Genomic DNA, 57,671 nt, shown 5'->3' with positions numbered 1-57,671 from the left:
CAGGAGCAGCTTGCGACCCGCGTCGGCGTCTCCCGGCAGGCGATCTCGAAATGGGAGAGCGGCGCCGGACGCCCCGAGATCGAGAACCTCGTCGCGCTCGCCGACGTATTCGCCGTCAGCGTCGACGCGCTGCTCGGCGTCGCCGACGCCGCGGCTGGCGGCGGAGCCGAGTACCGCTACGAGAGCGTCACGAGCCACGACGTCGACCAGCCCAAGCACTTCGACGTCGACTGCGGCTCGATCTACGGCTGCACAATCCGCGGCTACGACGGCGAGCAGCTGCGCGTGCGCGTCGTGTCGAACACCGTCGCCGAGGTCGCGCGGCACTTCAAGGTGTCCGTCGACGACCGCGCGAAGCGGATCGACGTCGTCGTCAGACGCGGCGACGGGATCAGCGAGACGCTCGCGAAGGACGACGTCTCCGTCGTGCTGTGGATCCCGCAGCGCTACGTCACGACGATGGAATGCGCGGCGAAGGCCTTCGAGGCGCATGTACAGGGGCTGGACTGCGACGGGCTCGAACTCGACGTGCGCACGCAGCGGCTGACGCTCGACGACGTGCACGGCCACGTGGAGGTCAACTGCAACCTCGACATGGAGATCGACTGCGCGACGCTCGACGGCCGCGTCGACGTCAACCAGCTGTCGGCGACCTCGCGCATCACGGTGCCCAAGGGGTCCACGATCGCCGTGCTGACGCACGGGCTGCGCACGCGCACGATCGTCGGCGCCGGCGTGCACGTGGACGAGGACGCGCCGGACGTCGTCGAGCTCAACGGTGTGGCGAGCGAGCTCATCATCGAGGGGCGCTGAGGCGGCGCGCGCCGGGGGAGGAGGCCCCGCGCCCGCCAGTCCATGTCACGGCGCAGCGATACCATGAAGACCCATGGCAAGAAGACAACATGGCAATGCTCAGGAACACGTCACCAAGCACATCTTCGTCAGCGGAGGCGTCGTCTCCTCACTCGGCAAGGGTCTGACCGCATCCTCCCTCGGACGTCTGCTGCGCAGCCGCGGCATCCGCGTCCTCCAGCAGAAACTCGATCCCTACATCAACGTCGACCCGGGCACGATGAACCCGTTCCAGCACGGCGAGGTCTACGTGACCGAGGACGGCGCCGAGACCGATCTCGACATCGGCCACTACGAGCGTTTCCTTGACGTCTTCCTCTCCCAGAAGGCGAACGTCACGACCGGCCAGATCTACCAGGAGGTGCTGCGCAAGGAGCGCGCCGGCGAGTACCTCGGTCAGTGCGTGCAGGTCATCCCGCACATCACCAACGAGATCAAGTCGCGCATGCGCGCGCAGGCCTCGGACGATGTGGACGTCATCATCACCGAGATCGGCGGCACCGTCGGAGACATCGAATCGCAGCCCTTCCTCGAGGCCGCGCGCGAAGTGCGCCGCGAGCTGGGGCCGGAGAACTGCATGTTCATCCACGTCTCGCTCGTGCCGTACATCGCCGCCGCCCATGAGCTCAAGACGAAGCCGACGCAGCACTCGGTCATGATGCTGCGCCAGCTCGGCATCACGCCCGACGCGCTTGTGCTCAGGAGCGACCGCCCGCTCAACCAGGGCATCAAGGACAAGATCTCGCTGATGTGCGACGTCGACCCCGAGGGCGTCGTCAACTGCGTGGACGCCGCGAGCATCTACGACGTGCCGAAGGTGCTCTTCGACGAGGGCCTCGACACCTACGTCGTGCGTGAGCTGGGACTGCCGTTCCACGACGTCGACTGGGACGAGTGGGAGGATCTGCTCGAACGCGTGCACCATCCCAAGCACGAGGTCAGCATCGCGATCGTCGGCAAGTACATCGACCTGCCGGACGCCTACCTGTCGGTGACCGAGGCCATCAAGGCCGGCGGCTTCGCCAACTGGGCGAAGGTCAATGTCAAGTGGGTCGCGGCCGACCGTTGCGAGACCGAGGAGGGCGCCGCCGCGGCGCTCGACCAGATGGATGGCATCGTCATCCCCGGCGGTTTCGGCATCCGCGGCATCGACGGCAAGATCGGCGCGCTGCGCTACGCGCGCGAGCACCAGCTGCCGGTGCTCGGCCTGTGTCTCGGCCTGCAGTCGATGGTCATCGAGTACGCGCGCGACGTGCTCGGCATCGAGGACGCCGGCTCGACCGAATTCGACCCGGAGTGCCCGAACCCGGTCATCGCGACGATGGAGGAGCAGAAGGACATCGTCGCCGGCAACGGCGACATGGGTCACACGATGCGTCTGGGCTCCTACCCGGCCGATCTGCTCGAGGATTCGCTCGTCGCGCGCCTGTACGGCACGACCCACGTCACCGAACGCCACCGCCACCGCTACGAGGTCAACGTCGCGTACAAGGACCGGCTGCGCGAGGGCGGTCTCGTCATCTCCGGCCAGAGCCCGGACGGCGAGCTGACCGAGTTCGTCGAGCTGCCGCAGGACGTGCATCCGTTCTACGTGGCCACGCAGGCCCACCCCGAGTTCAAGTCGCGTCCAACGAAGCCTCATCCGCTGTTCGCGGGGCTCGTCAAGGCCGCGCTGGACCATCAGGCGCAGCGTTGAGCGCGCCCCTGCCGCGCCCTTCGGCATCCCGGGGCGCGACAGGATGTCGACCGGCTGCTCTCCGTATGCGGGGACATGCGGGAGCAGCCGGTCAAACGTGGATGTTTTGTCATCATTTGTTCGCGGGGCTGGCCGTGTTCACGGCCTTCGCCTAGTATCAAAGCGAATCATCGTATTTTCGTGCAAGGAACTCTATGTCTTTTTCCAGTGGAAACCATGGCATGGGCGCGGACGGGGACGGCTTCCGCGCGGATTCCGGACAGCCGCCGGCGCCGCAGGTCGACGAGCTGACGATCGCGCAGCATGCGCCCCAGGGACGTCGCCGGCGCCGCGTATGGCCGTGGGTCGTACTCGGCGTCGCCGTGCTCGCCGTCGCGGCCTGCGGGGGGACCTACGCCTATTTCCAGGACCGCGCGTTGCCGGGCACGACGCTGTGGGGGCAGCCGGTGGCCGGCAAGAGCGAACAGCAGATCGCGCGCATGATCGACGACCAGGTCGCCGCCGTGCGCGTCCCCGTCACCTATGAGGGCGCGCAGGCGCAGATCGACGCGGCCGATCTGGGCATCGACGTCGACGCGGACATGATCGCGAAGCAAGCCGTCGACGCCAAGCGCTCCGGCCCCTTCTGGATGCGCTATCTGCCGTGGGAGCACAGCGACGTCGCGCCGACGATCACGCCCGAGGCCGATCCGACCGTACTCGACGCCAAACTCGGCACGAACAGCGCGAAGCCGGTCGACGCCACGCTCAAGGTCACCGAGGACGGCGCGCATGTCGAGACGGTGCCCGGCGCGAACGGCTCCGGAGCCGACTCGAAGGCCGTCGCCGACGAGGCCGTCGCCGTGATCGAGTCGCTCGGCTCACGCAGCGCGAAGACGGTGGCGCTGACGATGGACACGATCGAGCCGAACGTCGCCGACGCGACCGCCGATCAGGCCAGGGACTCGCTTAACGCGCTCATCGACGCCAAGGCCGGAATCGTGGTCGGAGGCGAGAAGGTCGCGACCTTCTCGCCGGCGGCGCTGCTCGACGCCTCGCGCATCGAGCCGAACGAGGAGTCGACGCTCAAGGACGGCGAGACGCGCTCCGGCGTCGTCGTCTTCGACTCCTCCAAGCTCCAAAGCCACTACGACGAGGACATCAAGCCGCACTACGCGACGACGAAGGAGGACCGCGAGGTCATCGTCAACAACAACGACGAGGAAGTCGTCGTCCTCAAGGAGGGCCACGACGGCGTCCGGATCAAGGACGGCGCCGACGCGAAGGTCGGCGAGCAGGCCGCCGAGGCCTTCGCCGGCGGCGAAGGCGACGTGCAGGTGGACGGCGAGGTCGATCCGATGGCCGTGAAGAAGACGAAGCGCCACGTCGTCGTCGACCTGAGCGACCACAAGGTCTACGCCTACGAGAACGGCAAGCAGGTCAAGGCCTTCAACATGTCCGCGGGTCAGGGCAACGACTACGCCACCGGCGCGTGCCAGCCGAGCGGCGACCTGTGCACGCCGCTGGGCGACTTCGAGATCTGGCTCAAGTACCCGTCGCAGCATATGAGCGGCACGCTCACGCTCTCCGACGGTACGAAGGAGACCTGGGACGCGCCCGACGTCGGCTTCGTCAACTACTTCTCGAAGACCGGATGCGCGATCCACCGCATCGCCACCGACACGCCGTACACCGACGCGCAGATCGCCGCGATGGGCAAGAACACCTCGCACGGGTGCGTGGGCATCGGATGGGACGCGGCCGAATGGTTCTACGACTTCGCCGTGCAGGGTCCCGACCACGGGGTCACCGTGCACGTGCAGCAGTGAGTCGCGGAGCCGTGTGACCCAACGCACATCGCAGGCCGGGAACCGCACGGTTCCCGGCCTGCGGCCGTTCCCGGCACCGGAGCGGGGCGGGCGGGCCGTGAAACGTTCTGGCGTGTTCATACGCCGTCCGTTACCATGTAATGCGGAACAACCAAGAAAACGAGAGGCGGCGACCTGTGGCAGACGATCAGATGCCCAACGCAGCGTCCGACGTGGAGATGAATCAGTATCTGGCTGATCGCGGCCGCGTCAACGAGGACAAGATAAGACAGGATGACGAGATCATCGGTCAGTTCGGCGAGTACTCGTACGGCTGGCACGATTCCGACGCGGCCGGCGAGGCGGCCAGGAAGGGCATCGACGAGCAGGTCGTGCGCGAGATCTCGGCGGACAAGCACGAGCCCGCGTGGATGCTCGACATGCGCCTGCGTGGCTACAAGGCCTTCGTCGAGCAGCCGATGCCCAAGTGGGGCGTCGACCTGTCCGGCTTCCACGCCGAGGACTTCAAGTACTACGTCAAGCCCGTCGGCAAGCAGGCGGCGCGCTGGGAGGACCTGCCCGACGACATCCGCGAGACCTACGACCGCCTCGGCATCCCCGAGGCCGAGAAGAGCCGTCTCGTCTCCGGCGTCGCCGCGCAGTACGAGTCCGAGGTCATCTACAACTCGATCCAGGAGGACCTGGCCAAGCAGGGCGTCATCTTCGTGGACACCGACACGGCCGTGCGCGAGTACCCCGACCTCGTGCGCAAGTACTTCGGCACCGTCGTGCCGCCAGAGGACAACAAGTTCGGCGCGCTCAACACGGCCGCATGGTCCGGCGGCTCGTTCGTATACGTGCCCAAGGGCGTGCACGTCGACATCCCGCTGCAGGCCTACTTCCGCATCAACACGCCGAACATGGGCCAGTTCGAACGCACGCTCATCATCGCCGACGAAGGCTCCTACGTGCATTACGTGGAGGGCTGCACGGCGCCGATCTACTCGACCGACTCGCTGCATGCGGCCATCGTCGAGATCATCGTCGAGAAGAACGCGCGCGTGCGCTACACGACGGTGCAGAACTGGTCGAACAACGTCTACAACCTCGTCACGCAGCGCGCCTACGTGCGCGAGGGCGCGACGATGGAATGGGTCGACGGCAACATCGGCTCGAAGGCGACGATGAAGTACCCGGCGTGCATCCTCGCCGAGCCGTACGCGAACGCCTCGACGATGTCTCTCGGCTTCGCCGGCGCCGGCCAGTACCAGGACACCGGCGCGAAGATGATCCATCTGGCGCCGCACACGAGCTCGACGATCGTCGCGAAGTCGATCTCGCGCGGCGGCGGGCGCTCCGCCTACCGCGGCCTCGTCAAGATTGTCGACGGCGCCGAGGGCGCCAGCTCGAACGTCGTGTGCGACGCGCTGCTCGTCGACGACTTCTCGCGCTCCGACACCTACCCCCACGTCGACGTGCGCGAGGACGACGTCTCGATGGCGCACGAGGCGACCGTCTCGAAGGTCTCCGAGGACCAGCTCTTCTACCTGATGAGCCGCGGCATCGAGGAGAAGGAGGCGATGGCGATGATCGTGCGCGGCTTCGTCGAGCCGATCAGCCGCGAGCTGCCGATGGAATACGCGCTCGAGCTCAACAGGCTCGTCGAACTGCAGATGGAAGGATCGGTGGGCTGACCGATGGTGGACAACGCGGAAATCAACATCCCGGTCGCGGATCCCGACGATCCGTACGCGGTGCCGGCGGCGATGCCGTCGAGCGCCGACACGAGCCCGCGCTCCTTCGACGTGGCCGACTTCGCAACGCCGACGCGCAGGCAGGACGACTGGCGCTTCACGCCTGTCGAGCGTATCCCCGAGTTCTTCGAGCCCTTCGAGCCGAGCGGCGCCACGCGCATCTCGGTGGGCTATATCGACGGCTCGCCGATCGACGACGACGACGTGGACGTGCGCGAGGTCTCGCTCGGCGAGGCGCCGTGCGGCACCGTCGGCAAGCCGTCCGACCGCGTCGCCGCCGTCGAATGGAACAGCGCGAAGGGCGCATGGGTCGTCGAGCTCAAACGCGAACCGGCGCGGCCGGTGCTCGTGCGGGTCCACGGCGGCGGCCTCGACCCCGACGCGCTGCACCTCGTCATCGTCGCGCGCGATCAGGTGCACGGCGACGTCGTCGTCGAGCACGACGGCGACGCGCGGCTGGCCGAGGGCGTCGAGATCGTCACCGGGCGCGACGCGCACATCGGCACGACCTTCATCCAGGAATGGGGCTCCGACTCGAAGCACGTGGCGAACCACCGCATCCATCTGGGGGCCGAATCGTCGCTGCGCCACTCGGTCGTCACGCTCGGGGGCGCCTTCGTGCGCATCCGCATGGACCAGGACTTCGGCGGCGAGCACGGCGACCTCAACATGCTCGGCATCTACTTCGCCGACCCCGGCGAGCACATCGAGCACCGCACGATGGTCGTGCACAACCACCCCGAATGCCGTTCGCGCGTCGTCTACAAGGGCGCGCTCAGCGGCGAGGGCGCGCATTCGACATGGGTCGGCAACGCGCTCATCGAGCCGACGGCGCCGGGCACCGACTCCTACGAGCTCAACCGCAACCTCGTGCTCACGCCGGGCGCGGTCGCCGATTCGGAGCCGAACCTCGAGATCGAGAACGGCAACATCATCGGCGCGGGCCACGCCAGCTCGGTCGGACGCTTCGACGACGAGGAGCTATTCTATCTGCGCTCGCGCGGCATCCCGGAACGCCAGGCGCGCAAGCTCGTCGTGCGCGGCTTCTTCGGCGAGCTCGTCGAGGAGATCGGCATCGACGAACTCGCGGCCCACCTGATGGACGCGATCGACCGCCGTCTGGCGCGCGGCGAAGACGAAGACATGCAACACGCATTGGAGGAGAAGTAATGTCCACGCTCGAAATCAAGGACCTGTACGCATCGGTCGAGACGAAGGAGGGCCGCAAGCAGATCCTGCGCGGCGTCAACCTGACCGTCAACTCCGGCGAGACGCACGCGATCATGGGGCCCAACGGCTCGGGCAAGTCGACGCTCGCCTACACGCTCGCCGGCCATCCCAAGTACGAGGTCGACTCCGGCCAGGTGCTGCTCGACGGCGAGGACATCCTGACGATGACCCCCGACGAGCGCGCGAAGGCCGGTCTGTTCCTCGCGATGCAGTACCCGGTCGAGGTGCCGGGCGTGTCGATGACGAACTTCCTGCGCACCGCGAAGACCGAGATCGACGGCAAGGCGCCGGCGATCCGCACCTGGACGAAGGAACTCACCGAGGCGATGAAGCGTCTCAAGATGGATCCGAAGTTCGCGACGCGTTCGGTCAACGAAGGCTTCTCCGGCGGCGAGAAGAAGCGCGCCGAGGTGCTCCAGCTCGAACTGCTCAAGCCGAAGTTCGCGATCCTCGACGAGACCGACTCGGGCCTCGACGTCGACGCGCTGCGCATCGTCTCCGAAGGCGTCAACCGGGCCAAGGAGGCCGACGACTTCGGCATCCTGATGGTGACGCACTACACGCGCATCCTCAAGTACATCAAGCCCGACATCGTCCACGTCTTCGCAGACGGCCACTTCGTGAAGACCGGCGGCCCCGAGCTCGCCGACGAACTCGAGGAGCGCGGCTACGACGAATACCTGCCCGAGGGCTCCGACTCCGAGTCGGCCCTCGCCTAAGGGGAGTGGAGACCGGATGACGGACATCGAGACGATACGCTCGCAATTCCCGATCCTCACCCAGCGGATCAACGGCCATCCGCTCGTCTATCTCGACAGCGGCGCGACCGCGCAGAAGCCGCAATGCGTCATCGACGCGGAATCCGGGTTCTACGAGACGATCAACGCCGGCGTGCACCGCGGCGCGCACACGCTCGCGGCGCGCTCGACCGTCGCCTTCGAGCAGGCGCGCGCCAAGGTCGCCCGGCTCGTCGGCGCCTCGAGCCAGGAGGGCGGCGAGGAGCTCGTCGTGACGATGGGCGCGACCGACGCGCTCAACCTGCTCGCCACGGCGATCGGCAACGCGTCGCTCGGCCGCGGAGGCCCCGGTGCCGAGCGGTTCGCGCTGAAGCCGGGCGACGAGATCGTCGTCTCGCGCGCCGAGCACCATTCGGTGCTGCTGCCGTTCCAGGAGCTCGCCGCGCGCACCGGCGCGACGTTCAAATGGCTCGAGGTCGACGAGGACGGCCGCGTCATGGCCGATCTCGCGCCCGAGACGATCGGCGAGCGCACGCGCATCGTCGCGGTCACGCACATCGGCAACGTCACCGGCGCGATCACCGACGTCGCGCCGATCGTGCACCGCGCGCACGAGGTCGGCGCGCTCGTCGTCCTCGACGCCTGCCAGTCGGTGCCGCACATCCCGGTCGACTTCCACGCGCTCGACGTCGACTTCGCCGCGTTCAGCGCGCACAAGATGTACGGGCCGACCGGCATCGGCTTCCTGTACGGCAGGAGGGAGCTGCTCGAGGCGCTGCCTCCTGCGCGCTTCGGCGGCTCGATGGTCGAGCTCGCCTATATGGACAGGCCGGCGCTGTACATGGATCCGCCGGCGCGATTCGAGGCGGGCACGCAGCCGGTCGCCCAGGTCGTCGCCGCCGGCGCAGCCGCCGATTGGATGATGGGCGTCGGCATGGAGCGCATCGCCGCGCACGAACGGGAGATCACCGACGAGCTGCTCGGGCTCGGGCAGGTCGACGGTGTGCGCATCCTCGGGCCGCGGACGGCCGAGGGCCGCATCGGCACCGTCGCCTTCGAGGTCGACGGCGTGCACCCGCACGATGTCGGGCAGTACCTCGATGCGGCGGGCATCGCGATCCGCGTCGGGCACCACTGCGCGCAGCCGATCCACCGGCATTTCGGCGTCTTCGCGTCGAACCGCGCGTCGGCCGGCGTCTACAACACCCCCGACGAGGCGCGCGCGCTCATCGAGGCGGTCAAGGGCGTGCGGCCGTTCTTCCTGCGCTGAGCGCGGGGAGGCGGCCGGAAGGGAATAATGCGGCGCATGAGCTGTTGGCCCGATAGGGACGACGGATCGCGCGGAAAGGAAGGCACGATGGCCGACAACGGCACTGACGAACTCGAACAGATGTATCAGGAGGTCATCCTCGACGCATCCCGCCACCCGCACGGCAAGGGCGTGCTGCCGGCCGGCGACGCCGGAGCGACCGACGGCGAGGCGACGGTCGCGGCGAGGCACGAGGCGTGCTCGACGGCGCGTTCGCACCAGTTCAACCCGACCTGCGGCGACGAGGTCACCGTCCATGTGGAGGTGGGCCGCGACGAGCCGCACCGCATCGAGGACATCGTCTGGGACGGGCAGGGATGCTCGATCTCGCAGGCGAGCCTGTCGATCATGGTCGACCTCGTGCGCGGGCGTACCGTAGACGAGGCGATGCACCTGTTCGACGGCTTCCATGCGCTGATGTCCTCGCGCGGCGCGGGGCTCGACGACGAGGCGGCGATGGACGCGCTCGGCGACGCGACCGTGTTCCAGGGCGTCTCGAAGTACCCGATGCGCATCAAATGCGCGCTGCTCGGCTGGGAGGGCCTCAAGGACTCGGTGGCCAAGGCGCTCGCGGCGCAGCGCAGGGCGTCCTGAGCGCGGGGCCCCTCCCACGGGCCCCAGGCGGACGCCATGGAGGACTTTGCAACTGTTTTTCAGGAAGGACAAGAAGATGAGCGACAATCTGGTGCCCGGACCGCAGGCGACGATTCTCGACGCGGTCAGCGGCGTCGTCGGCGACGAGGCGAAGGCGCAGGCGATCATCGCGAACCCGTCGCTGGCGAAGGACGTGAACCGGGACGCCGAGGCGACGCATGAGACGGCCGAAGGGCACGGCGGCTGCTGCGCAGGCCATGGCGGCGACGGTTGCGGCTGCCGGGACGACGGCGGCATCACGCTCAAGGGCGTCGACGAGATCGGCCGTGCGACGGCGCAGGACGTCATGGAGGCGCTCCATCAGGTCATCGACCCGGAGCTCGGCATCGACGTCATCGACCTCGGCCTCGTCTACGGCATCGAGATCGACGAGCTCGGCCGCGCGATCATCACGATGACGCTGACGACGCCGGCATGCCCGCTGACCGACCTCATAGAGGACGAATGCGCGAGCACGCTCGCCGGCCTCGTCGAGGAGTTCCGCATCGACTGGACGTGGACGCCGCGCTGGAGCGTCGACAAGATCACGCCCGAGGGCCGCGAGCAGCTCGCCGCGCTCGGCTTCAACCTCGACGCGATGCCGCGGTACTGACGCGGGCCCCGCGCCCCATCCCGACCCACGCGCGATGCGCGCCTCAACGACGGCGCGCATCGCGCGTCGCGTAGAAGGCGACGGCGCTCGAGGCGGCCACGTTGAGCGAATCGACGTCGTGGCCCATCGGGATCTTCACGGTGAGGTCGGCGTTGGCGATCGTATGACGCGACAGGCCGTCGCCCTCGGTGCCGAATATCAGCGCAAGACGGTCGATGCGCGCGTCGTCGGGGACGTCGGGCCCAAGACGGCCCACGAGGTCGTCGAGCGAGATTGAATCATCGGCGAGCGCCATCGCCGCCGTCGTGAACCCCAGCCCGTGGAGTTCCTCGAGCCCCTTCCACGGCCAGTAGCGGACGTCGTCGCCGCCGATGCGCGTCCACGGCACCTGGAAGACGGTGCCCATCGAGACCCTCACGGCGCGCCGGTACAGCGGGTCGGCGCACGACGGCGTCACGAGGACGGCGTCGACGTCGAGCGCCGCGGCCGAACGCATGATCGCGCCGACGTTCGTGTGGTCGACGATGTTCTCGAGGACGGCGACGCGCGTCGCGCCCGCGCACACCTGCTCGACCGACGGCAGCGGCCAACGGCGCATCGCCGCGATTGCGCCGCGGTGCAGCCGGTAGCCGGTGAGGCGTTTGAGCTGCTCGGGGGAGGCGACGTAGACGGGGACGTCGTCCCCCCACCGCGCGTCGATTGACGCGAAGGTGTCCGCCATGCCGTCGATCCACGGCTCCTCGACGAGCAGCGAAATCGGCTCGCGTCCGGCGGCGAGGGCCCGCGTGATGACCTTCGGGGATTCGGCGATGAAGACGCCCTTCTGCGGTTCGAGACGGTTGCGCAGCTGCAACTCCGTCAGATTCGTGTACGCCTCGACGCGTGGATCGTCGACCGACTCAAGATGGATGAACCGCACCTCTGGACCTCCCGGATGGCCGTCGCGTCCGCGGGGGAGCGGGGCCGAAGATGGATGGATGAAAACGAAAAGACCGGCGATTCTCGACGAGAACCACCGGTCTTGGTCGTGTCCGGAGCGGGACTTGAACCCGCACGCCTGTATAAATAGGCACTAGCACCTCAAGCTAGCGCGTCTACCATTCCGCCACCCGGACCCGGGTCGCTGTGCTGATCACTGTGCTGTGTTCTCAGCGGCAACAGTTGAATACTATAGGGCAGCTGCGCGACGTGCGCAACTTCGGCGTGTCGCGCCCGTGTCGGGTAGCCTAGGAACCATGACAATCCCTTTGTTTCTCGTAGATTCCGGCCATGACGACGCCCCGATGGCGTCCGAGCAGATCGCGTCGGGTCGCACCGGCTGGATCATGACGCTGCCCGAGGGCGTGCGCAGGCATGCGTTCGGGTCGATGCGCCTGACCGTGGGCGACGAGCTGCAGATATCCGACGGGCGTGGGCTGCGCATCAACGCGACCGTCGTCGACGAGCGTAACGGCGACGTGTGCGTCGAGTCGTTCATCAAAGAGGAGCCGCCGCTCGTCCGGCTCGCGCTCATCCAGGCCCTCGCCAAGAACGGGCACGACGAGCAGGCGATCGACACGGCCACGCAGATTGGCGTCGACGACGTCTATCCGTGGCAGTCGGAGCGCGCGATCGCGCGATGGAAGGACGGGCGCACCGACCGCCGATGGCGCGCCACGCTCGCGGCCGCCACCGAGCAGTCGCGCCGCGCCGCGACGCCCGAACTGCACGACTGCCTGAGCGACAGGCAGCTCGTCGCGCTCTGCCGGCGCGCATGCGTGCGGGGGGATCTCGTCGTCGTGCTCCACCAGGACGCCACGCTCAGCTGGGACGAGGTGGAAGGGCGCGTGCGCGGCGTGCTCGAACGCTGCCTCGGCGACGGCGAGCCGCGCACCATCCACGTGGTCGTGGGTCCCGAGGGCGGCATCTCCGACGCCGAGGTCGCGTCGCTTAAGGACGCGGGCGCCGAGGTCTGCGTGCTCGGCGGGAACATCCTGCGCGCCTCCACGGCCGGGCCGGTCGCGCTCAGCCTGCTGTCGCGCGAGCTGGGGCGCTTCAGCTGACGGCCGCGTCCGCGCCTGCGGCCATGCAGGGGCGGGAACGCCGGCCAGGGCCGTTTATCCCGGCGCGGCAATACGATGGGAGGCGCCGGCCGCCAAGGCCGTGCGCGCATCCGGTAACGACGAGAGGAAGACGATGAGCGAGCCCGACTGCCTGTTCTGCAAGATCGTGAACTGCGACATCCCCAGCGAGAAGGTGTACGAAGACGCGAGCGTCTACGCGTTCCGTGACATCAACCCCAAGGCGAAGGTGCACGCGCTCGTCGTGCCGCGCGAGCACTACCGCGACGTCGACGAGCTCGCCCGCGCCGACGCGCAGTTGCTCGCGCACATCGTCGAGGTCGCGCAGCGCGTCGCCGACCAGGAGTACGACGGCTCGTACCGCCTCGTCTTCAACACGGGCGCAAGTGCCGGGCAGACGGTCTTCCACGTGCATGCGCACGTGCTCACCGGCGAGCCGCTCGACGAATAGGCGCCCCGGACGCATGACGGCGGGCGGGGCGCCGCGTGATCGAATCTGTTTTTCCCTTTACCATGGACGGACGCGCGCGGCGCGCCGTCGGAGAGAGGTGTGGTGGCGACTACAACACGAACGGTGACCGTGCCGGAGCAGCTCGACCCGGTGCGCGTCTTCGGACCCTACGACGAGGTCATCCGCGAGCTCGAGCGCGCCTTCGGCGAGATCACGATCCACATCCGCGGCGACCGGGTGACGATCCGCTCGACATCGAAGGCGGGGGAGGCGCAAGCCGCCGAGGCCGAGGACCTACTGCACCTGATCGTCGACGCCGCCTACGGGCATCCGATGGACGCGCCGACGCTGCGGCGCATGCTCGACCAGCGCGTGCTGTCCAACGACGTGCGCGACGAGGCGCCGGGCCACGGCGCCCGGACCGACGAGATCCGCAGGATCCGCGCGCGCAGGCGCTCCGACGGGCGTGACGCGCGCGCCGAATACCGCAAGCCCAGCGTCCCGGGGACGATCGCCTGGGCCAACGGGGTGCCGGTGCGGCCGAAGACGGCGGGCCAGGTCGCCTACGTCAACGCCATCGAGGCGAACACGATCACCTTCGGCATCGGTCCGGCCGGCACCGGCAAGACCTACCTCGCCGTCGCGAAGGCCGTGAGCGCCTTCGAGGACGGCCGTGTGCGCCGCATCATCCTGACGCGGCCTGCCGTCGAGGCCGGCGAGAACCTCGGCTTCCTGCCCGGCACGCTCAACGAGAAGGTCGACCCCTACCTGCGGCCGCTCTACGACGCGTTGTCCGACATGCTCGGGCCCGAACGCATGCACCGGCTCATCGAGGAAGGCGTGATCGAGGTCGCCCCGCTCGCCTACATGCGCGGCCGCACGCTCAACGACGCCTTCGTCATCCTCGACGAGGCGCAGAACACGACGGCGCAGCAGATGAAGATGTTCCTCACGAGGCTCGGGTTCAACACGACGATGGTCGTCACGGGCGATATCACGCAGGTCGACCTGGCCGCGCCGCGTTCGGGGCTCGTCTCGATCGAGCGCGTGCTGCGCGGCATCGACGGGGTCGCCTTCGCGCACCTCGACGCCGGCGACGTCGTGCGACACGAGCTCGTCGGCAGGATCGTGGCCGCCTACGAACGCTACGACGAGGCGCGCGCGGCGAAGGACGCGGCGCGTGGCAAGAGGAAGGACGCGCGCGATGAGCGTTGAAGTGAGCAACGAGACCGAATGGATCATCGACCCGAAGGTCTTCGCCGACCTCGGCGTATGGGTCATGGACCAGATGCGCGTGAGCACGCAGTCGGACCTGGCGATCCTGTTCGTCGACCCCGAGCCGATCGCCGAGCTGCATGAGCGCTGGATGAACCTGCAGGGCCCGACCGACGTCATGAGCTTCCCGATGGACGAGCTGCGCCCCGGCGCCGACGGCGCGCCGAGCGAGGGCTGCCTCGGCGACATCGTCATCTGCCCGTGGGTCGCCGCCCAGCAGGCCGCCGCCGCCGGGCACAGCACGATGGAGGAGATGCTGCTGCTGACGATCCACGGCATCCTGCATCTGCTCGGCTACGACCACGCCACCCCCGAGCAGGAGCGTCAGATGTTCGGGCTGCAGCGCCAGCTGCTGCTCACGTTCTTCGCGCTCAGGCAGGGTACGTCGTGGATCGCGCTCGTGCCCGACGACGTGCCGGACGCGCTCGCGCTCTACGAACGGCGCCACGGCACCGACCGCCAGCTCGGCCACTGAGGCCGCGCGGCATTCTCCCGAAGGAACCACCGATGTCCGAAGAACTCACGATCGCGCTCGTCGTCGCGATGTGCGTGGCGGCCGTGCTGCTCGCATGGCTCTCGATGATGCTCGCCGTGGTCGAAAGCGCGATCTCGCGCGTCACGCGCGCCAACCTCAACAACCTGATGATCGAGGTGCAGTCGGACGGCGAACTGACCGACTTCACGCGGCGCAAGAGGATCAGGCGCCTGCAGTCGGCGCAGCGCATCGTCGCGCGCCGCTACGCCGCGTCGAACTCGTGCGCGTTCTTCCGCATCTGCGGCAACGTGCTCACCGGCGTGCTCGTCGCGTGCATCGCCGCGACGCTCGGCTACGCGATGTGGGTGCAGCTGACCGCCGGCCTCGTCGTCGCGCTCGTCATCGCCTGCGTCACCGTGCTCATGCGCCCGCGCACCGTCGCCGGCACGAAGCCGCTGTCCGTCCTCATCGACCATGCGCCGCTCGCCGCGGCCTGCGTCAGGCTCACGCCGTTCATCGCCGGGCGCGCCCGCGGCGCCGCGGGCTCCGGACGCGCCGGGGGCGCGGTCTCCGACGACGAGGAGCTCGAGAAGATCCACCACGAGCAGGGCAAGGCCGCGATGGACCGGCTCATCGAGACCAACCGCTTCGACCCCGAGGTGTCCGACATGCTGCGCAACGTGCTCATGCTCTCCGATACGCTCACCCGTGAGATCATGGTGCCGCGCACCGACATGATCACGATCGAGCGCGACGGCACGCTGCAGGACTTCCTGTGCCTGTGCTCGCGCTCCGGCTTCTCGCGCGTGCCGGTCATCGGCGCCGACATCGACGACCTGCTCGGCATGGCCTACCTCAAAGACGCGGTGCGCACGACGGCCTTCAACCCGGCGGCCCGCGCACGCGACGTCGAGTCGATCATGCGCCGGCCGATGTACGTGCCCGAGTCGAAGCCGGTCGACGACCTCTTCCACGAGATGCAGCGCACGCGCAGCCACGTGGCCGTCGTCGTCGACGAATACGGCGGCATCGCCGGCATGGTCACGATCGAGGACGCGATCGAGCAGATCGTCGGCGAACTCGACGACGAGCACGACCGCACGCAGCACGCCGAACCCAAGAGGATCGGCGAAGAACGCATATGGAGCATGCCGGCGCGCACGCCGATCACCGAACTCGAGGAGATCTTCGAGATCGACCTCGACGAGGACGACGTCGACACCGTCTACGGGTTGCTCACCAAGCTGCTGGGCCGCGTGCCGATCGTCGGGGCGAGCGCGACGACGCACGGGCTGCGCCTGACGGCCGTCGACTCGGCTGGGCGCCGCAAGAAGGTCTCGACGATCGTCGTCGAGCCGGCATCCGTCGAGGGCGGCGACGACACTGGCAGTACGATTCAGCAGCAGGGCGATGACGCATCGCACGACGGCAAGGGACAGGGACATGACGATGACTGAACGGGACGCAACGCACGACACGACGCAGGAGAGGCCGTACCGCTCCGGATTCGTGGCCGTCGTGGGACGGCCGAACGTCGGCAAGTCGACGCTCATCAACGCGCTCATCGGCACGAGGATCGCGATCGCCTCGTCGAGGCCGGAGACGACGCGCAAGGCGATCCGCGGTGTGCTCACGCTCGACGACGCGCAGATGGTGCTCGTCGACACTCCGGGCATCCACCGTCCACGCACGCTGCTCGGCCAGCGGCTCAACGACGTCGTCGACGAATCGCTCGCCGACAGCGACGAGATCGCGTTCCTGCTGCCGGCCGACCAGGAGATCGGCCCGGGCGACCGGCGCATCCTCAGCCGGCTGCGCTCGCAGTTCGCGACGAAGTCGGACAGCGGCCGGTTCGTCTGGAAGGTGCCGCTCATCGCGATCGTCACGAAGATCGACGAGCTCGACCGCTCGCAGCTCATCGACAAGCTCATCGAGATCGACGGCTTCGCGGACTTCGCCGACATCGTGCCGGTCAGCGCCCTCAAGGACGACAACCTCGCCGAGGTCACGAAGGTGCTCGTCGAGCATCTGCCGGAGGGGCCGCAGATGTATCCGGCCGAGCAGATCACCGAGGAGAGCCCCGAGGACGAGATCGCCGAGCTCATCCGCGGCGCGTTCCTCGAGGAGCTGCACGACGAGCTGCCGCATTCGCTCGCCGTCGTCGTCGACGCGATTGAGCGGCCGCGGGACAACGAGACCGGCGAGGGCTACGCCGGCAAGACGCGGGTGCTCGTCTCGATCTACGTCGAACGCGACTCGCAGAAGCCGATCATCATCGGTCGCAAGGCCGAGCATCTCGTGCGCGTCAAGAAGCGGCTGCGCACGGCCGTCAACAGGATCGTCGGAGGCAAGGCGGTTCTCGACATGCACGTCAAGGTCGCGAAGAACTGGCAGTCCGACCCCAAGAAGCTCGACCGCCTCGGATTCTGAGGGCGTACGGCCGCCGGACGCCGAACCCATGCGAGGAGGCCATCGGGACGGATTCCCGATGGCCTCCTCTTTCATCGCGCTTCATTATGCGCATTGCGCGCCCGGGTCATGCCGCCGGGCGCGCACATGGCGTCACTGCGTCTTCTCGGCCGGATTGCGCTTCGTGTACATCTGCGTGTTGAGCAGATCGGTGTAGCGCTTGATGACCTTCGGGCGGATGACCTTCATCGACGCGGTCATCAGACCGTTCTCCTGCGAGAACTCCTCGGGCAGGATGATGAACTTGCGCACCGACTCGGCGCGCGAGACGCCCTCGTTGCCCTGGTCGACCCACTTCTGCACCTCGGCGCGCACGGCCGGGTTGACGGCCGCGTCCTCCATCGTCATGTCCGCGTCGAGGCCCTTCGACGACAGCCACGCGCGCAGCGAATCGGGGTCGAGCGTGACGAGCGCCGAGATGAACGGGCGCTTGTCGCCGAGCACGAGCGCCTGAGAGACGATCGGGCAGCGCTGGATGACCTCCTCCATCGGGCCGGGGGAGACGTTCTTGCCGCCCGCCGTGATGATGAGGTCCTTCTTGCGGCCGATGATGTACAGGAACCCGTCGTCGTCGAGCCGTCCCAGATCGCCGGTCGCGTACCAGCCGTCGTCGGTGAAGGAGGACTCGGTCTGCTCCTCGTTCTTGTGGTAGCGCGGGAACACGGCGGTTCCCTTGACCTGGATCTCGTTGCCGTCGCCGATGCGCAGCTCGAAGCCGGGGAACGGGATGCCGACCGAACCCTGATGGTAGGGCACGCCGATCGGGTTGAACGCGCACGGCGCGGTCGTCTCGGTCAGGCCGTAGCCCTCGTAGACCGGCACGCCGGCGCCGCGGAAGAAGGCCATGAGCTCGGGGTCGAGCGGCGCGCCGCCGGTGACGATCCACTTCGCGCAGCCGCCGAGCACGTCGCGGATCTGCGCGTAGACGAGCGGGTCGAAGGCGTTGCGGCGCATCGTGGCGAAGCGGCTCGCGTTGCCACGCTCGCTCATCTCCTGCATGTACTTCTGCGCCGCGACGACCGAGGCGGCGAAGACGCGGCCCTTGGGGCCGTTGCCTGCCTTCTGTGACGCCGCGTTGTACACCTTCTCGAGCACGCGCGGCACGACGATCATGATGTGCGGGCGCGCTACCTTGAGGTCGCCGGTGAGCGTCTTGATGCCGTTGGCGATGTAGATGTGGATGTTGCTCGCCACGCAGATGTAGTTGATCGCGCGCGCGAAGGAGTGCGCCTGCGGCAGGAACAGCAGCACGCGGCTCTTCTTGTCGTGCAGCAGGTCGGGCATGTAGTCGGGCAGGTTCGTGGCCGTCGCGCAGTAGTGCGCATGGGTCATCTCGACGCCCTTCGGCGCTGACGTGGAGCCCGAGGTGTAGACGATCGAGCACAGGTCGTGCAGACCGACCGTCGCGATGCGCTCGTCGAGCTGGCGGTCGCTCACCTGCTTGCCGTAGGCCTTGAGCTCGTCGAGCGCGCCGTTCTCGAGGCACATGACGTTCTTCAGCGTCGGGCAGTCGCGCTTGGCGAGCTCGGTCTTCTTGAGCATGTCCTTCGTCTCGACGACGAGGAGCGTGGCGTCGGAGTTGTTGACGATGTTGCGGATCTGCTCGGCGGAGTCGGTGTCGTAGACGGTCGCGAGCACGCCGCCGACGGCGAGCACGGCGGCGTCGAACACGTCCCAGTCGTAGGACGTGTGGCACATGAACGCGCAGCCGTCGCCCTTCCTGAAGCCCATGTGGATCAGGCCCTTGGCCACGGCGCGGATGTCGGCGAGCGTCTCGTTGGCCGTCTTCGACATCCATTGGCCGTCGCGCTTGAAGGTGTAGAGCGGCTCCTCGCCCATGCGAGAGGCGCGGTCCTCGTAGATGCGGTAGACGTTGAAGTTGTCCGGCAGCGGGCTGTTGCCCTCGGTGCTCGCCGTGATGAAGCCGGAGTCGGCGTCGATGAAGGTCGTCGTCGGGCGGTCGGGCCCCCAGAAGTCGACGTGGGGGAGGTTCTCGTAGTCGTGGTGCTGCAGCTGGGTCTCGGGATCGACGTAGTCGGGCGTTTCGCCGTCATCGCTGATCGGGTGCGAGAAGTCTCCTCCCAGATGCAGCGCCCGCTGCGTGAGATCGGATGCGCGGTCCTTGACGGATTTGAAGATGGACATGATTTTGCTCCTTACCCGCGAAAATACACTATTCCCTTGCAGTGTAGCCGTTGTGAGGGGACACGTCACCCTACGCTTGCGTAGCATCGGCCCCGCGCGCGGCAACCGGCGCGCGGCTGCGCGGATGGCGAAAACGGGGGCGGCCGGCCGAAAGATGGACGTATGGGTGCGGCGGCGCCCGGATTGGCTACACTGTAACGCTGTATGTTCACCATCCCGCGACGGGCGGGATGCATAGAAAGGGTTCACATGGCCGAACAACCAGAAGGAACCGTGACCTTCGGCGTCTTCAACGAGACGTCGGAGCACGAGTCCCGCGTCGCACTGACGCCGGACATCGTCACGCGGTTGCGCAAGGCAGGCGTCGCATGCCTGATCGAATCGGGGGCCGGCGAGGCTTCCGACTACACGGACGAGGACTACACGAAGGCCGGCGCGCAGATCGCGGACGCCGACGCGATCCTCGCGCGCGCGGACGCGCTCGGCTTCGTCGAGCGCCCGGATGACCAGCTCGTCGCCCGCATCAAGCCGGGCGTCTGGGTCATCGGCATGCTCGGCTCGTTCACCGACGCCGACTACATCGAAGCGCTCGACAGGCGCGGCGTCACCGCCGTCGCGATCGAACGCCTGCCGCGCCAGCTGAGCGCCGCGCAGTCGATGGACGAGATGACCTCGCAGAACTCCGTCATGGGCTACAAGGCCGCCCTCGTCGCGGCGAACGCCTATGGCTCCTTCCTGCCGATGATGACGACGGCGGCCGGCACGATCCGCCCGGCGAAGGTGCTCATCCTCGGCGCCGGCATCGCCGGCCTGCAGGCGATCGGCACGGCGAAGCGCCTAGGCGCCGTCGTCACCGCCTACGACGTGCGCCCCGCCTCGCGCGGCGAGGTCGAGTCCCTCGGCGCGAAGTTCCTTGAGCTCGGCCTCGACTTCTCCAAGGGCCAGGGCGAGGGCGGCTATGCGCGCGCCCTGACCGCCGAGGAGCAGGCGCAGCAGCAGGCGGCCGTCGACGAGAAGGCCGCCGGCTTCGACATCATCATCACGACCGCGAAGGTCCCGGGGCGCAAGCCCCCGGTCCTGCTGACCGCGCGCGGCGTCGAGGGGCTGCACCGCGGCGCCGTCGTCGTCGACTGCGCGGCGAGCGAGCTCGGCGGCAACGTCGAGGGCTCCGCGATCGGCACGCGCCGCACCGAAGGCGGCGTGACGATCATCGGCGCGCCGTATCTGGCGAGCGAGGTCAGCACGACCGCGTCGAACCTGCTGAGCCGCAACGTCGCCGACATCCTCGTGCACTTCATCAGGAACGGCGCGCTCGCCGTCGATCCGTCCGACGAGATCGACCAGGCCATGATCGTTGCCGGCAACAAGCCGGCGACCGAAACGAAGGGAGAATGACATGCAGGTCATCATGCCGAATCTCGTCATCGCGCTCACGCTGTTCGCCCTCGCGCTGCTCATCGGCATCGAGGTCATCGGCAAGGTGCCGGCGACGCTGCACACGCCGCTGATGTCCGGCGCCAACTCGATCCACGGCATCGTCATCGTCGGCGTCGTCATCGTCGCCGCGCACGCCACGAGCACGCTGTCGTACGTGTTCATCTTCCTCGCGGCCGTGCTCGGCACGATGAACGTCGTGGGCGGCTACGTGGTCACCGACCGCATGCTTGAGATGTTCAAGTCCGACAAGTCCGACGCGAAGAAGGGGGACAACAAGTGATCTACGACAATTGGATTCCCGCATCCACCGTCGATGTCGTCGCCTGGTGCGTCTACGTGCTCGCCGCGGTGCTCTTCGTGATGGGTCTGCACTACATGAACTCGCCGAAGACCGCGCGCAAGGGCAACTTCGTGTCCGCGGCCGGCATGGTCATCGCCGTCGCGATGGCGTTCGTCAAGCTGTTCATCGACGGCAACTTCTCGAAGACGGCGCTCGTCCTGCTCGTCGCGGGCATCGTCGTCGGCGCGGTCGCCGGCGTCGTCTCGGCCAAGAAGGTCAAGATGACCGACATGCCGCAGCTCGTCTCGGTGTTCAACACCGTCGGCGGCGGCGCTGCGGCGCTCGTCGCGCTCAACGACATCCTCGCGGGCGAGGGCAGCCCGAGCCTCGTCGTGCTCATCACCGCGGGCCTCGGCGTCATGATCGGCTCGGTCACCTTCACCGGCTCGCTCGTCGCGGCCGGTAAGCTGCAGGGCATCAAGTGGGTCAAGAAGCTGCGCCTGCCGGGCAAGAGCGTGTGGAACATCCTGTTCATCGTGCTCACCGTCGCCGCGTTCATCATGTTGTGCGTGCAGCCCGAGCACCGTGCGCTGTGGTCGATCCTGACGACGGTGTTCGCGCTGTGCTACGGCCTCGTGTTCGTCATCCCGATCGGCGGCGCCGACATGCCGGTCGTCATCTCGGTGCTCAACGCCTGCACCGGCACCGCCGTCGCGATGTCCGGCCTGGCGATCGACAACGTCGCGCTCATCGTGGCCGGCGCGCTCGTCGGCGCGGCGGGCGTCACGCTGTCGGTGCTCATGTCCAAGGCGATGAACCGTCCGCTCATGTCCGTCCTCGCGGGCGGCTTCGGCGGCGCCAACGCCGCCGGCGGCGACGCCGAGGGCCCGGAGGGCACGATGAAGGAGACCTCCGCAGACGATCTGGCCGTCCAGCTCGTCTACGCGGACAAGGTCATCTTCGTCCCCGGCTTCGGCCTGGCGCAGGCGCAGGCGCAGCGCGAGCTCGCCGACCTCGGCGAGCTGCTCAAGGAGCACGGCGTCGAGGTCGAGTACGCGATCCACCCGGTCGCGGGCCGCATGCCGGGCCACATGAACGTGCTGCTCGCCGAGGCGAACGTGCCCTACGACGAGCTCATCGACCTCGACGACATCAACCCGCAGTTCCCGAGCGCGAACGTCTCGCTCGTCGTCGGCGCGAACGACGTGACGAACCCGGCCGCCCGCAAGCCCGGCACGCCGGTCTCCGGCATGCCGATCCTCGACGTCGACAAGTCGCAGAACGTCGTCGTCATGAAGCGCGGCCGCGGCAAGGGCTACGCCGGCATCGAGAACGAGCTGTACTTCGAGGACAACACCCAGATGCTCTTCGGCGACGCGAAGGCGAGCCTGCAGGCCGTCATCGCCGCCGTCAAGGAGCTGCTCGCCTGATTGCCGGACGCACCCGTCCGCATGGCTAGGGAGGCCGGTCCCCAAGGGGCCGGCCTCCTTCGCGTATGGGGATGGATCAGAAGGATAATGCGCCACGGCCCGTCTACCGGCCGATGCGCATGACGCCCGCGGCACCGTTCAGGAGGCGAAGGCGGCCACGCCCCGCAGGAAGCCGTCGACCGTCGCCCAGTACAGTCCGGGGGCGGTCGCGAGCGAGGCGACGTGGCCGGCGCCGTCGACGACGAGCAGTTCGCAGTCGTTGCTCGCGCACGCCCCGTAGAGCCTGCGCGCGCTCGACGGGGCGACGATCATGTCGGCGTCTCCCTGGATGAACAGCGTCGGGACCGTCAGGCGCCGCACGGCGTCGAGCACGTCGGCGTCGGCGAGCGATGCGGCGGCCAGACGTCCCAGCAGCAGGTTCGCGACGCCGACCGACGGGCGCGCGAGCGCGCGCGGCGCATGCAGCGCGCCGGCCATGCTGTGCGCAAGCTGCGCCGACGCGGAGACGAAGGCGCTGTCGGAGACGATCGCCTTGATGTTCGGCGCATGGCACGGGTCGGCGCCGGCGAGCAGCACGCTCGCAGCGCCCATCGAGTTGCCGTGCAGCAGGATGCGCGCCCGCGGGTCGCGCGAGACGATGAGGTTGACCCACTGTTTGAGGTCCCTGCGCTCGAGCGCGCCCATCGTCACGTAGCGCCCCTCGCTGAGCTCGTGCGCACGCAGCGCCGGCGTGAACACGGTGAATCCCATCGCCGCGTAGTGCTGCGCCCACGGCGCCATCTCCTCGGGGCCGCCGGTGTAGCCGTGCACGCAGATCGCGTAGCGGTGGGGCAGCGGCCGCGCCGTGTCCGGGTCGAAGCGCCAGCCGTGCAGCCGCAGCCCGTCGTAGCTGCGGATGGCGACGCCCTGCCGTGTCATCTCGAACCAGCGGTGCGCCTGTCCGGGGACGGGGACGTTCGCGTCGTCGCGGTCGGCGAAGCCGCTCAGGCGCCGGCGCGCGAAGACCGAACGCGGGCAGTCGGCGTCGAGCGCGACGCGCAGCAGCGCGACGCCCGCGCCGCACACGGCGCCCGCGGCGGCGATCGCGCCTGCGGCCGCTGCGCCGGCGGCGACGCGGCCGGCCCACGATGACGATGACGACGATGCTGGCGATGACATGACCGGCGTTCCCTCGATTCCTCGGACGGATAGGCGACGTATCCGATGACTGCAGCCATTGTACATGGGTGCGCGCGCCGGGTCTCGGCGCGCGTTGTCCACGTCGGCGCCTATCGTCGAAACGTTGCTTTGGCGAGGGAAGGCGGTTCGCGCCTTCCGTTATCGACTCGGCACGAAGGCGCTCCCCAGTGCGCGTCTTCGGCTCGTTGATGCGCCGAAGACGGAGCATATAAGGAGAATCATCATGGCAAACACCACCATCGTCCTCGAAGGCGAACTGCGCACCGAGTTCGGCAAGGGACCGTCGCGCCGCATGCGCGCCGCGCAGCAGATCCCGGCGACGATCTACGCCGGCGGCGACCAGCCGGTCTACGTCAAGCTCCCGATGAAGGAGACGACGCTCGCTCTGCGCCACACGAACGCCCTGATCACCGTCAAGTACGGCGAGGGCAGCAAGCTCGCGGTCGTCAAGGACGTCCAGCGCAACCCGGTCAAGCGCATCGTCGAGCACATCGACTTCTACGAGGTCAAGGCCGGCGAGAAGATCGACGTCGAGGTGCCGGTCTTCGTCGAAGGCACCCCGAAGGGCGCCGCTGTCGCGTTCGTCGACATCCAGGAGCTCAAGGTCCGCGCCGACGTCAGCAACCTGCCGGAGCGCATCGTCGTGACCGTCGACGGCCTCGCCGACGGCGACAAGGTCTTCCTCAAGGACCTCGCGCTGCCCGAGGGCGTCGAGCTCGACATGGAGGACCTCGACGAGTCCGTCGTCACCGTCGAGGTGCCGCAGGACGCGCCGCTGACCGAGGTCACCCAGGAGCAGGCCGAGAACGTCCCGGCCATTGACGAGTCGAACCCGGCCGCCTGATTCCCCGCGCGGCGCATGCGCGCCGCCCGAACACCCGCGACGCCCGCCCCGGCATCCCCCCGGGGCGGGCGTCGCCGTCCTGCGCGGCGATGGCCAGTATGTGAACGGGCGGGACGCGTTGGACATGGGGTTGTGCAAGAGTGAAGCATGTCGGCGCCAAAAGCGCTCATGGACAACCACTACGATTTCGATTTTTCAAGACACACCCAAAGAAGCATCACCATGACCAATGAATCCCATCACGATCCCACGTACATCGATTCCCTCGCCGAGCGCTTCACCGTCCTGCCGAACCCGGATCCGGCCTCGGACGCCAAGCGCGAGGGGCTCATCGACAAGCCGGCCTTCGGCCAGGTCTTTTCGGACAGCATGGCCCATATGACGTGGACGAAGGGCGAAGGCTGGTCCGACCGCCGCATCGAGCCGTACGCGCCGCTCAAGCTCGACCCGGGCGCCTCGGTGCTGCATTACGCGCAGGAGGTCTTCGAGGGCCTCAAGGCGTACCGCCACGCCGACGGCTCCACCTGGCTGTTCCGACCGGATGCGAATGCGGAGCGCATGCAGAACTCGGCGAAGCGCCTGTACCTGCCCGAGGTCTCGATCGAGGACTTCCTCGGCTCGTGCGCCGCGCTCGTCGAGAAGGACGTCAAATGGGTCCCGGCGCGCCGCGAGTACACGCTGTACCTGCGTCCGTTCATCTTCGCCTCCGAGGCCTTCCTCGGTGTGCGTGCCCCCGAGGAGGTCGAGTACTGCGTCATCGCCTCGCCGTCCGGCCCGTACTTCGCCGGCGGCGTCAAGCCGGTGAGCATCTGGGTCGAGGACAAGTGGTTCCGCACCGGTCCCGGCGGCACCGGCTTCGCCAAGTGCGGCGGCAACTACGCCGCGTCGCTGCTCGGCGAGTACCGCGGCATCGCCGAGGGCTGCGAGCAGGTGTGCTTCGTGGACGCGGCCACGAAGACCTATCTCGAGGAGCTCGGCGGCATGAACATGATGGTCGTGCACAAGGACGGCCATGTCGAGACGCCGAGCCTGACCGGCAGCATCCTGCCGGGCGTCACGCGCCGTTCGATCATCCAGCTGCTCGAGGACGACGGCCATGACGTCGTCGAGACGATGATCGTGCTCGAGCAGCTGCTCGACGAGATCCGCTCCGGCGAGGTCATCGAGGTCTTCGCCTGCGGCACCGCCGCGATCGTCACGCCGATCGGCCGCTTCAAGTCCGAGAAGTTCGACGTCACCGTCGGCGACGGCGAACCGGGCGAGCTGACGATGGCGATCCGCAACCAGCTGCTCGGCATCCAGCTGGGCGAGATCGAGGACCCGCACGACTGGATGTGGAAGGTGTGCTGAGCGCTTCCCGTTGAATCGTAGTGACGGGGCGGGCATCATCGCGATGCCCGCCCCGTTTCGCATCCGGCGCCGACGATGACGCCGTGCGCGTAGGGGCGGCGGCCGCGCGTACAATGGGTGGGATTCGCGCCGGCGCGCGGGAAAGGAGATGCGATGGAGGTCGCGCTGCAGAGCTCGCCGTTCTTCCGGGGCGTCGAGTACCTCGCCATCTTCTGCTGCGGCATGGCGGGGGGACTCGCCGCGATCCGCAAGGGCTACGACGTCTTCACGATCATCATCACCGCATGGCTCACGGCGCTCGGCGGCGGCATCATCCGCGACGTGCTGCTCGGCGCCGTGCCGCCGGTCGGCATCTCCGACCGTGTCTCGGTGCTCACGGCGCTGCTCGCCGGCTGCACGGTCGCGATCATCCATCCGGAGGTGGACCGGCTCAAATGGTCGATGCTGACGATCGACGCGCTCGCGCTCGGCCTGTTCGCCGTCAACGGCTCGAGCAAGGGGCTGCTGTACGGCACGAGCGGCATGACGGCCGTCTTCCTCGGCACGTTCACGGCGATGGGCGGCGGCATGATCCGCGACATCCTGCTCAACGAGGTGCCGATGGTCATCCGTGACCGCCACTGGTACATCATGCCCGCCGTCATCGGCAGCATGCTCACGGTGCCGGTGTGGCGCTGGCGGGCGCGCGGCATGATCCCCGCGCGCGCCGCGATGACGCTCGACGTGGTGATCGTCGTCATCGTCGTGCTGCTGCGGCTCGGCTCGGTGCGCTTCGACTGGCAGCTGCCGCGCGCCGTGCCGCGCGCGAAGGTGCGTCTGCCGCGCGTGCTGCTCGAGCGGCGCATCCACCACCGCACCGGCGACGCGCATATGCGCGTCGCATCCGGACGGCCGGGGGAGGACCGCGGCGACGGGGCGGGCAAGGCCGGGGCGAAGCCGACCGTGCCGCATGACGGCTGACACGCATCGAGGGCGTCCGTGGCCGCAGCCGGCCGGGGACAGACTTATAAACTAAGGGGCCCGGATGGATCGCTCCATCCGGGCCCCTTAGCCAAACGTGAATCGGATCACATCGCGTTGATCCGCAGCGCCAGACCGGACTTGCGGTTCGCGGCCTGGTTCTTGTGGATGACGCCCTTGCTGGCCGCCTGGTCGAGCTTGCGGCCGGCGATCTGGAAGGCGGCCTCGGCGGCGGCCTTGTCACCGGAGGCGATGGCCTCGCGCGTGTGACGGATCGCGGTCTTGATCGCGGACTTGACCGCGACGTTGCGCCTGTGCGCCTTCTCGTTGGTGAGGACGCGCTTCTTCTGCGACTTGATGTTTGCCACTATGTATTCTCCAAACAACGGTTTCTATAAGGACATACGGATAAGAAGCATACCACGCACCGCGGATAAAGTCGTGCGCGGCGCGCGGGGCCGTTTGCCATGCGTTGCCGCTAGAATGGTCGCGGATATCGTACAACAGGAGGGCGGCTTGAGCCAGCATCACAATCAGCCCGGTTTCACCGATCAGTCGGCGATCCGCAATTTCTGCATCATCGCGCACATCGACCACGGCAAGTCGACGGTCGCGGACCGCATCCTTCAGCTCAGCGGCATCGTCCCCGAGCGCGAGATGCGCGACCGCTTCCTCGACCGCATGGACATCGAGCAGGAACGCGGCATCACGATCAAGTCGCAGGCCGTGCGCGTGCCGTGGACCTACGACGGCCAGGAGTACACGCTCGGCATGATCGACACCCCGGGCCACGTCGACTTCACCTACGAGGTCTCCCGCGCGCTCGCCGCATGCGAGGGCGCCGTGCTGCTCGTCGACGCCACGCAGGGCATCGAGGCGCAGACGCTCTCCAACCTGTACATGGCGATCGACCACGACCTGACGATCATCCCGGTGCTCAACAAGATCGACCTGCCGAGCGCCGAGCCGGACAAGCACGCCGAGGAGATCGCCGGCCTCATCGGCTGCGACCCGTCCGACGTGCTGCGCGTGTCGGGCAAGACCGGCGAAGGCGTGCGCGACCTGCTCGACCGCATCGTCGTCGACGTGCCGGCGCCGTCGGGGGACCCGGACGGCGACGCCCGCGCGCTCATCTTCGACTCCGTCTACGACTCCTACCGCGGTATCGTCACCTACATCCGCATGGTCGACGGCGAGCTGCGCTCGCGCGAGAAGCTGCACATGATGGGCGTGGGCACGACCTACGACCCGATCGAGATCGGCGTCATCAGCCCGGACATGATGCCGACGCGCGCGCTCGGCGCGGGCGAGGTCGGCTACGTCATCACCGGCGCGAAGGACGTGAGCCAGTCGAAGGTCGGCGACACGATCACGTCGGCCGCGCACCCGGCGTCCGAGGCGCTGCCCGGCTACCGAGACCCGCAGCCGATGGTGTACGCGGGCCTGTTCCCGATCGACAACGCGCAGTTCCCGGAGCTGCGCGAGGCGCTCGACAAGCTCAAGCTCAACGACGCCGCGCTCGTCTACGAGCCGGAGACCTCGGTCGCGCTCGGCTTCGGCTTCCGCTGCGGCTTCCTCGGCCTGCTGCACATGGAGATCGTCTCCGAGCGCCTCAGCCGCGAATTCGGCCTCGACCTGATCTCGACGGCGCCGAACGTGCCGTACGAGGTGACGAGCGAGGACGGCTCCGTGCACCGCGTCACCAACCCGAGCGAGTTCCCCGAGGGCAAGATCAAGAGGATCGTCGAGCCGGTCGTGGCCGCCGACATCATCACCCCCAAGGAGTTCATCGGCGCCGTCATGGAGCTGTGCCAGGACCACCGCGGCGTCATGGGCACGATGGAGTACATCTCCGCCGACCGCGTCGAGATGCACTACCGCATCCCGCTCGCCGAGATCGTCTTCGACTTCTTCGACCAGCTCAAGAGCCGCACGAAGGGCTACGCGTCGCTCGACTACCACGAGGACGGCGAGCAGGCGGCCGACCTCGTCAAGGTCGACATCCTCATCCAGGGCGAGAAGGTGGACGCGTTCTCGGCGATCGTGCACCGCGACAAGGCGTACAGCTACGGCGTCATGATGACGAAGAAGCTGCGCGAGCTCATCCCGCGCCAGCAGTTCGAGATCCCGATCCAGGCCGCGATCGGCTCGCGCATCATCGCGCGCGAGACGATCCGCGCGCTGCGCAAGGACGTGCTCGCCAAGTGCTACGGCGGCGACATCACCCGCAAGCGCAAGCTCCTCGAGAAGCAGAAGGCGGGCAAGAAGCGCATGAAGATGCTCGGCCACGTCGAGGTGCCGCAGGAGGCCTTCGTCGCCGCGCTCGCGACCGGCGAGACCGGCAACGACCGCGACACGAAGGACAAGATCCGCGCCGCCCAGAAGACCGAGGGCTGAGCGCGGCCGCGGCGGAGGAGCCAGATGACCTACGAGATTTACGTGCACGTGCCGTTCTGCCTTCGCCGCTGCGGCTACTGCGATTTCAACACCTACACGGCGCCGGACATGGGTCCGGGCGCCTCGCGCGGCGACTACGCGTCGACGGCGATCGCCGAGCTGCGCCTGCTGCGCCGCTGGCAGCTCGGGCACGGCATCGACGAGCCGGCCGTCTCGAGCGTCTTCTTCGGCGGCGGCACGCCCACCGTGCTGCCGCCGCGCGACCTGATCGCCGTCCTCGACGCGATCGGCGAGCTGTGGGGCGTCGAGGACGGCGCCGAGATCACGACCGAGGCGAATCCGGACACCGTCGACGCCGACGCGATCGGCGCGCTCGCCGACGGCGGCTTCACGCGCATCTCCTTCGGCATGCAGTCGGCGGTGCCGCACGTGCTGCGCACGCTCGACCGCACACACACGCCGCGCAACGTCGTAGACGGCGTGCGCGCGGCGCGCGAGGCCGGCCTCGAGGCGAGCGTCGACCTCATCTACGGCGCGCCAGGCGAGAGCCTCGACGACTGGCGCGCGAGCGTCGAGACCGCGCTCGCGCTGGGCGTCGACCATTTGTCCGCCTACGCGCTCACCGTCGAGGCGCGCACGAAGATGGGCCGGCGCATCGCCGCCGGCGAGCTGGCGGCGCCGGACGACGACGACGAGGCCGCCAAGTACGAGATCGTCGACGACATGTGCGCGGCCGCCGGGCTGCAATGGTACGAGATCTCGAACTGGGCGCGGCCCGGCCATGAGAGCCGGCACAACCTCGGCTACTGGAGGAACGTCGACTGGGCCGGCGTAGGTCCCGGCGCGCACAGCCACTACGCATTGCCCGCCGCGGACGGCCCCGCGCGCTCGCTGCGCGCATGGGACCTGCCCCATCCGCGCGTGTGGGCGCAGCGGGTGCGCCTCGGCGACGTGCCGTGGGCGGACAGCGAGCGGATCGGCGCCGACGAGGACGTCGAGGAGCGCGTCATGCTCGGCATGCGCCTGCGCGAGGGGCTCGATCTGGCCGGGATCGAACGCGTCAGCGGACGCGACGCCTCCGCCGTCGCCGACGAGCTCGTGCACGAGGGGCTCGTCGAGCGCGCGCGAGGCGGCCGCCTTGTGGCGACGCGGCGCGGCCGTCTGCTCAATGACGCCGTCATCGAGCGGCTGTTCGACGCGCTGCTGTAGAGACCCGTCTCACTATGTGAGTTTTTTTACCACGGCCGGCGCGCTCGTCATACTTCCGAAATATAGCGCCCAATAGAATGCGAAAGGCCGGATTGCCCGACCGCGTCCGCTGTGCCCGGCGCGCGCGGTCCCGCTGGATGGACGCGCCCGCTCCGCGATACGGTCGCGAGGCCGTCCCCATGCGCGGCGACGGTAATCCGGGCTGACCAACTGTGCGATAGGGGATGGGCGTCCCCTGTGACTAGAGAGGTGATTGCGGTGACGTTTGGAACCCCGCTTGATTTGACGATCCGTCGTCCGGAAGGCATGTACGACCCCGGCAGCGAGCATGACGCCTGCGGCGTGGGCATGGTCACCACCCTCAACGGCAGGGCCGAACGCAAGATCGTCGACGACGCCATCGAGGTGCTCGTCAACCTCAACCACCGCGGCGCCGTGGGCGCCGAGGAGAACACCGGCGACGGCGCCGGCATCCTCATGGCGATGCCCGACGAGTTCATGCGCGCTACGGTCGGCGCCGAACTGCCCGAGGCGGGACGGTACGCGGCCGGCATCGCGTTCCTCGACCGCGACATCGCCACCTGCGGGCGCCAGGAGCAGGCGATCGCGAGGATCGCCGCCGAGGAGGGCCTCGAGGTCCTCGCATGGCGCGTCGTGCCCACCGACCCCAACGGGCTGGGCCTGCAGGCGCTCGCCAGCATGCCGTCGTTCAAGACGCTCGTGCTCGCCGATCCGCGCCGCGAGCTCGCCGGCATCGAGCTCGACCGGCGCGTCTACCATGTGCGCAAGCGCGCCGAGCACGAGGTCGGCATCTACTTCGCGTCGCTGTCGGCGCGCACGCTCACCTACAAGGGCATGCTCACGACGATGCAGCTCAAGCCCTTCTTCCCGGACCTGTCCGACGAACGCATGAAGACGACGATCGCGATCGTCCATTCGCGCTTCTCGACGAACACGTTCCCGTCGTGGCCGCTCGCCCAGCCCTTCCGCCTGATCGCGCACAACGGCGAGATCAACACGATCCAGGGCAACCGCAACTGGTTCTCGGCGCGTCAGGGGCGCCTGAAGTCCGAGCTGCTCGGCGACATGGACGACCTGCTGCCGATCCTGACGCCCGGCTATTCGGATTCGGGCACCTTCGACGAGGTCCTCGAGCTGCTCAACCTCGCCGGCCGCTCGCTTCCGCACGCGATCCTGATGATGGTGCCGCCGGCATGGGAGAAGAACAAGGAGCTCGACCCCGACGTGCGCGCCTTCTATGAGTACAACAACGCGCTCATCGAGCCGTGGGACGGCCCGGCCGACCTCGTCTTCACCGACGGCGTGCAGGTCGGCGCGCTGCTCGACCGCAACGGATTCCGCCCCGGCCGCTGGCAGCTCACCGACGACGGCTACGTCGTGCTCGCATCCGAGGCCGGCGTGCTGCCGCAGGTCGACGACGCGCGCATCGTGCGCAAGGGCCGTCTCGAACCGGGCCGGATGTTCCTCGTCGACACGGCCGCCGGCCGCATCATCGAGGACGACGAGATCAAGCACGAGCTCGCCGCCCAGCACCCGTACCGCGCGTGGGTCGGGGGCAACACCGTGAACATGGCCCAGCTGCCGCAACGCGAGCACGTGAACTACTCCGACCAGTCGGTGCACCGCCGCCAGCGCGCCTTCGGCTACACGCAGGAGGAGCTCAAGATGGTGCTCAAGCCGATGGCGGACACCGGCAAGGAGCCGCTCGGATCGATGGGCACCGACATCCCGCTGTCCGTGCTTTCGGGGCGCAGCCGCATGCTCTTCGACTACTTCACGCAGAAGTTCGCCCAGGTCACGAACCCGCCGCTCGACTGGGAGCGCGAGAAGATCGTCACGTCGATCGAGTCGGCGATCGGCCCGGAGCCGAACCTGCTCGAGGACTGCGCGACGCATGCGAAGAAGATCCTCATCGAACAGCCCGTCATCGACTCCGACGAGATGGCGCAGCTCAAGAACGTCGACCGCGCCCGCCAGCTCGACGGCTACTACAAGCCGGCCGTCATCAAGGGCCTGTACCAGGTGACCGGCGGCGGCGAGGCGCTCAGGGAACGCCTCGACGAGATCTTCGACGAGGTCGACCGCGCGATCGAGGACGGCAGCAACTTCCTGATCCTGTCGGACCGCGACTCGAACCACATGATGGCGCCGATCCCGTCGCTGCTGCTCACGTCGGCCGTGCAGCACCACCTGCTGCGCCGCAAGACGCGCACGCAGGTCTCGATGGTCGTCGAGGCCGGCGACGTGCGCGAGATCCACCACGTCGCGCTGCTCATCGCCTACGGCGCCGCCTGCGTCAACCCGTACCTCGCCTTCGAATCGGTCGAGGAGCTCGCGCGCACCGGCTCCCTCGAGGTCGATGCCGCCACGGCCGTGACGAACCTCAAGAACGCGCTGTCGACCGGCGTGCTCAAGATCATGAGCAAGATGGGCGTGTCGACGATCATGAGCTACCGGGGCGCCCAGCTTTTCGAGGCCGTCGGCCTCAGCCAGGAGGTCATCGACGCCTACTTCACCGGCACCGTCTCGCGCGTCGGAGGCTGCGGCCTCGACGACCTCGCCGAGGAGGTGGCGATCCGCCACCGCGTCGCCTACCCGAACCAGTGGACGGCCACGCCGCACCGCACGCTGCGCACCGGCGGCGAGTACAAGTGGCGCCGCACCGGCGAGGAGCACCTCAACGACCCCGAGGCCATCTTCCTGCTGCAGCAGTCGACGCAGCGCGGCGACTACGCGATGTTCAAGCGCTACTCGGCGCACATCAACGACACGTCGAACCGGATCATGACGCTGCGCGGCCTGATGAAGTTCAACCACGCGCGCAAGCCCGTGCCGCTCGACGAGGTGGAGCCGGCCAGCGAGATCGTCAAGCGCTTCTCGACCGGCGCGATGAGCTACGGCTCGATCTCGAAGGAGGCGCACGAGACGCTCGCGATCGCGATGAACTCGATCGGCGCGCGCTCGAACTCCGGCGAGGGCGGCGAATCGGTCGAACGCCTCAACGACCCGATGCTGTGCAGCAAGATCAAGCAGATCGCCTCGGCGCGCTTCGGCGTGACGAGTGACTACCTCGTGCACGCCACCGACTTGCAGATCAAGCTCGCCCAGGGCGCCAAGCCGGGCGAGGGCGGCCACCTGCCGGGCGCGAAGGTGCCGCCGTGGATCGCCAAGGTGCGCCACGCGACGCCGGGCGTCGAGCTCATCTCGCCGCCGCCGCACCACGACATCTACTCGATCGAGGACCTCAAGCAGCTGATCAACGACGCGAAGATGTCCAACCCGAAGGCGCGCATCCACGTCAAGCTCGTCTCCGAGTTCGGCGTCGGCACAATCGCCGCCGGCGTCGCCAAGTGCCACGCCGACGTCGTGCTCATCTCCGGCTACGACGGCGGCACCGGCGCGGCGCCGCTCAACGCGATCCGCCACGCCGGCACGCCGTGGGAGATCGGCCTGTCCGAAACGCAGCAGACGCTCGTGCTCAACGGCCTGCGCTCGCGCATCACCGTGCAGTGCGACGGCGAGCTCAAGACCGGCCGCGACGTCGTCGTGGCCGCGCTGCTGGGCGCCGAGGAGTTCGGCTTCGCGACGACGGCGCTCATGGTCGAGGGCTGCGTCATGATGCGCGCCTGCCAGAAGAACACCTGCCCGCAGGGCATCGCGACCCAGGACCCGGAGCTGCGCGCACGCTACACCGGCAAGCCCGAGCACGTCGTCAACTTCATGATGTTCATCGCCGAGGAGGTGCGCGAGCTGCTCGCCGAGCTCGGCTTCCGCACGCTCGAGGAGGCCGTCGGCCACGTCGAGTGCCTCGACCAGGACGAGGCGATCAGGCGCTGGAAGTCGGAGGGCATCGACCTGGGCAACGTGCTCATGCAGCCGGGCCCGGTCCCCGGCACCATCCTGCACAGGACGACCGAGCAGAACCACGAGCTCGACAAGGCGCTCGACAACGAGCTCATCGCCCTCGCCGGGCCCGCGCTCGAACGCGGCGAGCACGTCACGATCGCCAAGGAGATCCGCAACGTCAACCGCACGCTCGGCACGATGCTCGGCTACGAGATCACGCGCCGCTACGGCGAGGAGGGCCTTCCGGACGACACGATCGAACTCGAGCTCGAAGGCACCGGCGGCCAGTCGATCGGCGCGTTCATCCCGCACGGCGAGACGCTGCGCATCGTCGGCGAGGTCAACGACTACGCCGGCAAGGGCCTGTCGGGCGGCCGCATCTCGATCGCCGCGCCGCAGGACGTCACCTACGACCCGCATGAGAACGTCATCGCCGGCAACGTCCTGGGCTTCGGCGCGACCTCCGGCGCGATGTTCGTCGCCGGCCGCGCGGGCGAACGCTTCGGCGTGCGCAACGGCGGCGCGACCTTCGTCGTCGAGGGCGTCGGCGACCACGGCTGCGAGTACATGACCGGCGGCGAGGTCGTCATCCTCGGCCCCACCGGCCGCAACCTCGGCGCCGGCTTCTCCGGCGGCCACGTCTACGTCCTCGACCTGGACATGGACAAGGTCAACCCGGCCTCGGCGGACGGCGCGCTGCTGTTCGAGCAGCTCGACGACGAGACGGCGGCGCATGTGCGCGACCTCGTCGAGCAGCATGCCGCACGCACCGGCTCGCGCTTCGCGCAGGGCCTGCTCGACGACTGGGAGCATGCGCGCGGCCGCTTCACGCACATGGTGCCCAGGCAGTTCGTCGCGATGACCCGCGCGATGGAGCGGGCGAAGGCCGAGGATATCGATTTCAATGAGCCCGGCGTCTGGGAGCAGACGTACGAGCAGGTTATGGAAGGAGCGCGCTGACATGGCAGATCCACGTGGATTCCTCAAGGTCCGCACCCGCAGGGAGCTGGCCGAACGCCCCGTCGAAGAACGCATCAGGGACTGGTTCGATGTGCATGCCGAGAACGGCCTGCAGGACTGGACCCGGGAACAGGCGGCCCGCTGCATGGACTGCGGCACGCCGTTCTGCATGTCCGGATGCCCGCTGGGTAACCTCATCCCCGAATGGAACGACCTCGTGCGTCAGGGCAAGTGGGAGGAGGCCTACAACCGCCTGTCGATGACGAACAACTTCCCGGAGGTCACCGGACGCATCTGCCCGGCGCTGTGCGAGTCGGCGTGCGTGCTCGGCATCCACCAGCCGCCGACGATGATCAAGAACGACGAGGTGACGATCATCGACCAGGCCTGGGCGCTCGACTACGTCAAGCCGCTGCCGCCGGCGCGCCTGAGCTCGCAGACCGTCGCCGTCGTCGGCTCGGGCCCGGCGGGCCTCGCCTGCGCGCAGCAGCTGACGCGCGCAGGCCACACCGTCGTCGTCTACGAACGCGACGACGAGGTCGGCGGCCTGATGCGCTACGGCATCCCGAACTTCAAGCTCGACAAGCGCATCCTCGACCGCCGCGTCGAACAGATGAAGGCCGAGGGCACGCGCTTCCGCACGAACACCGAGATCGGCCGCGACATCACCTGGGACGACCTGCGCTCGCGCTACGACGCGGTCGTCGTCGCGATCGGCTCGACGGTGCCGCGCGACATGAACATCCCGGGCCGCGAGATGGACGGCATCCACTTCGCGATGGACTTCCTGCCGGACGCGACGCGCCGCGTCTACGGCAAGGAGCCGGTGCACGGCATCACGGCCAAGGACAAGCACGTCGTCATCATCGGGGGCGGCGACACCGGCTCCGACTGCCTGGGCACGTCGATCCGCCAGGGCGCGAAGGACGTCACGGTCCTGCAGATCATGCCGCAGGAGCCGTCGTCTCGTCCCGACGACCAGCCGTGGCCGACCTTCGCGCGCCTCTACCAGAAGACGTCGTCGATGGAGGAGGGCGGCGAGTACGTGTACAACACGGACTCCGTCGGCTTCGTCGGCGAGGAGGACGGCACGAAGATCACCTACGAGCACGCGGCGCGCACCGAGGGCTTCGTCGCCGACGAGCAGGGGCACGTCACCGGGCTGAAGGTCGTGACCGTCGCCCCGGGCGCGGACGGTCCATTCACCCGCCAGCCGGGCACCGAACGCGTCATCCCCGCCGACCTCGTGCTCATCTCGGTGGGCTTCCTGCATCCGGACACGGCGACGCTGAGCGAGCAGCTGCCGTGCGATCTCGACGCGCGCGGCAACGTGGCGCGTGACGACGCCTTCCACACCTCGCAGGAGGGCGTGTTCTCGTGCGGCGACGCCGGACGCGGCCAGAGCCTCGTCGTCTGGGCGATCGCCGAGGGTCGTTCGTGCGCGGCCGCCGTCGACGCCTACCTCACCGGCGAGCCGACCGAGCTGCCGGCGCCGATCGTCGCCTCGCAGCGGCCGATGTCGCTGCCGCGGCGCTGACGCGCGCGAAGGGCCTTCGGATCCGGGGCGGCGCCTTGCGTCGATGGGCGCAACCCGCCGCCCGCATGCCGCGGGTTGCAGTACAGTAGAGGACGGTGAGCACGCCGGCACCGGCGTGGACAACGTGTCTTGCGAAAGGAGCAACGATGGCAAACCGTGCGGAGCGTCGCGCGCAGAGGAAGAAGGGCGTGCCGGACCAGTACGATGCGACGAAGGGTCGCGCGCGTTCGGGCATGATCGACGAATACCAGCTGCAGGAGAAGTCCCGCCGTCTCAAGGAGGGCAAGAGCGGCCCGTGGAAGCCGACGAGCAGCGAGCTCGAGCATGCCGAGGAGGTCGCGATGGACACCGACCCCAACGACTTCGACCCGCCGCAGGTCATCCGCGCGCCGCATTCGGTGCGTCAGTGGTTCCGCGTGGCCAGCTGGGTCGTCATCGTCGTCTCGGCGATCATGTTCTTCGTCGTCATGTGGCTGCCGCAGCATCCGCTGTGGTCGATCATCACCGTCTCCGCCTGCTTCGCCGTGGGCGTCCTGAGCCTGTTCTTCACGGCAGGCGACCCGAAGAACAACCCGAACCTCGACCAGAACGGCACCGCCGTCTGACCCCGTGCCGGACGATACGCGAAGGCGGCCGGACCGTTTTGAAACGGTCCGGCCGCCTTCGCGTATGATGCCTATGGGGGACGGTTACTTGATCTTCTCGATCTGCTCGAGCAGTTCGTCGATCTGGCCGTTGACGTTCACGTCGTAGCCGGCGAAGACGATCCTGTCCTCGCCGTCGAGCACGAAGGTGGAGCGGACGGTCTCATAGGTCTTCTTGCCGTCCTTGAAGTGTTCCTTGGCTGCGCCGTACAGCTTGTGCACGGTGTACTCGGGGTCGGACAGCAGGACGAAGTCCAGATCGTTGCTTTCGCGGAACTCCTGCAGCACCTTCACGTCGTCGGGGGAGACGCCGATGACGGTGTAGCCCTCCTTGGCGAAGCGCTCGAGGTTGTCCTGGAAGTCCTTCGCCTCGAGGGTGCACACCGAGGATCCGGCCTTCGGATAGAAGTAGAGCACGACGTTCTGATGCTTGAAATCGGCGAGCGCGTAATGCTTGTATTCGTCGGATTCGAGTTCGAAGTTCGGTGCCGTATCGCCTTTGGTCAGGCGTACCATGTTTGTTTCGCTCATGCCCCCAACGGTAGTGCAAAACGGGTGCGGGCGGGCGAAATACGCGGTCAGGGGAAGTTTTGCCGTCGAAAGCGAACCGTCCGCCGCCGCGTTCGGCGCCGGTGGTATGCGTCCGCGGTCCGCCCTCTTCCGGATGCCGGAATGTGCGCGGCGCCGGGGCGCGGCGGTGCGCTAGCGTGGCAGCAGCGTGCATGCACGCGGCGGACGGGAAACGGACGGGAGAGAAGGAGCGCGCCGATGCGAGACGATACCACCACAACCAAAGCCGGGGCGCGGGGCCATGGCGCAGACGCCGTCGCCCTGCGCGGCGTCGCCTTCCGCCGGGACGGGCGCACGATCCTCGCCGACGTCGACCTGACGATCGGCCGCGGCGAGAAGTGGGTGCTGTTCGGTCCCAACGGCATCGGCAAATCCACGCTCGTGCAGATGATGGCGACGCGCGGCCACCCCTCGTCGGGCACCGTCGACGTCCTCGGACGCCGGCTCGGCAAGGTCGACGTGTTCTCCTACCGCCATCTGATCGGATTGAGCTCGGCGGAGCTGCTGCGCTCGCTGCCCGGCGTCGAGGACCCGCTCGACGCCGTCGTCACCGCGCTCAAGGCCGTCACCGGCCGCTGGCGCGACACCTACACCGACGCCGAGATCGCGCGGGCGCGCGCCCTCATGCGCGACTTCGGCATCGAATACCTCGTCGGCAAGTCGATGGCGAAGCTGTCGGAGGGTGAACGCACGCGCGTCATGATCTGCCGGTCGTTGATGGCGCGTTCCGAGCTGCTCATCCTCGACGAGCCGATGACCGGCCTCGACCTGGGCGGCCGCGAGATCACGCTGCGCGCCCTGGGGCGGATCGGACGGGACGACCCGCGCGCCGTCGTCCTCGTCACGCACCGGCTCGAGGAGATCCCCACGGGATTCGACCATGTGGCCGTCATGGGGCGCACTCGCGGCGGCGAGGCGGACGCCTGCGCCGACGGTGCGGCCGGCCTCGACCCGGCGCCCGGCACGGTCGTGTACGCGGGGGGCATCGACGAGGGCCTGACCGACGAACGGCTCTCGGCTGTGTTCGGCCTCGACCTGGCGGTGCGCCGCGACGGGGGTCGCTGGAGCGCGCGCCTGCGCGGCTGAGGGGCCCGCGGGCCGGCGCGGGCGGCGGTTGCGTGCGGCCCTCGTGTACGCTAAGCGTTGGAAACGTGCCGGACGGCGCGGCCGCCCGAGGCCCGCGCCGATGAGTCAAGGAGTCGCCGTATGCGCCGTGGTCCCTTTGTGGCGGGGGAGAAGGTCCAGTTCACCGACAGGAAGTCGAACAAGATCACCGACCAGCTCGTCGCGGGAGGCTCGACGCAGACGGCGCACGGCCTGATCCTGCATGACGACGTCATCGGTAGGAGCGAGGGCATCGTCGTGACGAGCGTGACGGCCAGGCGCGAGGCGCAGGTCAACGCCGAGCATCCCGAACGCGACGCGAACAAGCCGTGGAAGGGCACGCGCGCGATCGGCGGCTGGCGGTACGCCGTCATGCGTCCGCGGCTGGCCGACTATGTGCTGTCGATGCCGCGCGGCGCGCAGATCATGTATCCGAAGGACACGGCCCAGGTCGTCGAGCTGGGCGACATCCGCCGCGGCCACCGCGTGCTCGAGTCGGGCGCCGGCTCGGGCGCGATGAGCCTGCACCTGCTCGAGGCGTGCGGCGCCGAGGGCGAGCTGACGACGATCGAGCTGCGCCCCGAGTTCGCTCGAGTCGCGCAGGCGAACGTCGACCTGTACTACGGCGCGCATCCGGGCAACTGGAACCTGCTGACCGGCGACTTCGACTCGGTCGCCGCCACGCTGCCGGCCGGATGGTTCGACCGCGTCATGCTCGACATGCTCGATCCGTGGAACCGCCTCGAGCAGGCGGAGCGCGTCATCGCGCCCGGCGGCGTGCTCACCTGCTATGTGACGACGACGACGCAGATGGCCAGGCTCGCCGAGGCACTGCGCGCATCGGGACGCTGGAGCGAGCCGCAGATCCAGGAGACCCTCGAGCGCAACTGGAAGGCGCAGGGGCTGGCGGTGCGCCCCGACCACCAGATGATCGGGCACACCGGCTTCCTCGTCGTCTCGCGCGCGATGGCCGACGGCTTCGAGGCGCTGCGCCGGCGCGAGCGCGCGGCGAAGGACACGACGACCGACATCGACTCGCTCAGCCCCGAACAGCGCGAGGCCGTCTTCGAGGAGCTCGAGCTGCGCGACATCTCCGACCGCAAGCTGCGCAAGGTGCTGCGCGACCTCGACGCGCAGCTGCGCGTCATCGGCGACGCCGAGCGCGAATAGGCGGGCGCCGGCGCCCACGGCGCTATACTGCATATGACCAGCGCCCCGATGGGGCCACCGATGGACGAAAGAGCGTGCATGAACGTCAGGAAGGCCGCAAGGAAGGCGAAGGACTACCAACACGTGCTGCTCGTCATGCGGCACGCGAAGACCGAGCCGTCGAACGCGAAGGGAGACTTCGAGCGCGAACTGCTCGACAAGGGCCTCAAGCAGGCCAAGCGCATGGCCAAGGGGCTCAAGTCGATGGGGCTGGAGCCCGACCAGATCGACTGTTCGAGCGCGGTGCGCGCCCGCCAGACCTGCGAGCGCATGCTCAAGGTGTTCGGCGACGGTCCGAAGGTCGACTACACGAAGTCGCTGTACGAGGACGGCATGCAGTCGGTGTTCGACGCGCTCGCCTCGTGCAAGGACAAGCGGCGCACGCTGCTCGTCCTCGGCCACGAGCCGACCGTGTCGATGGCCTGCCAGTGGCTTGCCGGCCCGCGGTCCGGACAGGACGTGACCGACCTGCTCAAGCTGGGCATGTCCACGGCCTGCGTGGCCGTGTTCGGCTCGGACGCGCCGTTTCGCAAGTGGGGCGTGCACGAGGCCGACCTCATCGCCGTGCTCTCGCCGAAGGACTTCGACTGACGCTCCCGCGCCGCCGCGGGGCCGCCGGGCCTTCGGGCCCGGGCTATAAGCTGCGGTTATGACGTCGTCTCAATAACCGGTATGGCCGTTTCGCGGCTTTTTCGCAAGACGTGGGCGCCGCCGCCCGGGCCGGTCTGCTAGCGTGATGCACGTTGCAGCAAGCAAGCCCGATTTTTGGAGGCACCCATGAGCGTTCCCACGTCCATCTCCGGTTTCCCGCGCATCGGCAGGAACCGCGAGCTCAAGAAGATCATCGAAGCGTACTGGAAGGGCGACGCGTCGCTCGACGACGTGCGCCGCGTCGGCCGCGAGCTGCGCGCCGAGCATTGGCGGCTCGAGCGCGCCGCCGGCATCGACCTGATCCCGAGCAACGACTTCAGCCTCTACGACCAGATGCTCGACACGGCGATCCTGCTCAACGTGATCCCGGCGCGCTACCGCCGCCTGTCCTTCGACGACCCCGAGCAGACGCTGTTCGCGATGGCGCGCGGCTATCAGGGCGAACGCGGCGACGTGACCGCGCTGCCGATGAAGAAGTGGTTCACGACGAACTACCACTACCTGGTGCCCGAGTTCGACGAGGCGACCGAGGTGCGGCTCAACGGCACGAAGCCCTTCGACGAGTACCTCGAGGCGAAGGCGCTCGGCTACCAGACGAAGCCGGTGCTTATCGGCCCGTACACCTTCCTCAAGCTCTCGCGCGACGACCAGGCGCGCGAACTGAGGGTCGACGAGGGCCTCATCGACGCCGTCGCCGGCGTCTACGCCGAGATCCTGCGCCGCTTCGCCCACCTCGGCGCCGCATGGGTGCAGCTCGACGAGCCGTGCCTCGTGCTCGACAAGGACGACGCCGACGTGCGGCTGTTCAAGTCGCTCTACTCGCGCATCCTGCCGGCGCGCGAGGGGCGGGTCAAGGTGCTGCTCAACACCTACTTCGGCGACATCGCCGACATCTACGAGACCGTCAGGCTCTTCGAGTTCGACGGCGTCGGCCTCGACCTGGTCGAGGGCCGCGAGGCGAACCTCGCCGCCGTCGGGACCCACGGCGTGGGCGAACGCACGACGCTGTTCGCCGGCGTCGTCTCCGGACGCAACATCTGGCGCAACGACTACGCGGAGAGCATCGCGCTCGTCGAGGGGCTGCAGCGCGTCACCGGACGCGTCGCCGTCGCCTCCGCCTGCTCGCTGCTGCACGTGCCGTTCAGCACGAAGGGCGAGGAGGCGCTCGGCGACGACGTCCTGCGGCACTTCGCGTTCGCCGTCGAGAAGCTCGACGAGGTGCGCGAGATAGCCGACCTCGTCGACCTCGACGACGACGCGAAGAAGGCGTCCGACGTGCTCAAGGCGAACCAGCTGCTGTTCGACGGCAGCCGCGTGGCGCGCGACGATGCCGTCAGGGCGCGCCTCGAGGCGCTCGCCGACGACGACTTCACGCGCCTGCCCGCGCGCGCCGAGCGCCAGCGGCTGCAGCGCGAGGCGCTCGGCCTGCCGCCGCTGCCGACGACGACGATCGGCTCGTTCCCGCAGACCAGTCAGATCCGCGCCGAACGCGCGAAGCTGCGCAAGGGCGAGATCAGCCGCGACGAATACGACGCGTTCATCAAGGACCGGATCGACGACGTGATCCGCCAGCAGGAGCAGATCGGCCTCGACGTGCTCGTGCACGGCGAATTCGAGCGCAACGACATGGTCGAGTACTTCGGCCAGCGCCTCAACGGCTTCCTGTTCACGAAGAACGCGTGGGTGCAGTCCTACGGCACGCGCTGCGTCAAGCCGCCGATCGTGTGGTCCGACGTCTCGCGCGCCGAACCGATCACCGTCGAATGGAGCCGCTACGCGCAGTCGAGGACCGACAAGCCGATGAAGGGCATGCTCACCGGCCCGGTCACGATCCTCAACTGGTCGTGGCCGCGCGAGGACATCTCCGCCGAGGAGCAGACGCGCCAGCTCGCGCTCGCGATCCGCGACGAGGTCCTCGACCTCGAGGCCGCCGGCATCCGCATCATCCAGATCGACGAGGCCGCGCTGCGCGAGAAGCTGCCGCTGCGCCGCTCCGACTGGCACGCGAAGTACCTCGACTGGGCGATCCCGGCGTTCCGCCTCGTGCATTCGGGCGTGAGGCCGGACACGCAGATCCACACGCACATGTGCTACTCCGAGTTCAACGACATCATCCGCGACATCGACGCGATGGACGCCGACGTCATCTCCTTCGAGGCGTCGCGCGGCGACCTCGTCGTCCTCGACGCGATCGACGACGCCGACTTCGAGACCGAGGCCGGCCCCGGCGTCTACGACATCCACTCGCCGCGCGTGCCGGGCGAGGCCGAGATCGAGGAGCGCATCGGCGAGATCCTCGCCAAGATGGACGTCGACAAGGTGTGGATCAACCCCGACTGCGGCCTCAAGACCCGCGGCGAGGCCGAGACGTGGCCGAGCCTCGGGCACATGGTCGAGGCCGCGAAGGCCGTGCGCTCGCGCCTGTGACCCTGCGCGCCCGCCCCGGGGCGGGCGCGCCCATCGCGCATCGCCGGCGCATGACGCCGTCGGCCCCCACGCGACGACGATGCCCTCCCTTCCTCCTTACCCCTTTACCCCCTCCCGCTTTCCCGTTCCAACCTCCCGTATCCGAGGACGACCCATCATGTCCATCTTCTCCCTGGAGATCTTCCCGCCCAAGCGCACCGCGCCGGTCGGCACGATCTACGACACGCTCGACGGCCTGCAGGGCCTCGAACCCGCCTTCATCTCGGTGACCTACGGCACCGGCAAATCGGTCGACCGCACCGCCACCGCGCGCATCGCGAACACGGTGCGCGCCGAATACGGCATCCCCGCCGTCGCCCACCTGACCGCCCAGTACCTCGACGAGGCCGGCGCCGAGGAGGCGCTCGACCTGTTCGACCAGGCGAAGGTCGCCGGCGTCCTCGCGCTGCGCGGCGACCGCAACCCAGAACGCGAACCGGCGAACGTGTTCCGACACGCCTCCGACCTGGCCGCGTTCATCCGCGAGCGCCGCCCCGACCTGCCTATCTACGGCGCCTGCTACCCGGAGAAGCACCCCCAGGCGGCGAGCCTCGACGAGGACATCGACAACCTCAAACGCAAGGTCGACGCCGGCGTCACCCATCTGATCTCCCAGCTGTTCTACGACGACGAGGACTTCCTGCGCTTCCGCGACAAGGCGCGCGCCGCCGGCGTCGACGTGCCGATCGAGGCCGGCATCATGCCGGTCGCCAACTGCGCCTCGGTGCGCCACATGGCCGGCCTGTGCGGCTCGAGGATCCCCGAACCGCTCGCCGCCATGCTCGACATGTGGGGCCACGACCCGGCGTCCCTCAAGGAGGCCGGCATCATCTACGCGTCCGAGCAGATCCGCGACCTGACCGCCCGCGGCGTCGACGGCATCCACCTGTACACGATGAACCGGCCGTGCGTCACCCGGCGCATCTGGGCGAACACGAAGGCGTTCTTCGGCTGAGCCGCCCGCAGCGTCATCCAGCACGGGTAGATTGGACCCATGGACCAAGGCACACCGACGAACATCCCCACCCGCGACGTCATCCACGCCGGACTGCAGAGCATCGGCAGGGCGAAGCAGCTCATCGCCGACCTGCTCGGCGCCGACGCCGACCACGAGGCCGTCGCGACGCTGCTCGGCCAGCTCGCCGCATGCGACGACCCCGACACGGCGCTCGCGAACCTCGTCGACATCCGCCGTTCGCTCGCAGACCGGGGCGAAACGCTGTCCTCGATCGCAGCCGGCGAGGCCGCCATGGCGCGCCTGATCGGCGTGCTCGGCGCCTCGAACGCGATGGGCACGCTCATGCGCTTCCGCCCGGCGCTCGTGCGCGCCGCCGTCGCCGAACCGCGCCGGACGGCGGCCGTCACACGCGAGGAACGCCGACGGCGCATCCTCGAGGCCGTCGGCGCCGACGCCGAGTCCGGCGCCCCGATGGCCTCCAAACCGCTCGCCGAGGCGACCGGCGCGCTGCGCGCCGACTACCGCGAGCAGCTCGCCGCGATCATGGCGCAGGACGTGACCGACGGCGACCCGATCGAGATCCAGCCGAAGATCAGCGGCGAACTGTCCGACCTGGCCGACGCGGCGCTCGAAGGCGCGCTCGCGGTCGCGAGGCGCGAGACGGCCGGATCCGAACACGTGCGTTTCGCGGTCATCGGCATGGGCAAGCTCGGCGCCCGCGAACTCAACTACGTCTCCGACGTCGACCTCATCTACGTCGTCGAACCCGCCGACGGGCAGACCGACAATCCGACGCTCACGCGCATCGGCACGAAGATCGCGACGACGCTGCAGCGCATATGCCAGTCCGTCGTGTCCGGTGTGGCCGAGCAGCCGCTGTGGCAGATCGACGGGGCGCTGCGCCCCGAAGGCAAGGACGGCCCGCTCGTGCGCCGCCTCGACGCGCATGAGGCCTACTACGGGCAGTGGGCGCAGAACTGGGAGTTCCAGGCGCTGCTCAAGGCGCGCGCCGTCGCCGGCGACGCGGACCTCGGCGCCGACTACGAGGCGATGGCCGCGAAATTCGTCTGGACGGCCGCCAGACGCGAGAACTTCGTCAACGACTGCCAACGCATGCGCGAACGCGTCGAGGACCTCATCGCCGCGCCGCTCAAGGACCGCGAGATCAAACTCGGGCGCGGAGGCCTGCGCGACGTCGAGTTCACCGTGCAGATGCTGCAGCTCGTGCACGGGCGCACAGACGCGTCGCTGCGCGTGCGCTCGACGCTCGACGCGCTGCAGGCGCTCTCCGACGGCGGCTACGTCTCACGGCCCCAGGCGAAGGCGCTCGCCTGGGACTACCGTTTCGAACGCGTGCTCGAACACCGCCAGCAGATGTGGATGCTCAAACGCACCCACCTGTTCCCCGATCTGGGCCGCGGCAACGTCGGCGGCCTCGAGAGGAAACGCACGCTCAACACCGACGAACTCAACCAGAACCCCGAACTGCACCGGCTCGCCCGGGCCGTGCACATGCGCCCCGAGGAGCTCGTCGGGCAATACGACGAAACCCGCCAACAGGTGCGCCGCCTGCACAACGACATCTACTACCGGCCGATGCTGCCGATCAGCGCGACCTCGCCCGACGAGGCGGTCGCGCTGAGCGAAGAGGCGACCCTCGAACGCTACGAGGCGATCGGATTCGCCGACCCGGCCGCCGCGTTGCGCCACGTGCGCGCCCTGACCGACGGCGTCACGCGCGCCGCGAAGATCAACCGCATCCTCCTGCCGGCGGTCCTGCGCTGGCTCGGGGAAGGGCAGAACCCCGACATGGGCCTGCTGTACTGGCGCACGCTCGAGGAACACTTCGGCGGCGAACACGAATACCTCGGCTTCCTGCGCGACTCGCCGTCCGCCGCCCGGCGCCTGTGCCACGTGTTGTCCAACTCGCGGTACCTGGGCGACGCACTCAACAAATCCCTCGAATCGATCACCTGGCTGGGCGACGACGCGAAGCTGCACGCCCGCTCCCGCGCCAGCCTCGACACGCAGTGCGCGGCGATCATCGACCGCCACTCGCACGCGGCCAGGGAAGCGGCCACCGCGCTGCGCGCCCTGCGCCGCCACGAGATCGAACGCATCGGACTGGGGTGGATGAGCGGCGTCATCCAAGGCCCCGAGATGCTCGAAGGCATGACCGACGTGTACGACGCGATCCTCGACGCCGCGCTGCGCTGGTCCGTCAACGCCCAAATGCGCGCCGACGGCATCGACGCCGCCCCGGCGGCCATCACCATCATCGCGATGGGCCGCTACGGCGGACGCGAGGTCAACTTCAGCTCCGACGCCGACGTCATCATCATCTACCGCCCCAATGCGGGCGCCGACGACCAGGCCGCCAACCGCTTCGCACGCAAGGTCCAGGAGCAGCTGCGCATGCTCGTGCAAGGCCCCGTCAGCCTCGAACCGAAGATCGAACTCGACATGGACCTGCGCCCCGAAGGCAAGAACGGGCCGCTCGTGCGCTCCTACGCGTCATGCGAGGAATACTACCGCTCATGGTCCAGCACATGGGAACGCCAGGCGCTGCTGCGCGCCCGCGCCGCCGGCGGCGACATGGCGCTCGCGGATGATTTCCTGACGAACATCGCCGATCCGTTGCGCTACCCGGACCGCGCGCTCACCGAGGAGGAGATCGGGCAGATCCGCAAACTCAAGGCGCGCATGGAAGCCGAACGCCTGCCGCGCGGCGTGCGGCGCGACCGCCACCTCAAACTCGGCAAGGGCGGCCTGAGCGACGTCGAATGGACCATCCAGCTGCTGCAGCTGCAACACGCGCACGGCGACCCGGACCTGCGCGTCAACTCCACCACGGAGGCGTTGGGCGAACTCGTGGCCGACAACGTGATCGGCGAGGAGGACGCGAACACGCTCGGCGAGGCGTGGCAGATGTGCACCGACGCGCGCAACGGCAACTACCTGTGGAGCGGACGGGCCAGCCAGGCGGACATCCTGCCGACCGACATGTACTCGCTCGGCGGCATCGCCGTCTACCTCGGCTACGACGCGAACCACGGCCAGCGCTTCGAGAACGACATCCTCGCCCAGATGCGACGCAGCCGCGAGGTGTGCGAACGGCTGTTCTACGGCGTCGAGGCGTGACGGCATTCGCATCGTGAGACGGGACACGCCCCGGGTCCGCATCCGGCCCCCAATAGGCGGGTGCGGTTATAGTTGGAGAGGTCACTTCGGTGACCACCTTCACATTCGGTCAGAAAGGTGAGTCATTGGCTAGCGAAGCACACAACGCTCCCGCACCCTCGATGGTCGGCACGAGCGTCATCACGTTGGACGACCTGTCCATCGAGCAGATCCGCGAACTGCTCGACAAGGCGCGGTACATCGATACGCACCGCAAGGAAGTGGCACACACCTGCGACGGCAGAGTGTTGGCCACTTTGTTTTATGAGCCGAGCACGCGCACACGGCTGAGCTTCGAAACGGCGATGCTGCGCCTCGGCGGCAAGGTCATCGGCTTCGCCGGCGCCCAGCTCGCCTCGGTCACCAAGGGCGAATCGATTTCCGACACGCTCAAGACCGTCTCCAACTACGTCGACGTCGTCGCGATCCGCCACCCCAAGGAGGGCGCCGCGCTCGTCGCCGCCGACGCCGCGTCCGTGCCCGTCATCAACGCCGGCGACGGCGGCCACATGCACCCCACGCAGACGCTCGCCGACCTCGCGACGCTGCGCTCGCGCTTCGGGCGCGTCAACCATCTGACGATCGGCCTGTGCGGGGACCTGACCTTCGGACGCACCGTGCATTCGCTCATCGAGACGCTGTGCCGTTTCGGCGACGTGCGCTTCGTGCTCATCTCGCCGAAGGAGCTGCGCACGCCGCAGTACGTGCTCAACCGCATCAACGCGACCGAGGACTGCTCGTACGTGGAGGTCAGCGACCTGAGCGAGGTCATCGGCGACCTCGACGCGCTGTACATGACGCGCGTGCAGAAGGAACGCTTCTTCAACGAGGACGACTACCTGCGCCTGCGCGACACGTACATCCTCGACGCGGCCAAGCTCGCCCTCGCCAAGCCGGACATGGCGGTGCTCCACCCGCTGCCGCGCGTCAACGAGATCGCCAAGGAGGTGGACGACGACCCGCGCGCCGCCTACTTCGAACAGGTCAGGAACGGCATGCTCATGCGCATGGCGTTGGAGAGCTCGGTGCTCGGCGACGAGCTGCCCGGGTTCGCCGACCACGAGAACAAGGAGGTCATGGCCTGATGGAGGTCACCAGCATCCAGGACGGCATCATCATCGACCACGTGCCGGCCGGCACGGCGCTCAAGGTGCTCGAATACCTGCGCATCAACCCGTCCGCGACGAAGCTCGCGCTCATCATGAACACCGATTCGCGCCGCTACGGCACGAAGGACATCATCAAGGTCGAGGACGCGGACACGGCGATCGACCTCGACGTGCTCGGCCTCGTGGCGCGTTCGGCGACCGTCGACGTCATCCGGGGCGGGCGCATCGTCGACAAGAAGACGCCGACGCTGCCCGAACGCGTCGTCGACGTCATCACCTGCGTCAACCCGCGCTGCGTGACGACGACCGAGCCGGGCGTCGACCAGGTCTTCTACCTCGACCGCGCCGACGGGGACGTGTACCGATGCCGCTACTGCGACGAGGAGGCCGAGTTCTGATGTCGATCACCTTCAGGGACATCCGCGTGTGGGACACCGGCGAGCGCATCGACCTGGTCGTGCCCGACGGACGCGACCAGATCGTCGACGCCTCGCGTCTCACGGTGGCGCCGGGCCTCGAGGACCCGCACGTGCATTTCCGCGATCCGGGCCAGACGTACAAGGAGACGATGGCCACCGGCTGCGCGGCGGCGGCCGCGGGCGGCTACACGAACGTGCTCATCATGCCGAACACGGTGCCGGCGATGGACGGCCGGATCGTCACTCCCGGGGAGCCGGGCGCCGACGAGGTCCTCGCCGCCGGCTGCGACAACGTCATCGACTACCTGCAGCACTACGAGCGGATCCACGGCGTGACGCTGCCGGTGCGCTACGAGCTGTGCGTGTGCGCGACGAAGGGCCGCGCGGGTCAGGAGCCGACCGAGCCCAAGGACTGGGCGTGGTACATGCCCGGCAACGACGATGAGAAGGACGCGGCGCAGATCGCGCACCCGGTCACGGCGATGAGCGACGACGGCTCGGCGGTGCCCACGCCGGTGCTGCGCGACGTGTTCGCGAACGTCAAGGAGACGGGGCTGTACCTGATCGAGCACTGCGAGCACCACGACGTCGGCGCCGTCAACGACGGCCCCGTCGCCAGGAAGCTCGGCGTGCCCGGCATCCCCGAGGACACCGAGCTGGCGGTCGTGCAACGCGACATCGACCTGGTGCGCGAGACCGGCGTGCACGTGCACTTCCAGCATGTGAGCACGGCGATCAGCTTCGACGCGATCCGCCGCGCCAAGGCCGAGGGCCTGCCGATCACCTGCGAGACGGCGCCGCACTACCTGGCATTAAGCGACGAGGCGCTGCTCGAATACGGCACGCGCGCGAAGATGAACCCGCCGCTTCGCAGCGAGAAGGACCGGCAGGCCACGATCGCCGCGATCGCCGACGGCACCGTCGACATGATCGCCACCGACCACGCCCCGCACACCGCCGACGAGAAGGCGCTCGGCTTCCTTGAGGCGCCCAACGGCATCATCGGCCTCGAATGCGCGTTCGCCGTATGCCACACGGTCCTCGTCGGCGGCGGCTGGATCAGCGACGAACGCCTCATCGAACTCATGGCGCTCAACCCCGCCTCGCTCATGGGCAGGCATTCGACCGACATCGCGGCCCTGCTCAACACGGGCGCGAAATGCGCGGCGAAACGCACGCTCGACCTGGGCGCGAGCGAACACCCCGAGCGCAACGACCTTGTCATCCTCGGCCTCGACGACGCATGGACGATCCGGGCCGACGAGTTCCGGTCGAAGGCGCGCAACACGCCGTTCGACGGCTGGGAGGTCACCGGCAGGCCGTACGCGACGATCATCGGTTCGCGCCTGGTCTCCGCCAGCCTCGACGCGCTCGCCTGACGCGCCCCCGCGACGCCGGGCAGCGCAACCCCGCCCGCGCGCCCGGCCGCGCGGACGAACCGCCGCGCGAAGCAGACAACGCCCCTCACATCCACAACCACCCACAAGGAGCATGATGGACCGCCTCATCGAAGCCATCGAAGACAAACAGAACCCGAGCGTCGTGGGCCTCGACCCCACGCCGGCGCTCGTGCCCGCTCAGGTCATGGACGCCTACCGCATCGAAGCCGACGAATACGTCGAGGAGGACGACGACAACCTCGCCGCGACCGGCGCCGCGGCCGCGTACTTCGAGTTCAACCGCGCGATCATCGACGCGGTCGCCGACATCGTGCCCGCCGTCAAACCGCAGATCGCGATGTACGAGGCGCTCGGCCCGGCCGGCATCGACTGCTACACGATGACCTGCCAGTACGCGCGCCAGCAGGGCCTGTACGTGATCGGCGACGTCAAACGCGGCGACATCGGCTCGACGGCAGCCGCCTACGCGAAGCACCTGACCGGCTTCGACGGCGCCGACGTATGGCACGAGGACGCGCTCACCGTCAACCCCTACCTCGGCTCCGACGGCATCGAACCGTTCGTCGAAGCCGCCGGGGAGTCCGACCGCGACCTGTTCGTCCTCGTGCGCACGTCGAACCCGTCCTCCGCGCAGATCCAGGAGCTCCAGCTGGCCGACGGCGGCCGCGTCTACGAACACGTCGCCGACCTCGTCGAGCAATGGGGCGCCGACACGATCGGCCGCTTCGGCTATTCGCGCACCGGCGCCGTCGTCGGCGCCACGCACCCCGAGGAGGGCGCCGCGCTGCGCGAACGCATGCCGCACACCTTCTTCCTCGTGCCCGGCTACGGCGCCCAGGGCGGCACCGCGGCCTCGGTCGCCGGCATGTTCGACCATGACGGCTCCGGCGCGATCGTCAACTCGTCGCGCGGCATCATCGGCGCATGGCGCGACGACGCGCGCTACGACGCGGGCCTCGAACCCGAGACCGCGCTCGAACTCGTCGCCGCCAACGCGCGGCGCGCCGCCGAGGACATGCGCGACCAGCTGCGCGTCGCGCTCGCCTGACATGCACGCGCGCCCCTGCGGGCGCGGCGGCGCGAGAAGAACCCCAGTCCAGCAACCACAGCAGAGAAGAAAGAGGGACAGGACACCCATGCCAACCACAGCGTTTTCCCATACGGTGGAGGATGCCGTATCGAACGGCCGCACGCCGACCCGGCGCACCGTCGACGTCACCGACGTGCGCGAACTGACGCCCGGCGTCGTGCGCCTGACGTTCCGCGACGAGTTCATCGCCGCCAACGTCCGGCCCGCACAGTTCGTCAACCTGTACTCGTCCAACCCGCAGCATCTGATGCCGCGCCCCTTCGGCGTCAGCGACGTCGACGGCGACCGGGTCAGCCTGATCTTCGCCGTCGTCGGCTACGGCACCGACGAGTTCGCGCACTTGAAGGCCGGCGACCATGTGGACGTGCTCGGCCCTCTGGGCAGGCCCTTCGACCTGCATGAGGCGGCCGACTACCTGCTCGTCGGCGGGGGGCTGGGCATCCCGCCGCTGCTCGAGGCCGCGCAGGCGCTCGCCGGACGCGACGACTGCCGCGCGATCGCCGTGCTCGGCTACCGCGACGCGCATTTCGCCGACGTGTACGCGGCCAGATACGCCGACGAGGTGCACAGCATCGACGAGTCGGAAGGCAACGTGCTCACGCTGCTCGAACGCCTGTGGCCGGGTCTGCAGGAGAGCGGCCGTGAGCTAATCATCCTGTCGTGCGGTCCGACGCCGATGATGAAGGCGGTCGCCGAATGGGCGTCCAAGCGCGGCGTCGACGCGCAGCTGAGCATGGAGCAGCGCATGGGCTGCGGCTACGGCACCTGCGTCGCCTGCACGATCGACACGCGCGACGGCCGCGAGAAGGTGTGCGAGGCCGGCCCGGTCTTCACCGCGCACCAGCTGGGATGGGACAACAAGTGAGCGAGGACAACGTGAACATCGAACAGGAACTCAATGAAACCCCGACGAGCGTCTACGCGCCGCACGAATGGCGCCACGGCACCGTCGTCGCCGGCGTGCCGTGGAAGAACCCGGTCGGCACCGCCTCCGGCACCTTCAACGCCTACGCGTGCGGACGGTTCTACGACGTGTCCCAGATGGGCTCGGTCACCACGAAGGGCGTCTCGCCGGTCGAATGGCTCGGCAACCCGGGCGTGCGCACCGCCGAAAGCCCGGCCGCCACCGTCAACGCCGTCGGCCTGCAGAACCCCGGCGTCGACCATTACCTCGCGCACGACCTGCCGTACCTCAAGGACCTCGGCGCCACCGTCATCGCGAACGTCGCCGGCCACTGCGACGACGACTACGCGCAGGTCGTCGAAAAGCTCGCCGACTCGGACGCGGACATGCTCGAGATCAACGTCAGCTGCCCGAACGTGACGCACGGCGGCATGTCCGTCGGCACCGACCCGGTCGCGCTGGGAAAGCTCATGGACCGGCTGCGCCCGATGACCGACAAGCCGATGATCGTCAAGCTCACGCCGAACGTCACCGACATCGCCGCGATCGCGCGCGCCGCCGTCGACGGCGGCGCCGACTGCCTGAGCATGATCAACACGCTCGTCGGCATGCGCATCGACATCAGGACCGGCGAGCCGATTATCGCCAACCGCACCGGCGGCGTGTCCGGGCCTGCCGTCTTCCCGGTGGGCCTGGCCTGCGTGTGGCGCGTGCGCGCCGCGCTGCCCGACATCCCGATCATCGGCATCGGCGGCATCGACTCGGGCGAGAAGGCCCTCGAATACCTCTACGCCGGCGCCAACGCCGTCGAGGTCGGCGGCGCCGCGCTGTACGACCCTACCGCGCCGATCCGTGTCGCCCTCGAGCTCGAGGAGCTCCTCGACTCCAGACCCGAACTGACCGAAAAGCTCGCCAAGGGCGACACCTGGCGCTGAAGACGCCTCGACGACACCACAGAACACATCCATCCGGAAGGAGACACGATGTTCGACTCCCTCGACCACCGATTCACCAAGTTCCTGCTCGAATCGAACGCCCTCAGATTCGGCGACTTCACATTGAAGTCCGGACGGCGTTCGCCGTACTTCATCAACGCCGGCGCCTTCGACGACGGCAGGAAGATCGCGACGCTCGGCGCGTTCTACGCCGAGAAGATCCAGACCGAGATCGACGACGGGCGGCTGCCCGCCCGCATCGACACGATCTTCGGCCCGGCGTACAAGGGCATCCCGCTCGCCGTCGCCACGTCGATCGCGCTCGAACTCAACTACGGCGTCACCGTCGGCTACACCTTCGACCGCAAGGAGAGGAAGGACCACGGCGACGGCGGCACGATGGTCGGCAGGCCGCTCGAGGACGGCATGAACGTGCTGCTCGTCGACGACGTGATGACCGCCGGCACCGCCGTGCGCGAGGTCGTCCCCAAGCTCAGGGAGCAGGCCGACGTCAACATCGTCGGGCTCGTGCTGTCCGTGGACCGTATGGAGAAGACGAAGGACAGCGACCTGTCCGCCGTGCAGGACGTGCAGCGCGAGTTCGGATTCCCGGTGTTCGCGATCGCGAACGTCAGGGAGATCTTCGCCGCCGGCCGCGAACTGCCCGACGACGACGGCAGGCCGTACGTCAGCGACGAGATCGCCGAGGCCGCCGAGGAGTATCTGGCGCGGTACGGGGCGTGAGAGGGGCAGGAGGGGTGTGGGGTGCACCAGCCCACACCCCCTCGTCTCGTCAGTCTGGCCAGCCGTGCGGCGGTATGGCGAAATTCGCAGACAGAATGCAGCATTGCGCGCATATCGTCGTCAAGTACGATCGTGGTTGTACGGGCATCGGACTGCGTCAGGATTTTGGCGTCGGCCTCTTCGGGGCATAACGTCAGACCGCCTCCTCGGATCCATGCATAGAGCGCTGATGTCTGTGTCGCGAACGCGGTCTTGACTGGAAATCTCACGGTGAACCGCGTCGCAACGGCGATACGGGGAACGGGACTACAAGGGGTCGTACCGGCTCACGGGCGGTGCCGGAACCGGCAAGACGGTTGTGGCGATGCATCGCGCGAAATATCTCGCCGCACACTCGTACGGCGGCATAGTGCACATAAGGTGCTGTTCACCACATACAGCAGGAATCTGGCGACCGACATCAAGGCGAACCTTCAGCTCATCTGCACGCAGGAGGAGCTCGGACGCATCGACGTGCTCAATCTTGACCGATACGTGGCCGGTTGTCTGCGCAAACGCGGATTCGACTACCAGCTGACCTATGATGACGTGGCGATTGGCGAAGTGTGGAAGGCCGCCATCGCGGAAAGCGGCCAGTCCCAGTGGAGCGGGGAGGAAGCCTTCCTGCGCGACGAATGGGAAGAGGTGATCAAAAACAAGGGCATCACGACACTTGGTGAATACTTCCGCTCCTCGCGCCGCGGACGCGGATCGCGCATGTCGCGTGCCCATAAGGCGTCGCTATGGAAGGTCGCCGAAGCCTATCACCGGTATATGAGCGACCACAAGCAATGGGATGTCTATCAAGCCATGGGTATGGTGGAGGATAGCCTGCGCGCAGGCCGAATCACCTCCCCGTATGCGCACATCATCGTCGATGAGGGGCAGGATTTCTCCATCGTCGGCGATGCCCAGCAGCGCATCTACGGCAAAACCGTCATGCTTTCCCAATGCGGCATCGCCATACAGGGACGATCCCGAAGACTTCGCATCAACTACCGCACGATCGAACAAATCCGGGATGCCGCCGAACGCGTATTCGACACGAACGGCACGGACGTGTCCGACGAAGCGTTCAAAGCGGTTCTTGGTGAATCCATGCAAGGCGATCCAGAGCGTTTCGACGATCTCAATGGGGAAACGGTCGAATCCAACGACAGCCACTCACTCATGCAAGGACCAGCGCCCGTTGCAAAGCGATTCCACAGTCAGCATGAGGAACATAAGGCTGTGGATGATTGGATCACCGAACAAATCGCAAAGAACGGCGAGGACTATGAGCGCAGCATCTGCATCGTAGCGCCGGCAAAGTACCTGTGCGATCAATGGGTCGACTACTTCGAACAGCACGGACGCGAGACCTATGTCCTCGGCAGGGAGGCGGAAGACACCGACAGGCCCGGCATCCGCGTCGCCACGATGCATCGTGTCAAGGGCCTCGAATTCGACACCATCGTCGTCGCGGACATCAATCCAGACACCGTGCCTCCGGAGGGGAAGCTCGAAGAGACCACCGACGTGGTCTCAAGACGCGAACTGTGCAAGCAGTACCGGAGTCTCATCTACGTGGCGCTCACACGCGCTCGCAAAGAGGCACTGATGGTCGGAGTGAAATAATCCCGCAACCCAGACAATCCAATGAACGCCCCGGATACCTCGCCGATCCATACGACAAGCCGTCCGGGGCTTCATCTTACGCAAAGGAACCCCCATGATCCGCATCATGACACCCGACGACTACGACGCCGTCCACGCATGCTGGATGGCATGCACCGGCATGGGACTCAACACCATCGACGACTCACGCGAAGGCATCACCAGATACCTCCAACGCAACCCCACCACCTGCTTCGTCCATGAAGCCGACGACGGAGCCATCACCGGATCCATCCTCGCAGGACACGACGGACGACGCAGATACATCTACCACACCGCCGTCAACCCCGAACGCCAACACCAAGGCATCGGCACCGCACTCGTCAATGCAGCACTGCATGCGCTCGCCAACGAAGGCATCATCAAAGTCGCCCTCGTCGCCTTCGCGCACAACGATGCCGGCAACGCGTTCTGGCAGCGCCTCGGCTTCAGCGCACGCGACGACCTGACCTACCGCAACAAGGCATTGCGCGAGATCAACCGCATCGACACATGAGCTACGCCGCCAACGGACGATGCTCGAAGAACAACGGCGGCTTGTCGCGCTCGCGGTAGAAGTCGTCCCAGCGTTCGAGCACGTCGCGCAGCGGTCCGGGCAGGTAGGAGAGCGCCTGCCCGGCGATGTCGTCGGGGATGCCGTAGGCGACCTGCGCGATGCTCGCGGCCATTGCGGCCTGCGTGTCGCTGTCGCCGCCCAGCGACACAGCGTTGCGGATCGCGTCCTCGAAGCCGTCGGAGTCGAGGAAGCAGCAGATCGCCTCGGGCACCGAACCCTGGCAGGTCGCGTCGAAACGGTACGCGGGGCGTATCCGGTCGATGGACAGGCTCATGTTGTAGCCGTACTCGTGGTTGAGGTAGTCGCGGATGCGCTGCTTGCACTCGGCCGGATCGTCGGCGATGCTGCGCTCGAATTCGCCGTGGCAGCCGCCGAACCAGTAGCGCGCGAGGAAGATCGCGTCGGCCACGGCCATGCCGCCCTTGACGCCTTCGGGATGGTTGTGCGTCACGGCGATCGAACGTTCGGTCAGCTGACGGCCGGCGATCGGCATGAAGCCGGTGCGCGCCATGAAGCCGCAGTCCATCATCCAGCCGCAGGGGGAGACGCGCATCGCGGCGCCGTTGCCGAAGCTGGCGATGGCCTCGCGGCTCTCCGAGGCGAGCCATTTGCGGAAGCGGGCGCCGTAGCCGGCGTCCGGGTACATGCGGCCGTACTTCCTCATCGCGTCGATGAAGTCGTCGGTGCCGCCGCCGTTCATGATGCCCTCGGCCACGGCGCAGGTCATCACCGTGTCGTCGGTGAAGCGGCCGCCGTCGGAGAACAGCGGGAAATCTTTCGTCTTGATCGGATTCCACTCGTACTTCGATCCGACGATGTCTCCGATGATCGCCCCGAACATGATGCCCTCCTTAGGACTCGCCGCGAATCGGGCGCCTACGCCCGACGTCGCTTCAGTAGTGTAGCCGCATCGTTCGGCCGGCGTGGGCGGACGCGCGCCGCCGGCCCGGACACATGGCGCCGGAGCATTGCGTCCGCGGGCATACGGGAACCGGTTTGCGCGGCGGCGCGACTTCCTCTAGGATGTGCACCACGCATCCGAAAGGCAATGACGCAGGCGGATCACGCCCCGACGACCATGGTGCGGCGCGGTATCCGCAT

The 57,671-nt window shown here is 68.1% G+C and carries 47 protein-coding genes and 1 tRNA gene (1 of these 48 running past the window's edge); 41 read left to right on the top strand and 7 right to left on the bottom strand.

Annotated elements, in window-relative coordinates; genetic code table 11:
* From D2E22_RS02090 to D2E22_RS02050, 9 genes are all read left to right on the top strand, one after another.
* Positions 1-813, top strand: partial view of a helix-turn-helix domain-containing protein gene (locus D2E22_RS02090; protein ID WP_126031449.1) — the 3' portion only. 54 nt of this gene lie to the left of the window's left edge; 813 of the gene's 867 nt are visible here — the last part of the coding sequence; its start codon lies beyond the left edge, outside the window; its stop codon occupies positions 811-813.
* Positions 814-886: 73 nt separating this feature from the next.
* Positions 887-2,548 (top strand): CTP synthase, encoded by a 1,662-nt coding sequence (locus D2E22_RS02085; RefSeq protein ID WP_126031448.1) that lies wholly within the window; start codon positions 887-889, stop codon positions 2,546-2,548.
* Between the two features lie 194 nt (positions 2,549-2,742).
* On the top strand, positions 2,743-4,356 hold the full coding sequence (locus tag D2E22_RS02080) for a L,D-transpeptidase (protein ID WP_126031447.1): 1,614 nt from the start codon (positions 2,743-2,745) through the stop codon (positions 4,354-4,356).
* Between the two features lie 191 nt (positions 4,357-4,547).
* Positions 4,548-6,029 (top strand): Fe-S cluster assembly protein SufB, encoded by a 1,482-nt coding sequence (gene sufB / locus D2E22_RS02075; RefSeq protein WP_206431332.1) that lies wholly within the window; start codon positions 4,548-4,550, stop codon positions 6,027-6,029.
* Between the two features lie 3 nt (positions 6,030-6,032).
* A complete protein-coding gene (gene sufD, locus D2E22_RS02070; RefSeq protein ID WP_126031445.1) occupies positions 6,033-7,259 on the top strand; it encodes a Fe-S cluster assembly protein SufD in 1,227 nt (408 codons plus the stop codon).
* The gene (gene sufC / locus D2E22_RS02065) at positions 7,259-8,038 is read left to right on the top strand and encodes a Fe-S cluster assembly ATPase SufC (protein ID WP_126031444.1); all 780 of its coding nucleotides are present in this window, start codon (positions 7,259-7,261) and stop codon (positions 8,036-8,038) included. The genes sufD and sufC overlap by 1 nt, the downstream gene beginning before the upstream one ends.
* Before the next feature lie 16 nt (positions 8,039-8,054).
* The gene (locus tag D2E22_RS02060; RefSeq protein WP_126031443.1) at positions 8,055-9,326 is read left to right on the top strand and encodes a SufS family cysteine desulfurase; all 1,272 of its coding nucleotides are present in this window, start codon (positions 8,055-8,057) and stop codon (positions 9,324-9,326) included.
* Between the two features lie 87 nt (positions 9,327-9,413).
* A complete protein-coding gene (gene sufU, locus D2E22_RS02055; protein ID WP_126031442.1) occupies positions 9,414-9,959 on the top strand; it encodes a Fe-S cluster assembly sulfur transfer protein SufU in 546 nt (181 codons plus the stop codon).
* 76 nt (positions 9,960-10,035) lie between these two features.
* On the top strand, positions 10,036-10,611 hold the full coding sequence (locus tag D2E22_RS02050) for a metal-sulfur cluster assembly factor (protein ID WP_126031441.1): 576 nt from the start codon (positions 10,036-10,038) through the stop codon (positions 10,609-10,611).
* 43 nt (positions 10,612-10,654) lie between these two features.
* Here the strand turns inward: D2E22_RS02050 and D2E22_RS02045 are convergent, their stop codons facing one another.
* Positions 10,655-11,530 (bottom strand): TrmH family RNA methyltransferase, encoded by an 876-nt coding sequence (locus D2E22_RS02045; protein ID WP_126031440.1) that lies wholly within the window; start codon positions 11,528-11,530, stop codon positions 10,655-10,657.
* 109 nt (positions 11,531-11,639) lie between these two features.
* Positions 11,640-11,726 (bottom strand) — tRNA-Leu (locus D2E22_RS02040).
* Between the two features lie 120 nt (positions 11,727-11,846).
* On the opposite strand from D2E22_RS02040, the gene D2E22_RS02035 reads away from it, so the two are divergent.
* From D2E22_RS02035 to era, 6 genes are all read left to right on the top strand, one after another.
* Positions 11,847-12,653, top strand: a complete 807-nt coding sequence (locus tag D2E22_RS02035) for a 16S rRNA (uracil(1498)-N(3))-methyltransferase (protein WP_126031439.1) — start codon at positions 11,847-11,849, stop codon at positions 12,651-12,653.
* Between the two features lie 133 nt (positions 12,654-12,786).
* Positions 12,787-13,122, top strand: coding sequence for a histidine triad nucleotide-binding protein (locus D2E22_RS02030; RefSeq protein WP_126031438.1), 336 nt, complete (start codon positions 12,787-12,789; stop codon positions 13,120-13,122).
* Positions 13,123-13,224: 102 nt separating this feature from the next.
* Positions 13,225-14,337, top strand: coding sequence for a PhoH family protein (locus tag D2E22_RS02025; RefSeq protein WP_126031437.1), 1,113 nt, complete (start codon positions 13,225-13,227; stop codon positions 14,335-14,337).
* Positions 14,327-14,872 (top strand): rRNA maturation RNase YbeY, encoded by a 546-nt coding sequence (ybeY, locus tag D2E22_RS02020; protein ID WP_126031436.1) that lies wholly within the window; start codon positions 14,327-14,329, stop codon positions 14,870-14,872. Before D2E22_RS02025 ends, ybeY begins: the two co-directional genes overlap by 11 nt.
* Before the next feature lie 32 nt (positions 14,873-14,904).
* Entirely contained in the window at positions 14,905-16,329 is a 1,425-nt protein-coding gene (locus tag D2E22_RS02015; RefSeq protein WP_126031435.1) for a hemolysin family protein, read from the top strand.
* Positions 16,316-17,302, top strand: a complete 987-nt coding sequence (gene era, locus D2E22_RS02010; protein ID WP_126031434.1) for a GTPase Era — start codon at positions 16,316-16,318, stop codon at positions 17,300-17,302. The genes D2E22_RS02015 and era overlap by 14 nt, the downstream gene beginning before the upstream one ends.
* Before the next feature lie 132 nt (positions 17,303-17,434).
* On the opposite strand, the gene D2E22_RS02005 is transcribed toward era, so the two are convergent.
* Positions 17,435-19,486: an AMP-dependent synthetase/ligase gene (locus D2E22_RS02005; RefSeq protein WP_126031433.1), complete on the bottom strand. Its 2,052-nt coding sequence runs from the start codon at positions 19,484-19,486 to the stop codon at positions 17,435-17,437.
* Between the two features lie 249 nt (positions 19,487-19,735).
* Between D2E22_RS02005 and D2E22_RS02000 the strand changes: the two genes are divergently transcribed.
* Genes D2E22_RS02000 through D2E22_RS01990 form a run of 3 tightly spaced genes read left to right on the top strand, consistent with a single transcriptional unit; the run spans position 19,736 to position 22,633 of the window.
* Entirely contained in the window at positions 19,736-20,881 is a 1,146-nt protein-coding gene (locus D2E22_RS02000; protein WP_126031432.1) for an NAD(P) transhydrogenase subunit alpha, read from the top strand.
* A 13-nt stretch (positions 20,882-20,894) separates the two neighbouring features.
* On the top strand, positions 20,895-21,203 hold the full coding sequence (locus D2E22_RS01995; RefSeq protein WP_095613818.1) for an NAD(P) transhydrogenase subunit alpha part 2: 309 nt from the start codon (positions 20,895-20,897) through the stop codon (positions 21,201-21,203).
* Positions 21,203-22,633, top strand: a complete 1,431-nt coding sequence (locus D2E22_RS01990) for an NAD(P)(+) transhydrogenase (Re/Si-specific) subunit beta (RefSeq protein WP_420897234.1) — start codon at positions 21,203-21,205, stop codon at positions 22,631-22,633. Before D2E22_RS01995 ends, D2E22_RS01990 begins: the two co-directional genes overlap by 1 nt.
* Positions 22,634-22,771: 138 nt before the next feature.
* Here the strand turns inward: D2E22_RS01990 and D2E22_RS01985 are convergent, their stop codons facing one another.
* Complete coding sequence (locus D2E22_RS01985; RefSeq protein WP_126031431.1) at positions 22,772-23,791, bottom strand: alpha/beta hydrolase; 1,020 nt, start codon at positions 23,789-23,791, stop codon at positions 22,772-22,774.
* A 244-nt stretch (positions 23,792-24,035) separates the two neighbouring features.
* Between D2E22_RS01985 and D2E22_RS01980 the strand changes: the two genes are divergently transcribed.
* From D2E22_RS01980 to D2E22_RS01970, 3 genes are all read left to right on the top strand, one after another.
* A complete protein-coding gene (locus D2E22_RS01980) occupies positions 24,036-24,656 on the top strand; it encodes a 50S ribosomal protein L25/general stress protein Ctc (protein WP_126031430.1) in 621 nt (206 codons plus the stop codon).
* Between the two features lie 222 nt (positions 24,657-24,878).
* On the top strand, positions 24,879-26,006 hold the full coding sequence (locus D2E22_RS01975; RefSeq protein ID WP_126031429.1) for a branched-chain amino acid aminotransferase: 1,128 nt from the start codon (positions 24,879-24,881) through the stop codon (positions 26,004-26,006).
* Between the two features lie 153 nt (positions 26,007-26,159).
* On the top strand, positions 26,160-26,966 hold the full coding sequence (locus D2E22_RS01970) for a trimeric intracellular cation channel family protein (protein ID WP_126031428.1): 807 nt from the start codon (positions 26,160-26,162) through the stop codon (positions 26,964-26,966).
* Between the two features lie 107 nt (positions 26,967-27,073).
* Here D2E22_RS01970 and rpsT read toward each other — a convergent pair whose 3' ends face one another.
* Entirely contained in the window at positions 27,074-27,334 is a 261-nt protein-coding gene (rpsT, locus tag D2E22_RS01965; protein WP_126031427.1) for a 30S ribosomal protein S20, read from the bottom strand.
* 115 nt (positions 27,335-27,449) lie between these two features.
* Between rpsT and lepA the strand changes: the two genes are divergently transcribed.
* The 5 genes from lepA (at position 27,450) to D2E22_RS01940 (ending at position 37,541) form a co-directional block, all read left to right on the top strand.
* Positions 27,450-29,363 (top strand): translation elongation factor 4, encoded by a 1,914-nt coding sequence (gene lepA, locus D2E22_RS01960; RefSeq protein WP_420897229.1) that lies wholly within the window; start codon positions 27,450-27,452, stop codon positions 29,361-29,363.
* A 24-nt stretch (positions 29,364-29,387) separates the two neighbouring features.
* Positions 29,388-30,572: a radical SAM family heme chaperone HemW gene (gene hemW, locus D2E22_RS01955; protein ID WP_126031425.1), complete on the top strand. Its 1,185-nt coding sequence runs from the start codon at positions 29,388-29,390 to the stop codon at positions 30,570-30,572.
* A gap of 258 nt (positions 30,573-30,830) precedes the next feature.
* A complete protein-coding gene (gene gltB, locus D2E22_RS01950; protein WP_126031424.1) occupies positions 30,831-35,399 on the top strand; it encodes a glutamate synthase large subunit in 4,569 nt (1,522 codons plus the stop codon).
* Between the two features lies 1 nt (position 35,400).
* Positions 35,401-36,936, top strand: a complete 1,536-nt coding sequence (locus D2E22_RS01945; RefSeq protein ID WP_126031423.1) for a glutamate synthase subunit beta — start codon at positions 35,401-35,403, stop codon at positions 36,934-36,936.
* Between the two features lie 146 nt (positions 36,937-37,082).
* Positions 37,083-37,541: a tripartite tricarboxylate transporter TctB family protein gene (locus D2E22_RS01940; RefSeq protein ID WP_126031422.1), complete on the top strand. Its 459-nt coding sequence runs from the start codon at positions 37,083-37,085 to the stop codon at positions 37,539-37,541.
* Between the two features lie 84 nt (positions 37,542-37,625).
* Here the strand turns inward: D2E22_RS01940 and D2E22_RS01935 are convergent, their stop codons facing one another.
* Positions 37,626-38,111 (bottom strand): peroxiredoxin, encoded by a 486-nt coding sequence (locus tag D2E22_RS01935; protein ID WP_126031421.1) that lies wholly within the window; start codon positions 38,109-38,111, stop codon positions 37,626-37,628.
* A 237-nt stretch (positions 38,112-38,348) separates the two neighbouring features.
* Between D2E22_RS01935 and D2E22_RS01930 the strand changes: the two genes are divergently transcribed.
* From D2E22_RS01930 to D2E22_RS01860, 15 genes are all read left to right on the top strand, one after another.
* A complete protein-coding gene (locus tag D2E22_RS01930; RefSeq protein ID WP_126031420.1) occupies positions 38,349-39,236 on the top strand; it encodes an ABC transporter ATP-binding protein in 888 nt (295 codons plus the stop codon).
* 120 nt (positions 39,237-39,356) lie between these two features.
* Entirely contained in the window at positions 39,357-40,424 is a 1,068-nt protein-coding gene (locus D2E22_RS01925) for a tRNA (adenine-N1)-methyltransferase (protein WP_126031419.1), read from the top strand.
* 78 nt (positions 40,425-40,502) lie between these two features.
* Positions 40,503-41,054, top strand: a complete 552-nt coding sequence (locus tag D2E22_RS01920) for a SixA phosphatase family protein (protein ID WP_126031418.1) — start codon at positions 40,503-40,505, stop codon at positions 41,052-41,054.
* A 186-nt stretch (positions 41,055-41,240) separates the two neighbouring features.
* Positions 41,241-43,541 carry a 5-methyltetrahydropteroyltriglutamate--homocysteine S-methyltransferase gene (gene metE, locus D2E22_RS01915; RefSeq protein WP_126031417.1) on the top strand — a complete coding sequence of 767 codons (2,301 nt, stop codon included), beginning with the start codon at positions 41,241-41,243 and terminating at the stop codon, positions 43,539-43,541.
* Positions 43,542-43,698: 157 nt separating this feature from the next.
* A complete protein-coding gene (gene metF, locus D2E22_RS01910) occupies positions 43,699-44,535 on the top strand; it encodes a methylenetetrahydrofolate reductase [NAD(P)H] (RefSeq protein ID WP_126031416.1) in 837 nt (278 codons plus the stop codon).
* Between the two features lie 39 nt (positions 44,536-44,574).
* Complete coding sequence (locus D2E22_RS01905) at positions 44,575-47,679, top strand: bifunctional [glutamine synthetase] adenylyltransferase/[glutamine synthetase]-adenylyl-L-tyrosine phosphorylase (RefSeq protein WP_126031415.1); 3,105 nt, start codon at positions 44,575-44,577, stop codon at positions 47,677-47,679.
* 161 nt (positions 47,680-47,840) lie between these two features.
* On the top strand, positions 47,841-48,803 hold the full coding sequence (pyrB, locus tag D2E22_RS01900) for an aspartate carbamoyltransferase (RefSeq protein WP_126031518.1): 963 nt from the start codon (positions 47,841-47,843) through the stop codon (positions 48,801-48,803).
* Complete coding sequence (locus D2E22_RS01895) at positions 48,803-49,225, top strand: aspartate carbamoyltransferase regulatory subunit (protein WP_126031414.1); 423 nt, start codon at positions 48,803-48,805, stop codon at positions 49,223-49,225. Before pyrB ends, D2E22_RS01895 begins: the two co-directional genes overlap by 1 nt.
* Positions 49,225-50,625, top strand: coding sequence for a dihydroorotase (locus D2E22_RS01890; RefSeq protein ID WP_126031413.1), 1,401 nt, complete (start codon positions 49,225-49,227; stop codon positions 50,623-50,625). Before D2E22_RS01895 ends, D2E22_RS01890 begins: the two co-directional genes overlap by 1 nt.
* A gap of 115 nt (positions 50,626-50,740) precedes the next feature.
* Positions 50,741-51,694 carry an orotidine-5'-phosphate decarboxylase gene (gene pyrF / locus D2E22_RS01885; RefSeq protein WP_126031517.1) on the top strand — a complete coding sequence of 318 codons (954 nt, stop codon included), beginning with the start codon at positions 50,741-50,743 and terminating at the stop codon, positions 51,692-51,694.
* 88 nt (positions 51,695-51,782) lie between these two features.
* Positions 51,783-52,601 carry a dihydroorotate dehydrogenase electron transfer subunit gene (locus tag D2E22_RS01880; protein WP_126031412.1) on the top strand — a complete coding sequence of 273 codons (819 nt, stop codon included), beginning with the start codon at positions 51,783-51,785 and terminating at the stop codon, positions 52,599-52,601.
* A gap of 11 nt (positions 52,602-52,612) precedes the next feature.
* Complete coding sequence (locus D2E22_RS01875) at positions 52,613-53,575, top strand: dihydroorotate dehydrogenase (protein WP_420897233.1); 963 nt, start codon at positions 52,613-52,615, stop codon at positions 53,573-53,575.
* 48 nt (positions 53,576-53,623) lie between these two features.
* Positions 53,624-54,319: an orotate phosphoribosyltransferase gene (gene pyrE, locus D2E22_RS01870; RefSeq protein WP_126031410.1), complete on the top strand. Its 696-nt coding sequence runs from the start codon at positions 53,624-53,626 to the stop codon at positions 54,317-54,319.
* Positions 54,320-54,739: 420 nt separating this feature from the next.
* Positions 54,740-55,975 (top strand): 3'-5' exonuclease, encoded by a 1,236-nt coding sequence (locus D2E22_RS01865; RefSeq protein ID WP_126031409.1) that lies wholly within the window; start codon positions 54,740-54,742, stop codon positions 55,973-55,975.
* A 49-nt stretch (positions 55,976-56,024) separates the two neighbouring features.
* Positions 56,025-56,510, top strand: a complete 486-nt coding sequence (locus D2E22_RS01860; RefSeq protein ID WP_126031408.1) for a GNAT family N-acetyltransferase — start codon at positions 56,025-56,027, stop codon at positions 56,508-56,510.
* 1 nt (position 56,511) lies between these two features.
* Here D2E22_RS01860 and D2E22_RS01855 read toward each other — a convergent pair whose 3' ends face one another.
* A complete protein-coding gene (locus D2E22_RS01855) occupies positions 56,512-57,411 on the bottom strand; it encodes an ADP-ribosylglycohydrolase family protein (protein WP_126031407.1) in 900 nt (299 codons plus the stop codon).
* Positions 57,412-57,671: the final 260 nt, after the last annotated feature.

Origin of the sequence: Bifidobacterium castoris (genome assembly GCF_003952025.1) — a bacterium.
GTDB lineage: Bacteria > Actinomycetota > Actinomycetes > Actinomycetales > Bifidobacteriaceae > Bifidobacterium > Bifidobacterium castoris.
This window is presented reverse-complemented; position numbering and strand designations above follow the sequence as displayed.

Bases quoted from the DNA above. Each gene is read 5' to 3' on its own strand.
- D2E22_RS02030 (WP_126031438.1), top strand. From the start codon at position 12,787: ATGAGCGAGCCCGACTGCCTGTTCTGCAAGATCGTGAACTGCGACATC.
- D2E22_RS01890 (WP_126031413.1), top strand. From the start codon at position 49,225: ATGTCGATCACCTTCAGGGACATCCGCGTGTGGGACACCGGCGAGCGC.
- D2E22_RS02000 (WP_126031432.1), top strand. From the start codon at position 19,736: ATGGCCGAACAACCAGAAGGAACCGTGACCTTCGGCGTCTTCAACGAG.
- D2E22_RS01880 (WP_126031412.1), top strand. From the start codon at position 51,783: ATGCCAACCACAGCGTTTTCCCATACGGTGGAGGATGCCGTATCGAAC.
- pyrB (WP_126031518.1), top strand. From the start codon at position 47,841: ATGGTCGGCACGAGCGTCATCACGTTGGACGACCTGTCCATCGAGCAG.
- sufB (WP_206431332.1), top strand. From the start codon at position 4,548: ATGCCCAACGCAGCGTCCGACGTGGAGATGAATCAGTATCTGGCTGAT.
- D2E22_RS01935 (WP_126031421.1), bottom strand. From the start codon at position 38,111: ATGAGCGAAACAAACATGGTACGCCTGACCAAAGGCGATACGGCACCG.
- D2E22_RS02050 (WP_126031441.1), top strand. From the start codon at position 10,036: ATGAGCGACAATCTGGTGCCCGGACCGCAGGCGACGATTCTCGACGCG.
- ybeY (WP_126031436.1), top strand. From the start codon at position 14,327: ATGAGCGTTGAAGTGAGCAACGAGACCGAATGGATCATCGACCCGAAG.
- D2E22_RS01995 (WP_095613818.1), top strand. From the start codon at position 20,895: ATGCCGAATCTCGTCATCGCGCTCACGCTGTTCGCCCTCGCGCTGCTC.
- D2E22_RS01980 (WP_126031430.1), top strand. From the start codon at position 24,036: ATGGCAAACACCACCATCGTCCTCGAAGGCGAACTGCGCACCGAGTTC.
- metE (WP_126031417.1), top strand. From the start codon at position 41,241: ATGAGCGTTCCCACGTCCATCTCCGGTTTCCCGCGCATCGGCAGGAAC.
- metF (WP_126031416.1), top strand. From the start codon at position 43,699: ATGTCCATCTTCTCCCTGGAGATCTTCCCGCCCAAGCGCACCGCGCCG.
- D2E22_RS02060 (WP_126031443.1), top strand. From the start codon at position 8,055: ATGACGGACATCGAGACGATACGCTCGCAATTCCCGATCCTCACCCAG.
- D2E22_RS01905 (WP_126031415.1), top strand. From the start codon at position 44,575: ATGGACCAAGGCACACCGACGAACATCCCCACCCGCGACGTCATCCAC.
- D2E22_RS01940 (WP_126031422.1), top strand. From the start codon at position 37,083: ATGGCAAACCGTGCGGAGCGTCGCGCGCAGAGGAAGAAGGGCGTGCCG.
- hemW (WP_126031425.1), top strand. From the start codon at position 29,388: ATGACCTACGAGATTTACGTGCACGTGCCGTTCTGCCTTCGCCGCTGC.
- D2E22_RS01985 (WP_126031431.1), bottom strand. From the start codon at position 23,791: ATGTCATCGCCAGCATCGTCGTCATCGTCATCGTGGGCCGGCCGCGTC.
- sufU (WP_126031442.1), top strand. From the start codon at position 9,414: ATGGCCGACAACGGCACTGACGAACTCGAACAGATGTATCAGGAGGTC.
- era (WP_126031434.1), top strand. From the start codon at position 16,316: ATGACGATGACTGAACGGGACGCAACGCACGACACGACGCAGGAGAGG.
- D2E22_RS01855 (WP_126031407.1), bottom strand. From the start codon at position 57,411: ATGTTCGGGGCGATCATCGGAGACATCGTCGGATCGAAGTACGAGTGG.
- sufC (WP_126031444.1), top strand. From the start codon at position 7,259: ATGTCCACGCTCGAAATCAAGGACCTGTACGCATCGGTCGAGACGAAG.
- D2E22_RS01970 (WP_126031428.1), top strand. From the start codon at position 26,160: ATGGAGGTCGCGCTGCAGAGCTCGCCGTTCTTCCGGGGCGTCGAGTAC.
- lepA (WP_420897229.1), top strand. From the start codon at position 27,450: ATGGTCGCGGATATCGTACAACAGGAGGGCGGCTTGAGCCAGCATCAC.
- D2E22_RS01895 (WP_126031414.1), top strand. From the start codon at position 48,803: ATGGAGGTCACCAGCATCCAGGACGGCATCATCATCGACCACGTGCCG.
- pyrF (WP_126031517.1), top strand. From the start codon at position 50,741: ATGGACCGCCTCATCGAAGCCATCGAAGACAAACAGAACCCGAGCGTC.
- D2E22_RS01920 (WP_126031418.1), top strand. From the start codon at position 40,503: ATGAACGTCAGGAAGGCCGCAAGGAAGGCGAAGGACTACCAACACGTG.
- sufD (WP_126031445.1), top strand. From the start codon at position 6,033: ATGGTGGACAACGCGGAAATCAACATCCCGGTCGCGGATCCCGACGAT.
- D2E22_RS01945 (WP_126031423.1), top strand. From the start codon at position 35,401: ATGGCAGATCCACGTGGATTCCTCAAGGTCCGCACCCGCAGGGAGCTG.
- D2E22_RS02005 (WP_126031433.1), bottom strand. From the start codon at position 19,486: ATGTCCATCTTCAAATCCGTCAAGGACCGCGCATCCGATCTCACGCAG.
- D2E22_RS02015 (WP_126031435.1), top strand. From the start codon at position 14,905: ATGTCCGAAGAACTCACGATCGCGCTCGTCGTCGCGATGTGCGTGGCG.
- D2E22_RS01930 (WP_126031420.1), top strand. From the start codon at position 38,349: ATGCGAGACGATACCACCACAACCAAAGCCGGGGCGCGGGGCCATGGC.
- D2E22_RS02035 (WP_126031439.1), top strand. From the start codon at position 11,847: ATGACAATCCCTTTGTTTCTCGTAGATTCCGGCCATGACGACGCCCCG.
- D2E22_RS01975 (WP_126031429.1), top strand. From the start codon at position 24,879: ATGACCAATGAATCCCATCACGATCCCACGTACATCGATTCCCTCGCC.
- pyrE (WP_126031410.1), top strand. From the start codon at position 53,624: ATGTTCGACTCCCTCGACCACCGATTCACCAAGTTCCTGCTCGAATCG.
- D2E22_RS02080 (WP_126031447.1), top strand. From the start codon at position 2,743: ATGTCTTTTTCCAGTGGAAACCATGGCATGGGCGCGGACGGGGACGGC.
- D2E22_RS02085 (WP_126031448.1), top strand. From the start codon at position 887: ATGGCAAGAAGACAACATGGCAATGCTCAGGAACACGTCACCAAGCAC.
- D2E22_RS01925 (WP_126031419.1), top strand. From the start codon at position 39,357: ATGCGCCGTGGTCCCTTTGTGGCGGGGGAGAAGGTCCAGTTCACCGAC.